The following is a 57,671-nucleotide window of genomic DNA, read 5'->3' as shown; positions in this document are numbered from 1 at the left end:
AATGCATTTATTAAAAATGGAGAACCCACCCATTTTTTTAGCTGTGGCGGGGTTTGCACAGTTTAACCCTCATTACGTAAATGCCTTAGCGCCTTTTAAGCAACGTATTGCCGATAAAGACATTATTATTGTTTCTGCCGATACAGAAGAAATACAGCTCAATGTGTTAAGCAGGGGTCTCTCTTCGGCTAACATAGGGCAAAACCCTTTTGAAATGGGCCGCTTGAGCACCAAGCTAATGCACGACTACATTTTATATAATAAAAAGCCTGCGCAATCTCACTACTACACCGACTTTCATTACTGTACCCAAAGTAACGCCTCACAGTGCACTGTTAATCATTAAAATTTTACCCAGTTAACTGTGGGTTATGCCCTCTTAAGTACGATGCAGTGCACTTTAGCCAGCGTATTATTGCTCTAAGTTTAAGCGTTGGTGCCACTCTGCAATGCTTTCATCGGGGTATTCATCAAACTGTTTATCATTCTTTTGAATATGCGGTGTGACCCAATTGGCCTTACTAGCAAGCATTAAATGGGTGCGCTCTGGCGGTACGGGTAATTCGCTGTCTATTGCGCCAGCAAAGGGATGAACTTGCTCAGGCCATCGCGAATCATATAACCACAAGTTACTGCTGCAGTGTTTACAAAAATGGCGCTCAGCAGGGCTGGTTTTATCACCCACTTTGGCATGATAAATAGTAATATGTTCACGCCCTGTAACCTCAAGCGTGCTGTATTGTGCGTTCAAGTTTATAACAAACCCGCCACTGCCGGCCGTTTTACGACAAATAGAGCAGTAACATAAGTTATAAGGATAAGGGTGTTTAGAGCTCACACTAAACGTTACTTTGCCACAGTGGCAAGCGCCTTTAAGCTTCATAATAAATCCAATTAGTTACTGTTTAAGAGTTAATACCATAACCAGTTAGCCATAAAAAACCACACTCTTTACAGGGTGTGGTTATGATTTGCTAAAGCGTTTTGTTCTAACGCTGCCAAAATCTTAAATTGCGCAATGTTTCAATAAATTTATCTGCAGAGTGCATGTTTAAATCTATCCACCCATCGTCGGCTTTACCATCAAGCCCTGCGGCTTCAAATAATGCCATGGCATCTTTTGTGTAGCCTATGTATTTCATGTGCGCGAACGCATCGCTCACAAAGTCTTTTGCCTCAGGGATACCAGCAAGCTTCTCAGCGCCCCCTTGCGTTGCAAGTACCATCACCGCATCGTAAAGCACCGAAGGGCCGCCATTAATTACTTGATCCGCTGCTACATGCTTACCTTTACTACAACATGCACCACCTACTTGTGCGGCCACAATTTCGTAGTTAGCACCTTCAGCGTCTAAGGCATTTGTAACCGAATTAAAAATATCAGCATCAAAGCCATCGCTCACTAAAATACCTAACTTACGACCTTTAAAGGTATCTGGCGCATTTTTTAAAATACTTAGCGCATCTGATACAGGTAAATCGTTACGCGTTGGCATAGCAGCTTCAGCCGGCTCTGGCATATCTTGCAGGCGCAGGCCTTTTGCAACCTCTTGCGCTAAAGTGTTATCTACATTTAATAAGTGCGAAACCACACGCTCACGAATCGGCACATGCTCTACTTTTGAAAGCTCAAATACAAACGCATATTGAATGTGCGCTTGCTCTACGTCTGTTTGGCTTAAGTAAAATTGGCGCGCTTGGCTGTAGTGATCACTAAATGTTTCTGAGCGATAACGCAGCTTATCTCCACCGCTTACTTCTGGCTCGCTTGAGCTTTTAAAGCCATGCACTGGGCATTCGCGGGGGTTATGCTCATCGCCGCTCCAGGAGTTTGGCTCGTAGTTAGCACGCCCTTTAGGGTTATGCATTGCCATGTGGCCATCTTGTTGAAAATGACGCATTGGGCATTTAGGCGCATTAACCGGAATGTGCGTAAAATTAGGACCGCCTAAGCGTTTGGTTTGAGTATCTAAATACGAAAAGTTACGCCCTTGCAGTAATGGGTCGGGTGTAAAATCAAGCCCAGGTACAATGTTTTGAGTACAAAAAGCAACTTGCTCTGTTTCGGCAAAAAAGTTATCAACTACACGGTCAAGCACCATGCGGCCCACAATTTTTACGGGTACTTGCTCTTCAGGTATAAGCTTGGTGGCATCAAAAACATCAAATTCAAATTCATCAGCAAATTGCTGATCAAACACTTGTACACCCAGCTCCCACTCTGGGAAGTCGCCTTTACCAATAGATTCCCACATGTCTCTGCGATGAAAATCAGGGTCAGCACCATTAAGTTTAAGTGCTTCGTTCCACACTACTGACTGCATACCGGCTTTTGGTTTCCAATGAAACTTAACAAATTTTTCATCGCCATTTGCATTAATAAATTTAAAGGTGTGAACACCAAAGCCTTCCATAAAGCGTAAAGAGCGCGGTATGGCTCTATCTGACATGGCCCACATAATCATATGAATTGACTCAGGCGATAAACTTACAAAATCCCAAAAGTTATCGTGCGCGGTTTGCGCTTGTGGAAAACCACGGTCTGGTTCAGCCTTAGCTGAGTGAATTAAATCAGGAAACTTCATCGCATCCTGAATAAAAAATACAGGTATGTTGTTACCCACTAAATCCCAGTTTCCTTCTTGGGTGTAAAATTTAACAGCAAACCCGCGAACATCACGTGCTAAATCGGGAGACCCTTTATTCCCTGCCACAGTTGAGAACCGTGCAAATACCGGTGTTTTTTCACCTTTGCGCTGAAAAATATCAGCACAGGTTAAATCTTCAAGCGTATCGTAGGTTTCAAAATAACCATGAGCACCGTAACCTCTGGCATGTACCACACGCTCTGGAATGCGTTCGTGATCAAAGTGAAACAACTTTTCGCGCATTACATGATCTTCTAATAAACCTGGGCCGCGCTTGCCCGCACGTAATGAGTTTTGATCGTCGCTAACAGGGCAACCTTGTGCGGTGGTCATCGTTGGGTATTCATTAGAAGCCTTTTGATGTAATTCGCCACCATGCCCTTTATTACCTGAGTATTTAAATGATTCAGCCATGTTTAGTCCTTCATACAATTTGATTTAATGGGTCGATAGTTTTTATGGGCTTTAAATTAAAAGCGACTATGCAAATGCAAAATAAAGACCAGCCATCCAACCTAGTAAAAAAGGCCTGTACAGACAAAAAAGTAGTATTTGAGGTAATTTATAAAAGAAAAAATTACACAGGCGTGTAACTTTTTCAGACAAAAAAAGAGCACTTAAAAGTGCTCTTAGGTTTAAGCCTTAATCTTTATTCTCGTTGACTAAAATAACTTTACGATGTGGGAATGGAATTTCGATATTGTTTTCATCAAGGGCTTTTTTAATCAGCTCTGGCACCGTGTATAAAATTTCGAAGTAGTGCTCGCCTTTACAAAAAGGTCTTACTAAAAAGTCTACCGAGCTGTTGTTTAGTGTTTCTACTTCAACAAAAGGAGCTGGGTCTTTTAGTATGTGTGGGTGAGCCTCAAGCACGCTATCAATAACTTTGCGAACAGCGTCGGTGTTTTCATCGTATGCCACACCAAAGTGCATATCTACGCCGCGAATAGGGTGATGCGAATGATTAATAATTTGCGCTCCCCAAATTTGGCTATTTGGGATAATAACTTGCTGATTATCGAACGTTTGCAAAATAGTTGTAAACATATCAACCTCGGTAACTTTACCAAAGCGCCCTGCGGCTTCAATAAAGTCGTTTACTTTGTAAGGTCTAAATATAAGTAACATTACACCTGCAGCTAAGTTAGACATAGCACCTTGCAGCGCTAACCCAATAGCTAAACCTGCCGCACCTAATAGCGCAATTATTGAAGCTGTTTGCACACCAAAGCGGTTTAACACGGCAATAAATACAAACGCTAAAATAACATAGCGCGCCATACTGCCTAAAAAGCGAAACAGCGTGTCATCAAAGTGAGTGTATTTATGGCATAAACTAATAATCATATTACGCACTTTACCCGCAAGCCATAAGCCTATTAGTAATATAACAATTGCCATTAGAATATTTGTTGCCCACATTACTGCTGCCGGCAAATACTGATTTACATCAATATTATTTATTATCTCGTCCATTTTATTGTTCCTGTTAGACTGGTTGTAAATATAAAATCACATTAAACACTTTATATTAACTTTTTATTAACTAAATTACGAATTTTTACTTATTCGCTGTATTTGCCTTTCATTTTTATCACCAATAACAGTTACAAAAACAAATCAGTACATAAATTGACCGAAAATATTTTTTATTGCGTATATATTGTTCAATTTGTAAATAAAGCCAATGTGTTCTAAACCTTTAAGAGACACCTTGTTAAGGAGCGTTGTTATGCCAACAACAAATACGATTAATAAACACTCTGAATTTGCCCGCTGCATTGAATGCAATAAGGTAAACACATTTGCGGCTTTTCACTGGCTAGCACTGGCATTTAAAGACATGACCCGTGCGCCCATATTGAGCCTTATTTACGGGGTAATATTTACCCTTATTCCTGTTGCTATTGTTTACTCGGCAATGTTTACAGGTACATATTTAGTAATACTGCCTGCAACCGTGGCGTTTGCATTAATAGGCCCAGCCTTTGCGGCAGGCCTTTACGATGTAGCATGGGAGCTTGAAAAAGGGCATAAACCCACACTTAGCCACTCTATAAAGTCGATGTTTAGAAACCCAGTAGGCGAATGGGGCTTTGCAATAATGCTAATGGTTATCATGATTGCTTGGATGCGTTTAGCCGCGCTTGTGCATGCTTTATATCCTAGCCACGCCAATCCCACCTTTGAAGAGTTATCGGCGTTTTTAACGTTAGGCAGCATAATAGGAGGGGTATTACTGGTGACTGTATTTTCGCTTTCTGCTTTTGCTCCACAAATAATGATGGAGCGCCGAGTAGATATTATGACCGCTGTAATAAGCTCTATGAACGCTGTAAAAACTAACTTTGCCGCTATGGTGGTATGGTCAATTTGTATATTTTTATTGGTAGCTGTTGGTTTTGCTACCGGCGCCACGGGCTTTATTGTAATTATGCCTTTGCTTAGTTACGCCAGTTGGCATGCTTATATTGCAGTTATTAAAACCAAAAAACCTCGTGGTTACGAGTAACAACCAACCACTTAAAGTTCCAACCACACTGACTAAAAATAGCGCCAAAAGGCGCTATTTTTTTATTAACCTAGCAAAGCAAGCTTTGCTTAAAATACCCAAATAGCATGTAAAAAGGGCTGGTTTTCTATTTTATTAGTCCCTAACTTGTTGTACCAATAGCGCCACTCTACCCCTACCATTAACTGTTGCGGGTTTAAATTAAAGTTTTGCCCTACATCCCAATGCACAGCGGGTTGAGCAAGCAACCACTCATTAACTTTATTGCCTAGTTCGTCATCACGTCCAGAAATATATTCTACGTGGCCGGTAAAATAAAATGCTTGGCTAGCTAGTGTAAAAGGTGCACCCCATGCAAGGTCTATAAAAATGCTGTTGTCTTGCTTGGCTAGCTGATCTTTATGCACGCCGCCGTTGGCATCAATGTAACCTGCAAAAGTGGTTGTTAAAAAATCAAAGCCTGGGGCATCCCAGCTGAGCTTGATGCCTGGGGTGTATTTCATTAACCCCTCTTCACCGGCGTTTATACCAAACACTAAACCTGTGTCTTTTATTGCACCGTAACGCACAGAGGTATCAAAGGCTTTTGATAAGCTAAGTGTTGTGTACCACTCGCCATAAATACCCGTATCTTGAAAACCATCACTAAGGCTGTCGTTTAAAAAGTCGATAAAAAAGTAGTTATCACCTAAATCATGCTCTGAGGCATGCTCTATGGTGTAGGTGCGTGTAAATGACGACTCCCCGGTAAAGGGATTTAAGGCATCGCCAAAATTTGTGTGAAGCTGTGTGACGCTCCAATTTTCTGCTAGTGCTGAGTGAGACAAAAGCAGTATAGATGTTGTAAACAGTGTTTTTAAAAAATTCATGATTTATTTACATAACCCCAATTAAAATGCGGCGGGAGTATATCAGTGAGCATTCACCAACTAAAGAGATTAAATAAGTACAAAGGCTGATTTTTAAAATCTAAGCAGTAAAGCCCAGTAGCGCGGCTTTAAAAGAGCAGCGTTAGCCCTTTATAAAACACCTGAATTAATCATTACGCAGGTAATAAATAAGCGCCTTTATATTTTGTATACCCTTGCTTAGCTTATTTACTGGGTTTTATTTAGAGGTTGTAGCACGTGCAATATTAAGGTGAGCTTTTAAAGGTAATTTAATAACGGCGTGAATTGTAAGGCTAGGTACATTAGGTAGCTGTATTACACAGACTGTGCCTTATTGAGCATAAACAAATTTCAACTCAATCGATAAACAGCCACAGCTTTTTTACTACTGTGCACAATTTACAAAAATAAGTGCATAAAATTCATATTCTACGCCTCTCCCTTTTTAACCCTACGTACCCAATTAAAAATAAAACACTAAATATCAATAGTTTAAATAAATAAACTTGGTAGGCATAGGCTTTGCTTCATGTATTGCAAGTTAAATGGTAGCAATGGCTACATACAACAAATTACACAACGGGAGACATTATGAGTAACTCACAACACCCAATTGAATTTACAGCCCCAGGTATGGATAACGAATCAGCAAAAAAAACAATTGAAACACTCGATAACCGACTCGTAGCACTTTTAGACTTACAACTTACTTTAAAGCATATTCACTGGAATGTAGTAGGCCCAAGCTTTATTGGTGTGCATGAAATGTTAGACCCACAAGTCGATGCTATTCGCGAAATGACCGACACCATCGCAGAGCGTATTGCTACATTAGGCGGTACGCCACAAGGTACACCTAAGTCAATTGTAGATCGCCGCACATGGGAAGAATACTCATTAGGTAAAGCCTTTGTAGTAGAGCATTTAGGTGCATTAGACAAAGTATACAGTGGCGTAAACGCCGACCACCGCAAAGCCATTGGCACGCTGTCTGAATTAGACCCAGTATCAGAGGATATGATCACCAGCCAGCTAGGTGACTTAGAGCAGTTTCAATGGTTTGTACGTGCACACATTGAATCGTCTGCAGGTAAACTAAATCATTAATTTATTACCCACTTTACCATACAAGGAATGTTAATAAGAGTTAAAGGACTAATAAAGATACAAGGATACGTTACATAAGTAGGTACAGGATGAAGTGCAAACTACAAGGACTCGTTGCTTATTACATAAAGGATGTAGTAAATGCACCAAGGATGACTAAAGCTTGCTAACGGATTTGGTAAACCTACAAGGATTGTTAAAATACAAACGCCTAGTATAGGCATGCTAAGCGTTTGTATTTTTTACCACTTTAAAGCTTAAAACTATCCCAAGGACCAGTAATAGCCAACGTTTTAGTTGGCATGTATACGTTTACAAACAAGGTTTGCCCGTCTGGTGAAAAACACGCCCCAGCAAGCTCTGTTTGCGCATGCAATTTAGCAAAGTTATACACCTCTCCTTTAGGTGTTACTCCGCGTAAATGGTTATTCACCGTGTCTGTGTATTGATCCTCACATACAATTAAATGCCCGTTAGGTGCTACCGTTAAATTATCACCAAAGTTGTATAACGACTCGTTTGTACTTTCTACAAATAGTTGTATTTTACCAGGCTCATTTTGCTCTAACTCAGTGCCTTCGTTTTTTGAAGGTGTGTACTTCATTACCTGACCTAACTGCTTTTTGCCCCCATTAGTACAGCAAAAATAAAGCTCATTTTTACCCCAATGTATTCCCTCTCCTCTTGCAAATAAGGCTGCACCGTTTTTATAACCTTGCTTACGTAGGTCATCATTTGGGCTTTTAGGGTCTGTGAGCGTTATCCATTCAACTAAAAGGTCGCTGTGTAATGGCATGGCCGGTGAATCCCAATTTCGGCTATCAAACTGAGGCTGGTTTTTAATTACCATCGCTTGCAATGTGCCGCCTTTATTTAACTTATCGCGATGATGAGGAATAAACCGATAAAACAAACTATCGCCTCTATCTTCAGTTAAATAAACAATACCGGTTTGTGGGTCTATTGCGGCGGCTTCATGATTAAAGCGGCCCATATCATATAATGGCTCAGGCTTAATTAAGCCTTTGGCGCTGGCTGGTACCTCAAAAATGTAACCGTGAGATTGAGACAAGCCATCGCTTTTATCCATAACGGTTTCTTCGCAGGTTAGCCAACTGCCCCACGGCGTTACACCGCCTGAACAGTTTCTTATTGTGCCACACAGCGATAAATACTCTTGCTCGCGCTTTTGCTCTTTTAAGTTATAAATTATATGGCTAGTGCCCCCAGGCAAAGCTACACCATTTTTAAATGAATCATAGGCTAAGGGGGTTTTGTGATTACTAATTAAATCAGATGCTTTATTAATGTGTTTAGGTTGTAACTCATGGTTACGTATAAGGGCTACGCGTTCGTTATCTAATGCAATACAACCCATGCCATCGGCACGGTCGGGTACGTCTAAACCATCATCCATTTTATCGCCAAGTGCCGATATAACCCGATAACTAAAGCCTTTAGGTAAATCTAATAAGGCCTGAGGGTCGGCTATTAATGGGCCATAAGCAGGTAACTTAGTCGTTACTTCAGGTAAAGCAACGTTACCCATTGCGCTGCGCGATAAGCCAATAAACGCAAGCGAGCCTGCACTAAATAAAAACTCTCTTCTAGAAACCATTATTTTATTCCCGTGTTTTTTATTAAATCTATAGTAAAGGAAATAACTCGCTAGAAGTGCGGCGCTTTGCTAAATTCATCAAAATGTAATAATGTAACATTCCATCCGTACCAGATATCAGTTAATTCAACTTTAAATAATTGCCCTCACTGTTTAATAGTAGGATAGTAAGTTACTCAAATAACAACGGCTTAATTAGGAGTATCATGATCAAAGTATTACTAGCAACCAGCTTAATGGCCTCTTCATTCGCAGCTTTAAGTAATCCACTCACCGTTGAAGAACAACGCATCAGCAAAGCACAAACAGCTATGCCCACTGTGTTAAACGCCTTTAATAAAGAAGTAACCACCTTTGAGCAACAGTTTAAAGCGCTCAATAATTTTAAAGAGGCAAAGCAGCTCATTCAAACCTATAGTTTTGAGCTGTGGGAAAGCGCTAAGCAACGCATCATTAAAACTAACAATTACGACGACCGAGCACTTTACTGGGCGCGCTTGCTTTCAAGCAAAATAATACGTACAACCGAAGCTAACGTTGAGCTATCTGACGCGCAAATAAATACGCTGCTAAGCATGCTTGAAGAGGGCAGCCGAGGCCGCACCGATTTAGCTTTTTCATCAGGCAGTGATAAAAAAATTATACTTACCGGATTTGACCCTTTTTTACTCGACAAAAATATCAACCAAAGTAACCCATCTGGGGTCGCCGCATTGTTACTCGACGGCCAAGTTATTAATTACAATGGCGTTAGCGCCGAAATTAACACGGTTATGGTACCAGTACGCTACGAAGACTTTGACCAAGGTATAATAGAATCACTCCTTGCCCCCTACTACGCACTTAACAACGTCGACATGGTTGTAACGGTTAGCATGGGCAGAACCGAGTTTGATTTAGAGCACTTTCCTGGTAAACGCCGCAGCGTAACCGCGCCAGATAACGCCAATATTGTCTACGGTGGTACGCAAACAAGCCCTGTTATTCCCAAGCTAAATGGCCGCCCACTACCTGGTAATGAGTTTGTAAAATTTAGCCTACCAGTAAGCGCCATGCAAAACGCCAAAGGCCCATATAAAGTAATCGACAACCGCGAAGTAACTACACTTAATAAAACCTTTAAAGCCGGCTCGTACGGCGCGCTTAAAAACAGTGTTGCGGTAAATGGCGGCGGGGGTGGTTATTTGTCTAACGAAATATCGTATCGTAGTATTCGCCTGCGTGACGCGCTAAATTCGAGCATTCCTACTGGGCATATCCATACCCCGCGTATTCAACAGTTTGAACCCGAAACAGAAGCCAACATAGTTAAACAAATTAAAGCAATGCTCACGCAAAGCTTAGTGGCATTATAATAAAGCTAAGCAATTAATATACATAAAAAAAGGGCAATATTAATTGCCCTTTTTTACTTTTTAAGCGTTAGCTCTTCGGGTAATTAGATGGGAAAAACGCACGTTTGGCTTCTTCATCAAACTCTTTTTTAAAGGCGACATCGGTGCCAATTTTGCGTGCACGCGCAACCGCTGGGCGGCTATCAATGCTTTCAAACCAACGTTTTAAATTAGGGTATGGTGCTAGGCCTTCTTCACCAAGTACTACTGGCGCTTTATCAATCCAACCCCAAGCAGATACATCAGCAATGGTGTATTCATCACCCACTATAAAGTCGCGACCTTCAAGGTGTGCATCAAGCACTTCGTAATGGCGCTGCGCCTCACGCAAGTAGCGGTTAACTGCGTAATCAAGCCCTTCAGGCGCCATGTGTCTAAAGTGTACACTTTGCCCCGAATACGGCCCAAGGCCCGATGCTATAAACATTAACCATGAAAGCATTTCGGCGCGATTCTCTGGCTTACCTGCTAACTTACCGTGTTTTTCGCTTAGGTACATTAATATAGCGTTCGAATCAAACACACGGGTTTCACCATCAACAATGGCTGGTGCTTTTGCGTTAGGATTGATGGCTTTAAACTCAGGTGCGTGTTGCTCACCTTTTAAGGTATCAAGTGGCACAAGTTCAAACGGTAAGCCTGTTTCTTCTAAAAACAAAGCAACCTTCATTGGGTTAGGTGTATGGTGAAAATAAAATTTGATCATAAAACGCTCCTAAAAGTAGTAGCTACAATTAAATCACAACTTGAGCAATCGTTCAAATAACAAAAAAATAGTTAGCTAAAGTACTTAACCAAACAGCTCACTTGTATTAACCCTGCACCAATATAAGCAAATATAAAGCGCGCTTCTTCTTGTGCCTTTTTAATAAATGCCACGGCAAAAGTAACTACAATAATAATTATACTTAATGCTAAGCCATATAAAAAAGAGCCACAAAAGTGAGGTAAAACAGCAAGTAAACACGCAATAATTAATGCGCCATAAAAAGCTACAAGCATACGAACGTTAAACAATATCCCAAGCAATGCAGTTATAAACGCAAACGCATATAAAATTACAACTTCCCTAGGCCACGCGTAACTTAGTGGATGTTTAAAATTAAAGTTTGTAGAGTTTAAACTAGTAACCGCAGACGAAGTCGCGTGTATAAAAATACTAACTAATAAAGCGCCGATAAAAAATGCAGCAAATGCCGAAACGGCACCGCCACCTGTATACCCTGCCTTCTCTTTTTCTATCACTATAACCACAACACTCAGTGCCGCACTAAGCTGAAACCATTGCCAGTAATCGTTACTAAAAAGGGGGATTGCTGCAAAGCCAATAACGGGAACTAATATTTTGGCTTCTTCGTTTTTGTGTAATAAATAAAAAGCCATAATAGCTATATAAAACAGTGCCGTTACATCGGGCATAAAATCTACTTCCTTTTAAATTTCAACACTATTTCTACATTTAGGGAATGCACTACAGCCAAAGAACGTATTTCCTATATTAGTACCTTTCTTTGCTTTACGTAGTACCATTTTCTCACCGCAACGTGAGCATATCTGAGTTTCTGAGCGTTCTTTTTTTGGCGCCTGCTTATGTTCAATAATTGTTTTTACATGGCTTACATGTTGGCGATTTGTTTTAAAACTTGGCTTTAATTTTCCGCTTTCAATTGTATTTACTATATCGTTTTTAGTATTAGCACTAAGTACTCGCTCGGTTTTACTTTTAATGTACTCAATACTGCCGCGTGCAAACCTAACATTTTCAGGTAGTTTAGTTTTAAATGTGCTGTCGCCAATAAAAATAATAACCGAAAATAATGCGTTACTGTTTATGTTTAAACACGACTCAAGTGTTTTTAAATGCTTGTAGTTTTGATGCAGTGGGTTTTGAAATTTTGGTGAGTGTTTAAAAATTTTTTGTGTCCACATTTTTTGATTTGCTGAACCAAAAATCCAACCTTTCATGTTTTTAGTTTCCAGCACAAACACACCAAACTCAGACACAATAATATGATCAATTTGCGTAGTACCATTTTCGATGCCGTTTTCAAAAGTAGGCAGCGTCACATTTTTAATTAACGTGTAATCTGCCTTATTTAAAAACAGTTTAATTAGCACATTAACTTGCCACTCTCCCATCGCTCCTTTAAACCAAGGTGTTTTAAAAACCCCAATACAAATAAACAGCGGTACAAAGTACCAAAGTTGGCCTAATAGCGTGACCAAAATCGTAGAAAAATCCATATTTAGTTAATCCTTTAAGCTATACAAATGGCAATAATAGAGCCGCGAAATTTAAAAAATAAACTAGCAGTACACGTAATAATGCACGTTCAATACTAAACAAATTTAAGCATTGTTTTTAATACGCCCTTTCTAAGGCATGTTCATTAACATGTTCAATTAACTCAGGGAAAAATGCTAAAAATACCGATTCTAACTCATGGTAGTTTTGCGCTATATCCTCAGCGGAACCTGCAAAGTTATTAGTAAAACGAATGCGTTTGGCTATGTTATCAAGCGCAAGCCCTACCCCTTCTATAGTTTCGTATTCTTTAAACCAATCGTTTGTAGTCATGCTGGTTACAACATGCTGCATGCGCGCTGGCATAACCGCTATGCGCTCATTTAAAAGTGCGTAGCTGCTGCGTTTAAAATCATTTAAAGGGTGTTTGTTAAATTGCTGCCAATGCCTAATTAAAAAGTGATCAAACAGCACGTCAATCGCTACGCCTGCAAAGCGCTTTCGCTCGGGCGAAAAGTACTGTTTAGTGGTTTTTACTAAAGCGTGTGAGTCGGTAAATTTATCGACTAAGTAATGGTTTTCTAGTGCACTTTTAACGCTATTGGGCAGGTATTCTGCGTGCCTGCGTCCACCAAAATCACCTAATAAATTGCCAAAGTGTGAATCGGCTGTAGGCTTTGCTAAGTAAAGGTGAGCTAAATAATTCAACGTAATCCCAATGGGTTTAAACAAACTTAATTTTGCCAAATAGTAACGCACATTTAAGCGAAACTCACACGAGTGTTTAGCGCACTCCCTGTGTATTTACCTAACACTTTAGTTTGAAAATTATACAAACACTCTGTAAAGCCGTTGCACTCAATTCAGCATTAAATATTTAAAATAGAATTATCAATCACTTAAAATTTAAAAATCGCTGGAATATATATTGCTACTTAGCGTATTTAGCACTCAAACATGTATAGCTCTTTTTATTAGTGAGTAGTTTAAAGGAGCATAAAACATAGGTTAAATCAGTTATGGATATAGCTATATTTTTTAAGTCGTTACTATTACTGGCCTTTTTTTTAACGCTAGGTAATTTAATTAAGTACACATTTTTAAGGGGCTTAATTGTGCCTTCATCGTTAATTGCTGGCGTATTGGCTCTTTTATTAGGGCCACAATTACTCGGTGAGCATATTAATTTGTCGCTCCAAGGCACTAATTTATGGATAGATGAAAAAGTCACAAGCATATGGAAAGAGTTACCTGGGTATTTAATTGTAGTGGTGTTTGCAGGTTTATTTTTAGGTAAAAAAATACCTACAATTAAACAATCGCTAAACCAAAGCCTACCCAATTTAAGCTTTGGCTACAGCATTGCCATAGGCCAATATGTTGTGGGTATGATCACGGCATTATTAGTACTTGCCCCTTTATTTGATACCAACGAAGTTGCCGGCGCACTCATTGCGGTGGGATTTCAGGGCGGGCATGGCACCGTAGCTGGCCTGCAATCCACTTTTGAAAGTATCGATTTTGCAAAAGGTATGGACTTGGGGTTAGGTATAGCAACAATAGGCCTTATAAGCGCCATCGTATTAGGGACTATTATGTCTAACCGCACCGATGGGGGCGACCAAGAACTTGAAATTAGCCACGACGAAAAAGTAGAAGTAAAAGACCGCCCGTTTGGCCTGCACTTTGCTATTTTAGGCACGGTTGTTATTGTTGCTTGGCTTATTCTTAGTGGCTTACAAGTAGCCGAAAAAAACCTTTTTGCCGATTCATCGGTAAAAATACTTGAGTACATGCCTTTATTCCCCATTGCGATGATGGTGGGTTTAGTGGTGCAAATAGTGCTTAATAAATCAGGCATGGGTAACTTAATTAGTCACTATCAAATAAATCTGCTTTCTAACCTCTCCCTCGATTTACTAATAATTGCCGCACTGGGTGCGCTTAACTTATCGGTACTTGCTAAATATTGGCAAAGTATTTTAATTTTAGGCGCAGTGGGGGTTGCCTATAGCGCAGCTATTTACTTTTTCTTTGGTGGGTGGTTTTTCCCAAAAGATTGGAAAGTGAGAGGAATTGGCGAGCTTGGGCAATCTATGGGCACTACGGCGGTTGGGCTGTTAATGCTAAAACAGGCTACCTCAAACCCAAGCGAGCATATTCGCCCCTTTAGTTACAAACAACCACTTTATGAGCCTGTGGTTGGCGGCGGTATTGTTACTGCCCTTGCACTTCCTGCCATTGCTAATTTTGGGCCGTGGGCATTTACTATTATTATGGCGGTTATATTAGCCTGTGTAGTGGGTGGTTTTGCCTTTTATAAACGCCGCAAACACAAAAGCGAGTAGCCTAATTGCGCTATAAAAAAGCCGCTACAACTTTTGTAGCGGCTTTTTTATGCATTGGTTTTTTACTTGTACAAGTAACTAATTATTCGACTTAACCCAATTTCCATTATCATTTTTACTGTAGCTATTTTTAACTGCAGACCAAGCCACTTTATGCGCTGTGGTTTCGCGGTCGTCGCCGTTTTTTCTATCGCTTGGGTCCTCGTAGGTATCCCACGCGCTATTAAACGCCTCTTGATATATCTCTTGGGCATGTTTAGGTAAGTTACTTTTTACCGAATCCGGTAACTCGTTTGTGTTTTGATAAGGCATAAATAATCTCCGTATTACTTAATTACGCCGCACGCAACACGTTTACCGCCGCCACCTAATTTCTTGGGTTCGTCGGCATAATTGTCGCCCCCTTTGTGGATCATTACTGCGTGCTGTTTAAGCTGCTCAAGCTTGAGCCTTGGCGCTAAAACAGGCGATTTAGCTTCGCCGCGCTCATTTACAAATAACGCAGGTAAATCGCCTAGGTGGCCATTACTCCAGGGTTCATCATGGTGTTTAGCGCTGTTAGGATCAAAGTGCCCACCAGCAGCACCGGCCGGTACAACTTTACCGTTTTTTTGCTTTGGCTCGCAGCTAGCATATTGATGAACATGAAAGCCATGCTGCCCAGGCGTTAAGCCTTTAAGCGCTGGGGTAAATACCACCCCGTGCTCATTTTCTGTCAGTGTAACGGTGCCAAGTAACTCACCTTGCCCCGACTTACTTACTGCATGCATATCAACATCTACATTCGCCAATGCGCTATTTTGTAGCATTGCAGCGGTAAATAATATGGCGCAAGCTGGTTTAAAAATACGTGCTACGCTTTTTTTAGCGGTTGAATCAAACTGTAAACAATTCATCGTGCTCTCCTTATGTAGTATCTGTTTTGTAAATAACGCGACTGCTCAGTTATTAGGTACAATCTCTATACCAAGCTCACTGTAGGCAAAAAATTTCACCTGCGCTAAACGTAACGCATTGATTAAAAATAAAATAAACAAAGCTAGATAATTAACCACTACACATACTTAAAATTTACTGCGTGTTTTTGCTTAAACGCTATACAAAAACTAGTGCAAATTTACAAAAGAAATGACAACTTTACAGGCTTAACACGCCCACCCGCCTAATACTAAGTACCGCTCAAAACGGGTAAAAAAACAGCTTAAACACTCAATAGTGCATTAACTAATACCGCGCTAAGCCAATAGCACGGCGCGTTTAATCAAAATACGCGCCTATGCACACGCTAAAATAAACCACGCTCACAACGCCTACTGCGCTATCGGTATACTAATTGCTGAACATACTAGTGTTATTAAACGGGTTATAGATGACCCTATCGCTATTAAACAATCGAGGGAATTATGAGTAACAAGCAACTAATTAAAACACTAGGTATAGGCCTAGCCGCCGCATCAGCTGGCATGCTAACCAGAAAAAGTTTACAAAAGTCGTGGGAAAAGGTAACCAACGAGCCCGCCCCAAAAGACAAGCCAAGCGAGCATACAGATCTTAAAGAAGCCGTTACATGGGCGGTAGTATCTGGCATTGGTGCAGGCGTGGCAAGAATGGCCGTACATTATGTGCTCGACAAACGTAAATCTAAGTAAGCCAATAGCTATTCAAGTACAACGTAAAAAAGCATAAAAAAGGTGAAACTAAGTTTCACCTTTTTTATTACTTTAAACTAATTAGCTTTACGCGGTAGACACACTACTCGCGCCTGCATTTTTAAGTATTTCTTCAATCGCGCTTTTGTTATCGCTGTTGTACTTAACACCAATTAATATAGAGCCTTTTTCAATGGCGTCTTCGTAAAATTTAACTTCGTGCTCAGGAATAAATGCACCAATAGCAGCGCCTAAACTTCCGCCAACGGCAGCACCTGCACCGCCCGCTGCAAATGCAGCCACTAATGGGCCAGCTACTAATAAACCTGTACCACCGGTTGCCACGGTACCTACGGCAGTAAAACCGCCAACAATTGCAGCTATAATACCACCAGACGCTGCACCAACAATGCCGCCTTCAGCCGCTTTGGTTCTCTCATCTAAGGCAAAGTCTTCCTTTGCGTATGAGTCATTGGCTACAATGCTTATATCAGCTTCATTAATACCTAACGCTTCTAATCTATAAATAGCCAGTGTTGCTTGTGATGCGCTTTCAAATAACCCAGTAATAACCGTGCTCATAATAACTCCTTTATTTATTTAAAAAATACAGCTATTACTAAGCAAAACCCAAACCACTTAAATTATTACTATTAATCAATAAGTTAAATCACAAACCCAAACTACTGCTTTCATTTACACAGTAAATATTGCTAACCGTTGTAAAAAACTCCTACCACATAAATAAATGCACTAACGCTAAGCGCTTTTATATAACGCGTTAATAAACTCAATTACTTAGACCACGTAATTTCGGCTAATTGATTAGTAGCCGTTTGATGAATAATTAAGCCGTTATTGCCCATACGCATGTGCCTAATTAAGCCAGAGTAAACCCCTTCTTTACTGGGAATTTGCCAGCTTTGCATGGTTTGAGTTTTTAAATCAAACCTAACCAGCGTTTCGGGGCGCTTAGCCGACTCATTAAACCAAATAGCATTATCGGCATATTCAATGGCATACGGGTGGCTGTTTTTACCGCTTGGGTTATCCCACTGCGTTATTTTACCGTTTTTGGGGTTATAGCGGCCAAGTTTACCCATACCAGAGTTTACATAAAACACCATATCATCAGGCGTAATAGCAAGGCGCCTAGTATGTGTTTTAGCACCTGGGAGTTTTATTTCGCTAAGCTCCATGGTGTTTTTATCAACTTTAACCAAACAGTTACTGCCATTACACGACACCCACGGCGTCCCACTAGAATCAAGCTTTATACCATAAGGCCGCGAGCCTTTAGTGGGTAAAGTAGCCAGTTTAATATCACCGCTTTTAGGGTTTAGCCTGCCAATCATGTTGCTGTGCTGCAGGGTAAACCAAAATATACCCGCATCATCAAACACGCCTGTATGTGGGTCACGGGCGTTTTTATCAGGCATTTTATACACTTTAAATTTTTCGGTTTTTAAATCTAAATACCCAACCGTTCCATTTTTATTGCCTAAAAACCAAGGGGTTTGGTTTTTATCAAGCGATACACTGTGCGCATACGTACCACTTGGCAAAGTGTACTCTTTCATTTCACCGGTTTCAGGGTTTAATCTACCTAAAATATTGCCCCACTGGCCAACCCACCAAATAAGCCCGTTTTCACCTTGCACAGGGTCGCGAGCGCGTTGCCCAAGCGTAGGCACTTGCCAGTATTTAAAGCTTAGTTTTAAATCGCCTTTAACCACCGTTGACTCGCGCTTATTATTAACAGGGTAATGCTTGGCCAAATACGCGATAATATCTTTACTAAGCGCAGTACCCTCGCCGGTATCAACCATATAGCTTATGAGTGTTTGCCAATCCGCTTGGCTATAACCCGCACTGCGCTCAAGGTTGTTTAAACTATGGCAACTAGCACAAAGCTGCTCAACTAATACCCCAGGCTCGTTACTCAATACAGGTAACGGCGCAACCAAAACCCCTAGCGCAACCGTTGCCACAACGTGTTTATTAAATAAAAATAGATTTTTACGCATAACGCCCTCCCTTTTTAATATTAAAGCATAGGGCGAAAGTGTTTACTATATGAGCACTTTTAGCTTTTAGCTTTTAGCTTTTAGCTTTTAGCTTTTAGCTTTTAGCTTTTAGCTTTTAGCAAAATAGTGTCGTTTTTATTTTCGGTGTGGAAATCGTTATTTGAGGGGGTAATAGTAATTTAGGTACGTTTTCCTGCTTAAAAAACGAAAACAAACTGCCACTTCATATTAAACCAAATAGTTCGCGCTTTCGCCCAACGCGCTAGCAAGCTAAGCGCCTACAAGTAATAGCATTTTTATTTATTGTGATTGTTACATTGGCTGTGCGCTGGGTTTCGCGCTGCTCAAACCAACCTACGGTTGTTGCACAGCTACAAGCTTGCGTATAATGCCCGCATTCTGGCTGTATGTATTAGCCGCTAATTTGGATTTAATTAATGAAAAAACTCTCTGCAGTGCAAGTAAAACAACAAGCACTTGTGCTTAACGTTGCCGATAAACTAGAAGCACAAGGGCGCGAAGAAATCCCTGGTATGTTGCAGTGCTGGTTTGATGTGGAGTATCACTTATTTCCAAGTTCACTACTGCTTTGTTTTCAGTTTGAAAACGAACAAGCTTTAGCAGCCGCAGAGCCTGATTTATTAAAATGGCAAAAGCGCTTAAGCGCCGCAATGCTTAAAAAAGGCGTGATTTTAAAAGATATGCGTAAACATTTAGTGTTTACTTTAAAAGGGCCTGATGACTAAAGAAGGGCTAGAGCAAAACTTTGCAGCGCTATAATTTATAAAAATAAGTTTAAGCGCGTAAAAAAGGGCAATAACAATGCCCTTTTTTTAAAATGGAGTTACTGGGGCAGGTTTTGCATTTTTTCTTAATCACAAAAGACAAAAAGAAAGACCTGACCCTTCCGAGTGTTATTGTCATTAATCTAATATATCATCTAATTCATTTTCTTTTTTTTCTTGCGCTATTGTTACTGCGCAAACTTTAAGGATATTTTCAAATACAGTTTGAGCTTCACCCCATATTTCACATGACTCTCTCAAATAAGGTCTAGTAGAAAAACGGATAACTTTCTGAGGAGCTTTATGCCTTTCCCTCTCAAAATCAGAACGTAGAAATTCATGAACATCTCGTGTTAAGTATAGTTCATTCAAATCAATAACTTCTTGAGGTATAACTCCTTTTGAGTAAAAGTCAATATTCAAGATAGACATAAGGGATTTAACCCTTTTAGCTTGTTCCATTTTATTTGAGTCATCATTATAACTAATAGCCTTGACTGAGCTTGCCTCGTTAGTGTCGTCCGCTATAGTAAATTGATAAAATTCTGGTATATCATTAGCTTCAAGGAAAACTTCTGAAAAGCTAACATTTTTCAACTCACTGAGAATTCCGCTTTTATTTAATTGATATAATGAAAAGTGCTCATTAAAGTGCGGCGTATCTATTTCATATAAATACCTAAGCATACCTTCATATTTAGTGTCGTAATTATCAGCCAAGTACTGATATATCTTTTTTTTGTTATCTATGTTTTTATTTTTTTGAATAAAAACTGCTGCGTGAAACTCTAATACAGACTTATGAATATAACTATAAATATTCCCTTCTTTCAATATTAAAGAAGTTCTATCTGATATCTCTTCATGAGCTTTGTCATTGTGTTTGGATGAAGAAACTTTAGCCGCTGAATTTGAAAAAACATCTAAAATATCTTGTTCACTGACACTAACGTTTTCAAATTTTTTCAGTATGTAGTGGCATAGTTAATTTGGCCACCCATTAAGAAATAAATGTTATGCTAATAAGCATACAAATTTGGGTGAAAAAATGACGAAATTAAAACGTGCGACGCATTATGCGGCAATCAAATTAGAAACTGTTTAGTGAAAGTTAGGAAGCCCTGCAATGCGACTGTACTTAGCTCAGAAGAAAGTTATAAGGAATACAACCAGCACGAGTTTAACTTTTTAGTTTGCCAAGACTGAACGCTAATGTGTACTCTAGTACAGCCTATAACCTTTTTATGTTAATTTGTGAATCAAATATAATTTCTAACTAATAAAACTTTAAAAAGGTGGGGCAAGTACCCACTTTTCAATCATTTTATAACTTAATGTTAGACCTTTTTCTTTTGCATAATGTAAATAGATTTCATACTAACCACAGGGAAGGTTCCCCCAGTTGAAGGCACTCAGTAGCTTAAAGAATTTAACATTAATCTAAATCAAATCTCGGATATAAAACTACTTTAAAACAGGGAAAGATGATTCTTTTATACAGAGGAACAAGCCACTATATTGAAGATGGCATTTACAAAAATGAATACTTAAAACGCCCAAGAGTACCAAAAACTACGCCTTCATACATACATGAAGCTGCTGATAATTGGTTTAAAAATAATTTTGGCATCCGTGCTAGAAGCCAAACTATATTTTGCACTCCTTGCAGAGAATACGCATCTAGCCATTTTGAATCTGGAGGTTCACTTTTAGAAATAAGTTTAATCGGTGATACTAATAAAATAATTTATAGTGACGAAGTAAGTGACTTCTTAGATCTTATTCCTAAAGAAGCGTTTGATATCAAGAGAGATTATATATTTGATATCGCCGAAAAGCTTAGCCTTGTGAACTATAAATTGGTGAAAAATATTAATGAAATACCTTCAAGCTTTATTGGAGAAATTATGTTGTTTTGTGAGCAGTACAAGGTCAAGAACATTGACTGATTCAAACTACGCATTACTCTCTCAACTTAATTTATTGAAAATTGACAACTACAAATTCGAAAGTTCCTTAGGAGGAGCCTCCGCATTAAGCAGTTTATATTCGGATGGAAAAAACAAAATAGTTATAAAATTTCTTATATCCCCAAGAAATGACATCGAATTAGAACGTTTTAGATTAGAGTATTCAGTTCTATCTGAAAACAAGATGAATAAAAATTTTGGTTTAATTCCTGATAAGGAATACCCTCACCTTTATGGCCCAGATAGTAGCTATCCTCTACCTAAAATTGTAATGCCTTTGAAAGAGCTAGTTGGCGGTTCCGTTTTTTGCTTTGGCTATGCATTCGAGAAAGGAGAATTACTATCGGAGATTAATCCTCAAAGTTACTCGTTAAAAGATAAATATCTTTTATTGTACAGACTTGCTTCGGGGTTAAGTTACTTTAATCAGAGTGGGTATTCGCATAGAGATTTGCATCCAAAAAACATCTTACTTTTGGATGACTTTAAAATGCCTAAATATGATAGAGATAGAACAGAAAATGATCCAAGAGTAAAATTCTTAGATTTGGGGAATTGTCAGTCAAATAATTTCGAAGATTCATATGCCTATGGGATTGAACGTGATGTTAATGAACAGCTAGTTTTTCAGGATAATAATAAGCGTTTATTAACCTCATTTATTTCAATGCCCCCAGACTTTTTAGAACATGGTTCTGCAACTAAAAATTATGACACTTGGGCGTTTGGTATTTTTGCATATAATGTAATTTTTGGTGAAATGCCTTTTGACTTAAACGACATTAGAGATGTAACAGAATTGCGACAACACTCTAAACTGCCCCCTAATGTAAAAAGTAAATTGCAAGAACTTGATGATGGTCCCCATTTGATAATGCAACATCTATTGTCATGGAGAGGTGAAAATCGACCTGAAATTCACAGTATAGTTAGACTTTTCAGTTGGCTGATTCATAGGAGTGATGAGTTTACTGAAGTTGAATTTATCAAGCGTGTAATTCACAACGATGGTTTTGATCCTAATCATAGCCCATTAGATGATATAATTTAGGTAGTTCCTCATAACTATTATTTGATTACTAGCGCTAGCTACAGATTCTTCAGTATAAAAATACATAAAAGCGAACCATCTCTGGTTCGCTTTTTTATTTTTACTGACCTCAGAATTCAACTATCTGTTGCAAACTTTATTTGAGTTGCAAACTTAATTCCGATAGTTGCATTCTTTATTCGAGATCTACACTCAACTGTGGTTGTTGAATATAGTTTGCAACTGACACATATTATAACTCAATAAGTTAGGTTGGGCTTTTTTCAAATAAAAAATGCAACTATAGCGTTAATCTATTTCTCTACCTCGCACTCGCTCTAAATAAAGTTTGCAACTAACATTCGATAACTTATGAATACAACAAAATTTATAGTTGAGCGTACTGCATATTATGATTACCCATTAAATTGTACAAACTTTTCAAATTACCTTCTGACTCTGGGTCATCCCAACCTCTCAACCACCTTACTTCGATACCCAAATATTGTGCCCAAGCCACTGCTTTTTTCATTTCTTTAAATTTACCATTTTTAGCGCATGACTCTATGTACTGGTTAACAAGCAGATATTGATTCCGACCAGCACTATACTTAGCCTGATTAAACGCTTGCTCATAATATATATAAGATTTTTCGAACGATTTATGATGGTAGTAATAATTTGCATAGCACCAATTACATAACCACCCCAAAATATTATCAAGCTCAGCTTGCTTCAATTTATTATGATATTTATCGACGTTATCCAAAGAATCATAATTATTCTTTAGTAACATACCTTCACTAAGCAACTCAATAAATTTTGATGGTATCTCTTTTATAGCTGGAGTTAATGCCAGTTGTGTTAGTACTTGGTGACCAGTAAAAGAGCCAACATGAGCTAAAACTAATTTAGCCTTTTCTATTTTGTTTAATTCTTGAAAAGATTCATGCACTATATAACTTTGTAATACCTCAGTACCGTGCCCAATAGCTAATGCATAATGCTCCCAATACCTAGAAACCTCATAGAAATAAAGCCGATTAATATCAACTTCACTAGTTAAACCGATAGATTTTTTTAAACCATTTATTGATTTATCTAACTTTGAATTTATGCGGTATAACCTACCAGATTGGCCTTTAACATGATCAATGCAGCTAATTAAAAATTCACGGCCAAAATTACTTTCCAGTTCTCTGAAACAATAAGAAGAAACCCGCCCAATAAATAAGATTATTTTTAAGCGCTGCTTTTCTGATTTACTAAGTAACCTTCTCAAAGAGCCATTTGAAGGACATTCCAGCAATGACAATGAATATTCCAAATTGTTAAACAGTGAACTAATGCTTGGAATTTGATCAGTTGTGCTCCAATGCTGAGCATTTTCTAAGTTCTGATTTGCTCTGTAATCATCCACACTTTTATCAGGGTAGTGAAATGATGATTGGCTAATAGATAAAGACTCATAAATGAGTTGCCATGCTTTCCTTAATGGCCAGTTAATATTTTGCCCTTCAATATCGGGCAAAGCCCATACTTTTAAGTTTGGTAGATTGAGTTTTGAGGCTGGCACATTTATTTTTAAGTAGTTCTTGTAAAAAGAAAGTAAAACCCGATCTAATAAATATTGTTGGATAAACCATTTTGAAGAGTTTCTTTTATTGAGATATGTACCATCATCAGCTAAAACACTTTTATAAGTGACGAGCAGATCTTCAACAGCTTCCAATACCATAAAAATAACTCTCTCTTCACCTAAAGCACTTTCAAGCAATAATCTAAGTGAATCAAGTAATTCGTCGAGCTTACCATCAATTTTCGAGCTTTCGTCAGCCAAACGTTTTAACTTAGTTTGCAGCTTTTTCTTGTTACTCTCGCTCAAGAATGAATTACTTCTATCCTTTTGTGCCAGAAGCCCAGTAATATTAAAAATCTCACGAACGAGCTCACCGATAGTCGGGAATGTAGCTTTATTATTTTCCATCTAAATAAAGGGCCTCAAGGGCCCATTCCTTATTATTTTTTGCCACTTTTAGGAGCAGCATTACCTCTATCTCCACCTGATTTATTGCCTGTAGTAGATGGCCAGTTACCACCAGGGCCTGGATGACTAGAAGCGGGTTTTGATGAATTAGATTTTGCCATAATAATATCCTCAATAGTTAATTAGTAATAAAGAACCAACAGCTCTGCCATTGCTTCAAGTAAAACTATAACTTTGCCATTTAATTCTGACTTCAGGCATTTTGGAAACAAAAAATGGTAATTAGCTTAACTGCTTATAATTTGGAGATAAAATAATTATTTATCCTATTATTGACTCCTTTAAATGTCTTCAGTCTAAGCACTCCTGCGGACTTATAGTTCTGTCTAGCCAATACCCTGAGTAACTAACAAAAATACCATCAGGGCAGGCCTCAAAAAGTAAGTCATCAATAATGTCCATAGACATATGGTTTTCTCCCAGGTCAAATCTCATCGTAATGTTTTATACCTTCATCTATATACTTTCCCATAATATTTTTATTGAAGTTAAGGCTTCATTACAGTATTTAACCAAATTAAGGCTTCACCCTAATCGTAAACAAGGCTTCATTGCAGTACTTAACCGAATTAAGGCTTCATCCTAATCGTAAACAAGGCTTCATTGCAGTATTTAATCGAATTCAGGCTTCATCCTGATCGCAAACAAGGCTTCATTACAGTACTTAACTGGATTAAGGCTTCATCCTGATCGCGAACAAGGCTTCATTAAAGGATTTAACCAAATTAAGGCTTCATCCTGATCGCGAACAAGGCTTCATTACAGTATTTAACTAAATTAATGCTTCATCCTGATCGTAAACAAGGCTTCATTGCAGTACTTAGCCAAATTAAGGCTTCATCCTGATCGCAAACAAGGCTTCATTACGTATTTAACCGGGTTAAGGCTTCATCCTGATCGCGAACAAGGCTCCATTACAGTATTTAACCAAATTAAGGCTTCATCCTAATATCATCTACGTCTATTTCTTGGTATTGCAGGCGGTAAAGTTTCATACAGCCATTCCTTATCATGTTTAAAAAGCCACGTGTAAGAACTTCTACATAATGCTTGAATCTCTCCACGAGTAGGCGCTTTTGTTCTATCCAAACATTCATGTAATATTGAGCGATGCGTGTTGCGTTGCTTTTCAAATCGAAGCTGGATACGTAATTCTTTAATATCAGGAAACTGAGTCAATAACTGTTCAACAGCACTTTGCGAGCATTCCATCTCTTTGGCAATTGAAGTTGTAAGTTCGCCAGTTCTTAGCCTAGAAAGAATTTGCTTACGCTCTGTCGCAAATAGGAACTGTGCTCTACGCTGTATTAGTATGTTATTTTGTATAGCTACAGATTTAGCATACCCCACACTAACATTTGCTCGCTTAGCAGCTTGACGCATACTCATACCATTTCTTAACTGCTTTAAAAGTAAATCTGTTTTTTCTGGATTAACTCGTTCAAACGCATCATTAATTAAATGATCTGGCCTCTCGTTTAATTGATTCGGATTAGAGCAACACTTCAAAAACTCTGACAAACTGCCAAATAAATGCTGTATCACGAGTAGGTGTTTTAATGAGTGAAACTGTGCGTGGGATTGATAAATAAAGTTTGATGGGTAGCTATTGCTTTTACTCCCCCCAAAAACCGCATCAAAAAGCCCTTTAGGCAGCTCATTTACCCAGTACTCCTTAAGGCTTGTTTGCCATTTTTCTTGCCTGACAGACCCATAATTACATACGAGATTATTCGCATTTAACCCATGTAAATAAACCTTTCTCAAAACATCTGAATCGATGGCCCCTAAATTTAAAGACCAAAGTACATACGCATCTTGAGCAAGTCTTGCCTGCTTTAGGCTTGCCTGTGTTAAACCTTTGCCCTCACTTACAACCTGAGGCGGCAATACGAGCAATTTCCTTTCACGTTTTATTGCTTCTAGCTTTATTAAATGAAATGGACAGTAGTTAATCCAAGGTAATTGATGGGCAACATGCCAATACGCCACACCTACGTTTTTGATGTCTTGGGCGGCACACTGCGGGCAATAACATAGGACTGTCGGTTCTGGTATTCGATTAGCCAGTAGCGAGAATTGACTGTACGCATCAGTGCATGATCCCTTAAGCATTTTAGTAAAAGCTTCTTGGAAGACATCACTTTGTATAAAAGGCTTAAAAAATGGCAAAACTGTGTGTTTCACGATTAATTCGTCAATGCCCAAGCTCACACTTTCTGAAACTGGAACAATAAAAGATGGGAATATGGATGTTAATTGCTGGCCAGTATATCCCAACCTAACCAGCAAAAAGTCATGATCCGTAGCTAAACCGCTTATTAGCCCTGCTCTAGCGAGCCAACTGTAAATAGTCTCATTGGGTAGCAGCGCACTTAAGCTGCAATTTCTAACGAAGGCCATTCTACCGCCAAAAAGCGCAGCCACATCAATACAAACAATGGATGCCACCCATTTACGTTTCGTAACGCCTTTTCGAGACTTAACGTTTTGTAATTGATTACAACTTCAGGCTCATGAAAAAAGCGTTCAAAGCCATGTTCAAAAAACCACGCTACAAAGTCTTGCTGAAGTCTCGCTGCCACAAATACTTGCTCTCGTATTCTCCCTCCGTTTAAATTAGAAAAGCCACTTTGAATACCTCGTTTCATTACGTGTTCAAAGTATGGTTTAGAAAGCATTCCAGGTGAATTTAATAAATCCATACTCGCTTGCTGTACCCATGTAATATGCCCATTTAAATCTACGTAACTTGCCCTATGAATAGCACCACATTTAGTACATTTATTGGTGGTTGGTGGCGTCGCCATAATTCTTATGTCTATGCTAGAAAATCCACAGGTATTGCAGCTTTCAAGCAATTCGCAAGCATGCTTTGAACAAGTGATCATCGAAGGTAACTGGTGTTCAACGTGCCAATAGGAAGTACCTACACGTTTTTCATCTTCAATAGCGCATAATGGGCACCATCGCCAAGCTAAAGAAAACGACAATGTTCTGCATAATGGAGCCGATAAGGATGGTACTTGCTCAATAAATTCGCAGCGCTTCCAAAGGCCTCCTTTCCTGATCCGTTTATTAATGATCTTATCAACATCACGAAAATGCATCGAAGGTGAATAATAAGGAAACAATGAATGTTTTCTTAACAGATATTCTCTGGTTATACTCCCCTCATACGCATTCGCAGCTATATCAATTAACGGATGATAGATTCGTTGATTGCTCAAAGAGCCATCCTCTGAAAGCATGCGTTCAAACACCAGCTTAGGGTTACTACTATCTAAAAGGGTTGCCTTACGGGATACCACTCCCGCAAAGTGCTCGCCATCAAAAGGGGTTGGCATAAATGATACTTTACTCATCGTAACCCTCCTTAATGAAATTGAGCATATCTTTAGAATCAATGTCCATACACACACGAGGTATACCTAATGGGTCTGGCACTACGTCAGGTAATAACTTTTGTACTTTTTTGCGCTTAGCTTTTGCAGCTAACTTTACTTCTTCGTTTGTTAAAACATGCTCTTTTTCATCCAGTTTGTTCACATCCTCATCAAACTGTTGAATATTTCCCGCTCTTAGATTATCTAAAGCGCCAGCAATCAAAGAGAATTGATTATTATACGTCTTATGTAACCTCTCCACGTCACCCGTGCGATATGCATCGGCTTTATCGGGGTATTTATTCTTCAACATTGTAATTGACTCATGATGCAGTATCGCCAACCTCGTCATCATTGCAGGCAGACCACACGTTAAATGACAAAAAACTTGTTTGAACTGCTTATCTGGCATTTCGCTACTCTTACAAAATGATTCAGGGAATAATGCATCAAAGAGAGAGTTAAAAAACTTACTCTTTACCCCGTACAAAGAAAACTGATATTCACGGTTGGTCAACAGTCTGCGTGTGATCGTAAAATCTGGGCTTTTAGTATCAGATAAAAACATCTCCCTACCAGATGTTGTTGATGAAAGAACAATAGGAATACCCAACTTGTTAAACAAAGCTTCAATCGTAGTGAAGGATGGCGCATTTTTATTATTTTTGTATTTCAACATGAACTGCAATTCATCAATATGAGCCAGCCCCAAATGATGTGCTACAGCAATTGACTGCATTTGACTTAAATGGCGCTCTACAGAGTAATGCGATTTATCTTTCCACTGTTCATAAAAATCTGTATCGAGGGCTTCATCAACAGCGTTAAAGAAATTGAGCGCCAATCCCTTGGTTGATGGAGTCGATGGCATATCAAGCGATATCCAAACGAGCTGATCTTGCCGGAAAATTTTGTCCTCAAACTTGTTGTGTTTGATCACTTGTGGGATCACTTTCAGAACACTGCGAATTCCTTTCGTCTTACCAACACCACTATGACCATGAACAAATACACTTGGCGCGGTTGTTCGAGAAATAAATTCCTCTTCTAATCGCTCTCCCTTTCTAGCTGCCAAGGCGATTGCCATTTGCAATTTGTTAGTTTCCGCAGAATGTGGCGTGTACTTAGAATATCCATCTAAAATTAGCCCTACAAACTTGTTATACATTCCATATAAGTATGGCGCTGGAACGTGAACCTTTTCTAAGCGCTCTAGAAATACCTGCTGATATACAGCTGGTATATCAGTTAAGTTCTTTTCAAAAGTAGGTATGAAAGTAAGCTTTTTATTCAGCTCATCTTCGTGGGCTATTACTTCAATAGCTTCGGTAAGAGGATTTCCATTTAAGCTATCAAGCGGGTGTTTTCGATATATCGCTTCTTTTTTCATAAGATTACTCCATTAATCTCCATACAATTCGTCGTCTAAGTCATCCATGACGGCGGGCTTCATTGACTCTAAGTCGGTTCCAGTACCAAATGTATTATCCAACTGTTGATTCGCTTGAGCTCTTAGCACAAGCTTATGAATTTGTTGACGAGCTTTAATGCCTGGTTGGATAGATTTATGTTTATTTTTAGGTGCGAGCGAGCGCTCAGCCTCTTGTTGTGCAGTAGTAAGATCAGTAACAGAATCCCAATATGAACGTGTGATCAGAGCATTTTGCTTATGCTCGTGAAGCATATCTTTTTCTTGCTCCATCAAGTGCATTACCTGCTCCCAATGCTGACTTGCTAAAGGATTTTCGTTATTGATATTTTTAAGGCGTAACTTAACGATCTGACCATCGTCGGTTTCATGTAACAGCTCATTGATATTGTCGTACATCCTTTTGACTAATATGTTGAATGTGCCATGATGCCTAGCTCTAGCATAGCCACCACTAGATTTGAAATAGGGGTGATGGTATTCGACCCCTTCAAAACGTATACTGCTAGAAGTTACCGTCGCACGCTCTTCAGGCAAAAATGCCCACCGAATTTTAGCTTCACTTACTCCAGGGTTTAATCGCCCGACCTTTTCCATGTCTTCTAAGCTATTTAAAAAAATCGCTTTCGGCGTAAAGCCCGTACCATTTACAAGGCCTTTGAAGTTAAGTCGCTTGAGACGATCTGCTGAATTGTTGTGGTAGCAAATTTCTGCGATTAACACTTGCATTAATGAGTCATAATCGTACAACGCATTATTAGATGCATGGCTATCTTCACGTTTTGCTAGATCTGCTAATGCACCAGGAACAAACTTAATAACTTGATCATTAACAGTACCAAATTTGCGCTCAACCACTCCTTTAGCATCACCGCGATAAATAGCCATAAACGCAACATCTTCAATACCAATTCTCGCGTTTAAAAGAGCATCAATAAAGGTCTTCCTATACTCAGGTCCATTGTCTATTGCTAATTCAATTGGCACATGTTTAGCGGGCCAATCATTCTCATCTAAAAGAACACCAAAACGTTTAGCAAATTCAACTTTATCTAAACATGCATTTGCTAGCGCCTGGGATACCCCTTGCCAATTGGGACCATCAAAACCCAAATACATCCCAACAATCATGGTTGAATAAACATCCACCACTAGGTACAAGACAGGACGCCCCATTGAATAGCGCTTACTCGTATCAAAAGGGTAACGCACATAACAATCAAGAATGGTTGCATCTACTTCATAGCGCTGTGTGGCGCCAAGTACCCCATCAAAAGACTTGCCTTGTCTATCCTCAAAGTCTTTGGCGAAGTTAACATCACCATGTTTCAAACGAAGAAGTGATGCTTTATCAATAATTTTTTTAAAGTGATAGCGAAACATACCATCACTAATTCGGTCTTCCTCAGGAAATGGGTTAAAGATACGTTGAGTACCTAATGTCGTCTCTCTCTCGATTACATAGCGTTCAAATGTCCTGTGATATAGCCGATAAGCAAACGCAATAGAAAAGTTAACGTGATTAGATTTGATAAAAGCAGCAGTTTTTTTGATGTTTAATTTATCAACATCATTTACACACCGTGCGTTTGAACGAACTTTAACTTTACCGTTCTTACCGTTTGGACCACGCTTAATCTGGGAGTCACTCAAGTCTTTAACATGACGGTAGTTTGAGCCACATTGCATCAAGCCAAATGGCAACAATGAGTTTTTGGTACAGCCAAAAATGATGTATCTATTAATCGCAGAATGAAATGATGCTTTCCCTTTCCACTTATCCTTTCCGAGAAGTGGCTTTATTTCAGCCGCTAGCCCCTTGCCATACAAGTACTGCTCAATTTTATCGGGACTAACAAGACTTTCGATTTTCCTAAATTTATAGTCACGTTTATCAAGCCAGGCACCTTTACCCATTTCAGTAGCAATCCAGTCATCACTTCTAGTCATAACAACCGGGTAGTCAAAACGCTCTACTTTTAATGAGTGGCTAGTTATATGTGCCAATACATCATCCATACGCCATGCTTCAGGTTTAGAAAGGTTCTTTTTTGGGTCAAAACCATTTAGATCATACAAAGCAGTATACTGCCGACCAAAACTAACGTGACAAACAAGAAGATCAATATTCTTTTTATCGTTAGTCAGGCGCGTACCCATTTTTAGCATCATAAGGTAAGCTCCACAGGACGATGGAACTGTAACGTACTGCTATGCTTAAGCGGAAGAAAATGCTTGAGTACACTAAATTGAAAAAGCCGAATAACTTGCTCATCAGAGCAATTTAGTTGCTGGCTTGTAAGTAACAGTAAAAACTCAAGTGGTTTCATGAAGTACCTTTGCCATACGTGGCAAAAAGTAAACACGAATGTTCTAACCAACTCATCCTCAAACTTCATAAAGCCAGCAGGCTCACAGAAGCGGATGTTATTGAACTCTTCCTTCGTCGCATCCAATTCCGTAACAATTTGATACTTGATGCCACGGCGTCGCCAATATTCTCGTTCAATAGCAAATTTCTGCCAAGTTCGAGCATTCTTGCGCTGTAGCAGCTTTCTTTCTTCGCCTTGTATCGAGCCCTCCAGCTCAACCCCTTCCTCATCCACCACGTAAATTTGAGAAGCATATTTAAAGCTATATGCCGTCGTTATTATGCGACTCGGGTTTTCTATGTCTTGATGTTGAACCAAAAAATCTGTTGTCATCACATATGCCTCCGAGGTCTCCCAATTGCGTGGGTGAATTAAATTACCCGCGACTGCAATATTTAAAGTTTCATTTAAATCGAGTGCATACTGCTCAAATACACGCTTAGTACCTCTGGCCCAAATCAATTTTTTGTACATCCGTAATTCACCATCACTCAACAAATGAGCATGACGCTTCTGTACATTGCAAAAGATCCAATGCCTACGGCCATATTGATTTACAGCTTTTACCGTTAAATACGGTCGATAACTCTCCGATGTTAAACTTTGTATGTCACGCTTCCACCGGTTTAACTTTTCCATAGCTTTTGGTGTAGCGGTAACCTCTTTAAATTTCATATGCATCCTGCAATTGATTCAGTAGGGAACAATATCTTGCCTGTAGATCAAACTTTGATCAACCCACCTAAAAACCATAACCACATGAAAAACAACATTTTTGTTTTGCAATAGCAACCTTGTATAACATCAAAACTGTGTAAGTAAAAATTGAATTAAATCAACGTAAGCTTTTTGACTAAAAATAAGTTTTTGAATTGGAAATGGAAACAATGATTTTGTTGTGAGGGATTTTGGGGCTTTAAAAATTGAAATATTTCAACGCAAGATAAAAAAATATTTTTAAGGCATGATCAAAATTGACTAAATATTTTATAAAATAATTTTTAACCGCTCAAAAATACAACAAAATAACAAAGTAAGATCGCCTGCGATCAATTGCTAATTCCTCAAGTTTCTCATACTATCAACTTGTTAAAATGCAAAGATTAAACATGGCCGATGATATTTTGACCATTCAAGAGGTCGCTACGTACTTAAAGCTAAATGAAAAGACAGCATACCGTCTTGCAAGCGAAGGCAAATTACCCGGCTTTAAGGTGGGTGGAAGTTGGCGCTTTAAACGCGTAGATTTAGAGCAATGGATTGAAGAACAAAAACAAAAATAAGGAATGTTATGAAGTTTAATGAAGATTCTCGCGTAAAAATTCCAGCAATTTTACATTTAATGCGTCTTGGCTATCAGTACCTTTCACTTAAGGGGCAGAGCTGGGATATCGACACTAATATATTCCCTGATTTATTTAGAACTGCTATTTGTAAAATTAATCCCGGCATTGAAAACGCCGAGGCAGGCAGGTTATTTGACGATGTAAAGCTATTACTTGATAACGAAGACCTAGGCAAAGCCTTTTTTAAACGCCTATCTGAGCGTTCAAATACAAAGTTGATCGATTTTGAAAACTTCGACAACAATACTTTTCATGTTGTAACTGAACTGACTTGCCAGAACGGTGATGAAGAATTCCGACCAGACATAACTTTACTAATAAATGGCATGCCACTTGTGTTTATTGAGGTGAAAAAGCCCAATAACCGCGAAGGCGTTCTGGCCGAGCGTGACCGTATCAACAAACGCTTTCAAAACCCTAAATTCAAGCGCTTTGCCAACATCACCCAATTTATGATTTTCTCCAACAACATGGAGTACGACGACGGCAACCCAGAACCAGTACAAGGTGCCTTCTACGCCAGTAGTTCTTACCATAAACCGATATTTAATTATTTTCGCGAAGAAGAAATACTTAACCTTACCGCATTACTCAAGTCAGTATCTGATGACGACGAACTAAAAGTCTTGAAAGACAACAATCTTGAAGTTATTCGTAGCAATCCAGAATTTCAGACAAACAAACAGCCAGAACGACCAACAAATCGCATTTGTACTTCGTTACTAATCCGTGAGCGCTTAGCCTTCATATTGCGTTACGCCTTGGCGTATGTGTCGGAATCTGACGGACTACAAAAACACATCATGCGTTACCCGCAGTTGTTTGCCACCAAAGCCATTGAACGCAAGCTCAGTGAGGGCGTGAAAAAAGGCATCATTTGGCACACCCAAGGCAGTGGTAAAACTGCCCTAACGTTTTATAACGTGCGCTTTTTAACCGATTACTTCCAAAAGCAGCAAGTCATCCCTAAGTTTTACTTTATTGTTGATCGCCTAGACCTGCTGCAACAAGCACAGCGCGAATTTACCGCCCGTGGTTTAACCGTACACACCATCAACTCACGGGATGCCTTTACCCGTGATATTAAAGCCACACAGGTGATCCACAACCATTCTGGCAAGCCAGAAATCACCGTGGTGAATATTCAAAAGTTCAAAGATGACCCAGATGTGGTCAGCACCAAAGACTACAACGTCGCGATACAGCGGGTGTATTTTTTAGACGAAGTTCACCGCAGCTATAACCCCAAAGGGAGTTTTTTAGCCAACTTAAGCCAGTCAGACAGCAACGCCATTAAAATTGGCCTAACTGGTACGCCGCTATTGGGAGATGACTACAACTCACGCGCCTTGTTTGGTGACTACATTCACAAGTACTACTACAACGCGTCCATTGCCGACGGTTACACCTTGCGTTTAATCCGTGAGGAGATCAGCACCCAATACAAAATTGAATTGCAAAAAGCCCTCGAAGAAGCCGAAGTGAAAATGGGCGATGTGGATCGCAAACTGATTTACGCCCACCCAAGCTTTGTTGAGCCAATGCTGAGCTACATAGTAAGTGATTTTGAAAAAAGCCGTGGCGCATTAAACGATGCAACCATTGGTGGCATGGTCATTTGCGACAGCTCAGATCAAGCCAAGCAGATGTTTGACATTTTTAATGGCGTTTATGCCGATGCACCTATTCTGCCGAAAACATCCAATTCAAATAGCCAGCTACTCGAAGTCACTGAGCCTGCGCCAACCAGTTATGCAGAGTCTGCCAAACAAGCCCAAAAGGTAAAAAACGCCGCCTTGATCCTGCACGATATCGGTACAAAGGAAGAGCGCAAAAACTGGGTAGAAGACTTCAAGGCAGGCAAAATCGACTTTTTGTTTGTGTACAACATGCTACTCACCGGTTTTGACGCCAAACGCCTGAAAAAGCTCTACCTTGGCCGGGTGATCCGCAAGCACAACTTGCTGCAAGCGCTCACGCGAGTAAACCGAACTTACAAAGATTTCCGCTACGGTTATGTGGTGGATTTTGCTGATATTCGTAAAGAATTTGATGCCACTAACAAGGCCTATTTCGACGAATTACAGTCGGAACTTGGCGATGAGCTAGAGCACTACTCACACCTGTTTAAATCTCAAGAAGAGATCAAACAAGAAATCGAACATATCAAAGATGTTTTGTTCCGCTTTGATACTGAGAACATGGAAGAATTCTGCAATCAGATCAGCCAAATACAAGACCGCGATACCGTGCTGGCACTCAAAAAAGCCTTAGCCGATGCTCGGAGCTTGTATAACTTGATCCGCTTGCAAGGTGAGTATGATTTTCTGGATGAGCTGGATTTTGCCAAGCTCAATGTGCTATTTCGAGTTACCAGCGATAGATTAGATATGCTGAACCTTGCCAACTCAATACAAGATGGTGCTGACATTGGTAACTTACTCAATAGAGCTCTAGAGGATGTAATCTTTACATTCACCAAAATCGGAGAAGAAGAACTGGTCTTGGCCGACAAGTTGAAAAATACCTTGCGCCAAACCCGTGAAGCACTAGCAAGCAACTTTGATCAGCAAGATCCACAGTTTATTAGCTTGAAAGAAGAACTAGAGCGCTTGTTTAAGAAGAAAAACCTCAGCGAAGTCACTCAGGACGAAATGGTTGCAAACATCGACGCGCTGAATAAAATTCACGACCGTGTGAAAGAGCTCAACCGCCAAAACAACCAGCTGCGACAAAAGTATCTAGGTGATGCTAAATACACTCGTATTCATAAGCGCTTGCAAGAACGTGGGGATATTTCAGACAGTGAGCGAAAAATATTCGAGGCATTAGCAGGCGTGAAGCAAGATGCCGACGAGCAAGTGCTCAACAACAGCCATGTATTGGATAACGAAAGTTACTTTGAGCGACAAATGATGCCGCTGGTAATAGCGCGCTTTATGAAAGAACAAAACATCAAACTCAACGCTGACGCCTCAAGGTATATTAACCACCTGGTCGTCGCGGAATATTTAAAAGAATTTAATACAGGCAGCCAAGCATGGTAGTGCCTGTAAACTGATTAGGAAATAAAAACCCAATGGTTGAATTAGAATTTCAGCAAAAAACCAAAACCTTGATTGATAGCTTAAAAAATATCTGTGCAAACTATGGTTTAGGTAACGACGGTAACGAATTTAAAATTATTACCCAAACCTTTTTGTACAAGTTTTTAAACGATAAATTTGCCTTTGAAGCTAAAAAAATCGACGGCAACATTGCCAAAGCTGATAAGTGGGAAGAAGTTTTAGTTGGAATGAGCGAGGACGACCTCGACATGCTACAACTGCAAATGGGTGGTGACACCGCACGGCTAAAGCCACAGCACTTTATTAGCTACCTGTTTAGCCAGCAAAACGCCCCAGACTTTGCCAAGCTGTTTGACGATACCCTTATCGACATTGCCATTACCAATAACGATGTGTTTGCAGTAAAAACCGATGGCGGCGCAAAAGTGGTGCTGTTCGACCGAATCAGCCAATACATTGCTGACGATTCAAAACGCGATGCCTTCTGCCGCGCCATTATCAATAAATTAGTGGAGTTCAGTTTTGAGCGTATTTTCACTCAAAAATTCGACTTCTACGCCACCATCTTTGAATACCTGATCAAAGACTATAACAGCAATTCTGGCGGTAAATACGCCGAGTATTTTACCCCTCATGCAGTAGCTCGCATTATGGCGGAAATCTTAGTACCGAAAGAACAACGTGGCACAGTGCGTAATGTCAGTTGTTACGACCCATCGGCAGGGTCTGGCACTTTGTTAATGAACGTTGCGCACGCCATTGGTGAAAACCGCTGTAGCATTTACACGCAAGATATATCACAAAAATCATCCAACCTGCTGCGTTTAAACCTGATCTTAAATAATTTGGTGCACTCAATCCCGAATGTGATCCAGGGCAATACCGTTTGGCACCCTTATCACAAAGACGGTAAAGAGTTAAAACGCTTTGATTATATAGTTTCAAACCCGCCATTTAAGCTCGACTTCAGCGACTTTAGAGATGAGCTAGACAGTAAAGAGAACAAAGAACGCTTTTTTGCTGGTATTCCTAAAACACCAGCTAAAGCCAAAGATAAAATGGCAATTTACTCGCTATTTTTACAACACATCATTGCTTCGCTTAAACCTAACGGTAAAGCGGCAGTGGTAGTACCAACCGGCTTTATTACTGCGCAATCGGGTATTGATAAAAAAATCCGTGAGCATTTAGTGAAAAATAAAATGCTGGCGGGCGTGGTCTCTATGCCATCCAATATTTTCGCCACCACAGGCACTAACGTATCAATTCTATTTATCGACGCCAGCAACGATGGTGATGTAGTACTGGTAGATGCCTCCAACTTAGGCGAGAAAGTGAAAGACGGTAAAAACCAAAAAACCGTATTAACCACCGAAGAAGAACAACAAATTATTGATGTCTTTAACGCTAAAGAAGCAGTTGAAGATTTTTCAGTTGCGGTGAGTTATGACGAAATCGAAGCTAAAAATTACTCGTTAAGTGCAGGCCAGTACTTCGATGTCAAAATTGAATATGTGGATATTACTCCAGAACTGTTTTCTGAGAAAATGCAGGGCTTTGCAAGCAATTTAAATAGCTTATTTAGTCAAGCTCATGAGTTAGAAACTGAAATTAAAAAATGCTTAGAGAGTATTGATTATGTCAAATAGCAGCTCTCTATCTAGTGTTACATTGAATATTACAGACGGCAAACACGGTGATTGTAAAAATGAGACAGGCTCAGGTTTCTATTTCGTAAGTGTTAAAGATCTAGATAGCTATGGAATAAATCTCTCCTGTGCCCGACAAATTACAAAAAAAGATTTTCTTGATACACATAAACGAACAAAGTTAGAGCCTGGAGATATTTTGTTAGCCAATAGTGGACACACTATTGGGAAAATGCTTTATGTAGAAGATTGGCCAGAAGTGAGCAGAATTACTTTTCAGAAAAGTGTCGCTATTATTAAGCCTGATTTAAAAAAAATAGATGGTAAGTTTTTATATTACTACTTGTTAGCAAGCGTAAAATCATTGAAAAAGGCGGCTGTTGGATCTGCTCAGCCTAACTTGCTTTTAAATGATCTTCGTAATTTTCCAGTATCTAATGAAATCCCTTTTGCAAAGCAATCCAAGCTAGCTTCGCTTTTGTATAGCTTAGACAAAAAAATCGAACTCAATAACCGCATCAACGCTGAGCTGGAAGCCATGGCTAAAACCCTGTACGACTACTGGTTTGTACAGTTCGACTTCCCCGACAGCTCACCACAAGGCCAAGGCAAGCCCTACAAAACCTCCGGCGGCAAAATGGTCTACAACTCAACTCTCAAGCGGGAAATACCGGCGGGCTGGGAAGCAGGAACATTAGAAGAACTTGGTCAAATTGTTGGAGGAAGTACACCTTCGACACAAGACCCTGAAAATTTCTCGTCTGATGGTACACCTTGGATAACGCCTAATGATCTATCTAATAATCAAGGCAACAAATTCATTTCCCGAGGTGGTCAAGATGTCTCTGCTGAGGGTATCAAAAGCGCGTCGTTGAAAAAGTACCCCGCAGGTACGGTTTTGCTTAGTTCAAGAGCGCCAATTGGCTATATGGCAATATCAAGAAATGAAGTAACAACGAATCAGGGGTTTAAGTCTTTTATACCGAACAAAGGATACTCATCAGAGTTCATCTATTACACGGTGAAAAACTCTCTTAAAGCAATTACTCAGTATGCTTCGGGATCAACGTTTAAAGAGGTTTCAGGTGGTACATTGAAGACTGTTAAGGTTGTTTTACCTAGTGTGACTTTATCCGATACGTTCACCAAGAAAGCTAAGCCAATTTTTAGTCAGCAAGATAATATCGAAAAAGAAAATGAACAATTAGCCAAACTCCGAGATTGGCTACTCCCGATGCTAATGAACGGTCAGGTAACAGTAAAATGATCAATGCTGCGTTTCGGGTCCTACTCACCGCCAATGCCACATCACTACTGGTGATTATCTTTTTGGTACAAAAAGGCATCACTCTGGGCGATTTTCTCGGTGGTGTAAATTATCTAGGTTGGACAGTCGCACTTCCGAACGCAGTGTCTTATTTGTTTTACTTGGCCATACCCATTTTATCCACCGGCTTGAGTATTTGGCTAAGTAAATATTTAGGTAAAGACGAGTTTAAAGCGGGTGAAGTCGCCAGTATTGAACATGCCAACAACAGTTTTCTACCCAGTTATTTGGGCTACTTTTTTGTGGCGTTGAGCATTAATAACTGCGAGACCTTGTGGTTTGTCTATGGGATGTTGTTCGTATTCACCTTTCTTTCGCAGGCACTCTACTTTAATCCACTGTTTTTGTTGTTTGGTTATGAGTTTTACAACATCACTACCAAAAACGGCACTGCAATTTTTCTGATTAGTAAAGAGCGCTATAAAAAGCCTGATGATATTCAAATACCCTTGGCTTACCGCATTAACAATTACACCTTTATCGAGCGAGAATAATGATGGACCATATACTGGCACACATAAAAACAAGAGCAAAAAAACGCATTTTCAAATTGGTTTCTGATCAACCTCTTTTTGATCCAGTTACCGTCGATTTAACTGCCTGTGTGCCATACAACCCAGACCATAACCTCGATGAAGATGCATGGTTTAAAATTGAAGGCTTTAGCAACCAAGCGTTCTGTATTGACCTTTTGAAGAAGGTATACGACTCAAAAGATTACGATGATTTAACCAAAGAAAACTTTTCAAAAATTGCCTATTTATTTGCTGTCCAGGGTGAGGATTTTTATTTTCAAAAAATTACTCCAAGCCTTTTTGTTAAGCGTAAAACACTGGTATTTGGTGAAGCAGCAGAGCTGGAAAACAGCCAAACACGCTTAGTGATTAACGCTTTGCCGGATGCGGTGTATTTCAAAATAGCTGACACTTTAATATTCAAAAATCTCGCGACAATATCAAGTATCTTCAAAGGGATTGATGAACTATATAAGGAAGCAACAAAAGTAGAAGTAGAGCAGTTCTTGGATGAGTCCTTTATAGAGCTGAGTAATAACTACAGCGTAGAAAAAGTTTCTAAACCGAATCGCAAGCGTATTGGACTTGCAATGAAAACTCTTGATGGTATGTCAGTCGATGATAAAAACAACATGCTTGACTACATAGATGGGTACTGTGAGCAAAAACTTAATTACGATCAAAAAAATAAAAAGTTTGAAATATCAACTGATGAAGACTTGAAGTTACTGGTGTACGGCATTGAACAACGCTTTTATACCACGCCCTTTGGAAATGAAAAACGACTAGCAAATTCAGTAAAAACTATGTAAACAAAAAAAGCGAACCATTTCTGGTTCGCATTTTCATTTTTACCGACCTTAAAATTCAACTATCGGTTGCAAACTTTATTTTAGTTGCAAACTTAATTCCGATAGTTGCATTCTTTATTCGCAACCTACATCAACTCTTAGTCGCGATATGTCTCAACCGCTGGGCATGAACATACCAAGTTACGGTCGCCGTATACGTCATCTATTCGTGTAACGGTTGGCCAGAACTTGTCTTTTGCTACTGAAGGCACTGGGAATGCAGCGTAAAAACGGTCGTACGCGCGGTCCCATTCGTTACCTAACACGTCTGCTTGTGTGTGCGGTGCAAACACAAGCGGGTTGTTTTCGATTGACCATTCGCCAGAGATTACTTTGTCGATTTCGCCTTTGATTGACACCATAGCTTCGATAAAACGGTCTATCTCGCCTTTTGACTCAGATTCAGTTGGCTCAATCATTAACGTGCCCGCTACTGGGAACGACATAGTTGGTGAATGGAAGCCGTAATCTTGCAAGCGCTTAGCGACGTCCATTTCAGTAATGCCTGATTGCTCTTTAAGTGGGCGTAGGTCAACAATACATTCGTGCGCAACGCGGTTGTTACGGCCACGGTATAAAATTGGGAAGTGCTGGCTTAATTCGTGCGTTAAGTAGTTAGCATTCACAATCGCCATTTCAGTGGCTTGTTTTAAGCCCTCTGAGCCCATCATGGTAATGTAAGCCCATGAAATAGGTAAAATAGCGGCTGAGCCGTAAGGCGCTGCTGATACTGCACCGTTGTTAATGTTTGTACCCGGTACGTTAATTACGCTGTGGTTTGGCATAAATGGCGCAAGGTGCGATTTAACACCAATTGGGCCTACACCTGGGCCGCCGCCACCGTGCGGAATACAAAACGTTTTGTGCAAGTTTAAGTGCGATACGTCTGAGCCAATAAAGCCTGGGCTTGTTACGCCTACTTGCGCGTTCATGTTTGCGCCATCCATGTAAACTTGACCACCGTGCTCGTGCACAATGTCACAAATTTCACGAATGGTTTCTTCGTAAACGCCGTGTGTAGATGGGTATGTGATCATAATACACGATAAGTTTTCAGACACTTCTTCAGCTTTCGCTTTTAGGTCGGCCATGTCTACGTTACCGTTTTTATCGCAATCAACCACTACAATTTTCATGCTGGCCATTTGCGCAGATGCAGGGTTAGTACCGTGCGCTGAGCTTGGAATTAAACATACGTTACGGTGTGCATCCCCACGTGACTCGTGGTATTTACGAATAGCAATTAAGCCTGCGTATTCACCTTGTGCGCCAGAGTTTGGCTGTAGTGAAACTGCATCGTACCCCGTAATATTAACTAGCCAGTCGTGCAGCTCGTTAATCATTATTTGGTAACCTTCAGCCTGATCGAGCGGGCAGAATGGGTGCAAGTTTGCAAATTCAGGCCATGTAATTGGGATCATCTCAGCGGTCGCGTTTAGTTTCATGGTACATGAACCTAGCGAGATCATTGAGTGGTTAAGCGCTAAATCTTTGTTTTCTAGGCGCTTAATGTAGCGAAGCATGTCTGTTTCGCTGTGGTAGCTATTAAAGTTTGGATGCGTTAATACTTCGTCATCACGTACTAAACTAGCTGGAATAGAGTCGCTACCGTTTGCTTCAATATCGGCTGCAATACTATCTACGCTTAGGCCATGGCCTTCACCTAGTACAATATCAAATAGCTCAGCTACATCGGCGCGTGTGGTGGTTTCTGAAACCGAAATAGAGTACTCGCCGTCGTGGTTGGTGGCAAAGTTAACGCCTTTGGCAAGTGCACGTGCTATTACATCATCTTTGCTGTCGCTTACTACTGTTAGCGTATCAAACCAGGTGCTGTGTTTAAGTGCTACACCTTTAGCTTTTAGGCCTGCAGCTAAAATATCAGCAAAGCGATGTATACGCTGCGCGATAGTTTTTAAGCCTTGTGGGCCGTGGTACACCGCGTAAAACGCGGCCATGTTGGCAAGTAGTACCTGCGCTGTACAAATGTTTGAGTTGGCTTTGTCGCGGCGAATGTGTTGTTCGCGCGTTTGCATGGCCATACGTAGTGCGTCGTTACCTAAACGGTCTTTAGATACACCAATAATACGCCCTGGTAATGAACGTTTGTATGCATCACGCGTTGCAAAAAATGCAGCGTGTGGTCCGCCGTAACCCATAGGTACACCAAAACGCTGGGCCGAACCAAGTACTACGTCGGCACCTAATTTACCCGGTGCTTTTAGTAGTAATAAGCTCATAATGTCGGCAGCAACACAGGCAATGGCCTTTTTGCTTTGTACGCCGGCAATTAGGTCGGTTATATCGACTACTTCACCTGTTGTAGATGGGTATTGGAAAAGTGCGCCAAAAATGTCGTGGTTAACGGCATCTTCTGCTTTACCTACAATGATTTCAAAACCAAACTGCTCAGCACGGGTGCTTACTACGTCGATTGTTTGTGTGTGTACGTCGTCGGCAATAAAAAAGGCATTGGCTTTTTTAGCTTTAGATACACGTTTTGCAAGGCCCATTGCCTCAGCAGCAGCGGTTGACTCGTCAAGTAACGAGGCACTTGCTAAATCTAGGCCTGTTAAATCTAGGGTCATAGTTTGAAAATTTAATAACGACTCTAAACGCCCTTGCGCAATTTCTGGCTGGTATGGCGTGTACGCAGTATACCAACCTGGGTTTTCTAGTACGTTACGTAAAATTACGTGCGGTACGTGCGTTGGGTGGTAGCCTTGGCCAATGTACGATTTGAAAACTTTATTTTTGCTTGCTACCGATTTTAAGTAGCTTAGTGTTTCAACTTCAGTACGGCTTTCGCCAACTGTTAATGGCTGCGCTAAGCGAATGCTTGCAGGTACAGTTTGGTCGATCAGCTCTTGCACGCTTGATACTTCTAAAGCACTTAGCATATCGCTTACTTGTGCTGGGCTTGGCCCAATGTGGCGGCGAATAAAATCTTGCTTTTGCTCTAACTGTTCAAGAGATTTGGCGTTTGACATGCGTCTAGATTCCTATGATCCTAAATACTAACGGGTCATTAGTATTGATTAAAATATGTGATGATTTAATAACGTACTGTGTATGGGAAGTAGGCCGTTAAATCATAAAAGCCCCAAAAACAGTGAATGGGGCTTTTGTCATCTACTTAGAGTATTACTCTTCGTCGATTGTGTTAGCGTAGTCTTCTGCGCTAAGTAGGTTTTCAAGCTCTGACTCGTCAGTTGCTTTAATGCGGAATAACCAGCCGTCACCGTATGGGTCGTTGTTAACCGTTTCTGGTGCGTCTTCTAGCTCTTCGTTAATCGCTACAATTTCGCCGCCAACTGGTGCGTATATGTCTGATGCAGCTTTAACCGACTCTGCTACTGCACAGTCTTCGCCTGCATCTACTGCATCGCCTACTTCTGGTAGTTCTACAAATACCATGTCGCCAAGCAGCTCTTGCGCATGCTCAGAAATACCCACAGTAAATGTACCATCACCTTCGTTGCGAACCCACTCGTGAGAAGAGGCGTATTTTAAATCGCTAGGGATATTGCTCATTATTTTGTTCCTTTGGTTTATATTGGGAGGATACCAATCACAATAATTATTGTGATTGGTATAACCAAATTTTTAAATGATTGATTTGCCGTTACGTACAAAGCTAGGCTTTACTACTTTAACGTTAACTAATTTTTTGCGCATTTCTACTTGGGCTGTATCCCCTGTTGAACGCGGTACACGTGCAAGAGCTACACTAAAACCAAGTGTTGGTGAGAAAGTACCTGAGGTAATTACCCCTTCTCCACCTTCAACAATTACTTTTGAGCCGCTACGCAATACGCCTTTTTCTTCAAGCACTAAACCAACAAGTTTATGGGTGCTTTTTTCGGCGCGTTGCTTAACAAGTACGTCACGACCAATAAAGTCACGATCTTCTGGTTCCCATGCAATAGTCCATGCCATGTTAGCTGCAAGTGGCGATACGCTTTCGTCCATATCTAGGCCGTAAAGGTTCATACCTGCTTCTAAACGTAGCGTGTCGCGTGCACCTAAACCGGCTGGCGCTACACCTGCATCTAGCAGTTGTTGCCATAAATCGGCTGCTTGCTCGTTCGGTACTACAATTTCGTAACCGTCTTCGCCAGTATAACCCGTTGTGGCAATAAATAAATCACCCACTTGTACGCCAAAAAACGGCTTCATGCCTTCAACGGCTGCTTGTTGCTCAGCATTTAAAAGTGTGGCTGTTTTTGCTTTTGCATTAGGGCCTTGTACTGCAATCATTGCAAACTCTGGGCGCTCAGTTACGGTTACTGTAAAGTCGGCAGATACTTTAGCTAAGTGAGCTAAATCTTTTTCGCGGGTGGCAGAATTTACCACTAAGCGATAAAACGTTTCGCTAAAGTAGTAAATAATTAAATCGTCTATTACGCCGCCTTGCTCGTTAAGCATGCCCGTGTAAAGCGCTTTACCTGGTACGGTTAATTTTGCTACGTCGTTTGCTACTAACTTACGTAAAAATGCTTTTGCTTGTTCGCCTTCAATATCAACAATGGTCATGTGTGATACGTCAAACATACCTGCATCGGTACGCACTGCATTGTGTTCTTCTATTTGTGAGCCGTAGTTGATTGGCATTTCCCAGCCATGAAAATCAACCATTTTTGCGCCTGCTTCAAGGTGCTTAGCATGTAGTACAGTTTTAGAAGTCATAACATTCCTTCACTTTTAAATTAACCCTGTGCGGGCGTGGCTTAAATAGATTTAACTAAACAGGCAAACACGGTTATGTTTACCGGTTATTTTATGTATTAGGCAGCTTCGTTTTGCATTAGGGCAAAACCTTGTGCTTGTAAGTGCTGTTGCCATTTTTGTAGTTCTTGTTGCTTGGCTACTAACACAAAGTGCTGTTCGTCGTTTTTATCTATGGCGGTAATAAATACTTCGCCGCTTTGCGCGCCATAGCATAGTTGTGGGTTAGATAAACGCAGCCCTGGCGTTAATTTAAACGCGCTAATTAAGGTATCAAATGCGTTTGCTCCACACAGCGCAAGAGTTGCAAGGTCGCTACGTAGTACATAATCAATATCAAAACGAAGTTGCTGCTCGTTTATCAGTGCTTGTAATTGCAAGCTTGCGCTGTGCGGTAATACAAATCTAAATGCGGTTTCGCTAAAGTAATAAACGGCAAAGCTGTAATCAGAATTTAAATCGCCATCAAGCGTGCCTTTTAGGCCTAAGCCGCTGGCTGTAAGCTTTGTGAGATCTAACCCTAAAATAGTGCTTAAAAATACACTGGTTTCACTGCCACTAAAATCCATTACAACGAGGTTGTTATTTGCTTGCACGGCATTGGTAACTGCACTTGCAGCATTGCTGTGGCGGGCAAACATTATTGGGTTAAAAGTCATAACAAACACCTGTGTATTTTTGATACCAAAAGTATATTGCGCCACTGTGACAACAACAAATTGTAATTATTTATCAATTGATAAATAATACTTATATATGTAGCTATATAAATTGTAATTTTAAATATGAAAAACATATCAACCGACAGTTTGCGTACCTTTGTAATGGTTGTTGAGGTAGGTGGATTTGCAAAAGCCGGCGACCTACTGGGGTTATCGCAACCTGCGGTAAGCTTGCAAATTAAACGCCTTGAAGATTTACTCGGTTATAAATTATTTAAAAAACAGGGCCAGCGCCAAGTGCTTAATCAGTACGGTGAGCTACTTTTGCCTATGGCAAAACAAATGATGCAGTATAACGATGCTATTTTGCAGCAGTTCACCTCAGAGAGCATAACCGGTAAAGTGCGCTTGGGTATTCCTAGCGAATTTGCAGCACGTATTTTGCCCTCTATTATTGGTGATTTTGTCTCGCTTTATCCTGAGGTATCGCTGGAGGTTAAATCGCGTTTAAGTAAACATTTGCTGTCGGCCTCAAGGCAAGATCAATTTGATCTTGTTTTAGCGCTTAACGAGCGCCTTAATTCAGACAAGTTCCCTATTTTTATGCAAGACGAGCTAGTATGGGTGGGCGACCTAGCACAGGCAAAAAATGAGGTAGTAACCTTAGTCACCGCGCCCGAGGGCTGTATTTATAGGCGCCGCGCTACAGATGCACTTAAAAGTGCCAATATAAAATACCGAATTGTTTACAGCAATGCCGATTTAACCGGATTAATAGCCGCCATAAAAGAAGGCTTAGGTATTACTGTACTGGCTAAAAGTACGGTGCCAAGCGATCTTAATTTTCAGGCGCAAAGTAAATATTTACCAGCTCTTGGTAGCATAGGTATTAGCTTAATAAAAAGCGGTGGGGAGTCGGAGCATGCAGTAGACAAACTCGCTGAGTTTATCGCATTACGTTTAGGCTATTAGTGCGCGTTGGCGATTTGCTTAACCTGTAAAATTACCAACTACGCTACATAAAAAACGCCGAGGTTAAAATAACCTCGGCGTTTTGTAAGCTAAACCTGGCGCTAACTAAAACCCTCATTTGAACGATTAAATAACGAATTTTTGCCTATCGACACGTTTAGCTGCCTAATAATAAAAATATTAATTAAGCAACTGGATATTAGTTATTTACGTTACGTTGGCGTAGCACTTCAAATAAACAAATACCGGTGGCTACCGATACATTTAAGCTAGAAACACTGCCTGCCATCGGAATTTTAACTAACACGTCGCAATGCTCACGCGTTAAACGGCGCATGCCCTCGCCCTCTGCTCCCATTACTATTGCCATTGGCCCAGTAAGGTTTGCATCAAACACATGGGTGTCTGTTTCGCCAGCGGTGCCAACAACCCATACGCCTGCGTCTTTAATTTCGCGAAGCGTACGCGCTAGGTTTGTTACCTGAATAAGCGGTACGGTTTCGGCTGCGCCACAGGCTACTTTTCGTGCTGTGCCGTTAAGCTTGGCCGACTTATCTTTAGGTACAATTATAGCGTGTACACCTGCTGCATCTGCGCTACGTAGGCAGGCACCTAAATTATGCGGATCGGTTATGCCATCAAGTACTAATAAAAACGGCGTGTCTTCGCGAGCAATGATCTCATCTAAATCTTTTTCGTTGTAAACACGCGCAGCTTTTACATTGGCAATAATACCTTGGTGCTGCTCATCGTTTGCTTTGTTATCTAGCGCTTTTCGCTGCATAAATTGTACAGAAATACCAAATTTACGTGCTTCATTAATAATCGGGGATAAGCGCTTATCATCACGACCTTTTAGGGCATAAATTTCTAAAAAACGCTCTGGCTCTTTTGCTAAAATTGCTTCAACAGAGTGAAAGCCAAAAATTAATTCATTACTCACGTATTGTTTGCTCCTGGGCTATTACGTTTACGGGCATTTTTGCCTGGTCTTTTAGGCTTTTTAACTGCCTTTTTTTTCGGTTTTTTCTTAGCGGTGGTTTCAGCGGCTTTTTTACCGGCTGGTTTTGCGCCAGACTTACCCGCTGGTTTGCCTTTGCTTTTACTGGCTGGTTTTTTACCAGCTTTGGGTTTTTCATCGCCTGATGTGTTTTTTCCAGGGATTTTACCCGCTTTAAGCTGCGATCTTACACTTGCTGGTGCATGGCTTGATTTACCGCGCCCTGCTCCTTTAGCTGAGCCACGGCGACGCGCGTATCTGTCTTGAGCCACATCACCACTGAGCGTTAAATTTATACGGCGCTCATCTAAACTTACCGAAGCAACTTGTACCGTTACTTTATCGCCAAGGCGGTAAACGGTATGTGTATGCTCGCCAATTAGGGTGTGTTTTGCACCATCATGATGGAAGTATTCATCACCTAAATTAGTAACATGGATCAGGCCATCAATTTGTAAGTCGTCTAGGCGTATAAATAAACCAAAGTTAGTAACGGATGAAATAACCCCGTTAAACTCATCACCCACGTGGTCTTGCATAAACTCACATTTAAGCCAGTCGGCAACTTCACGCGTTGCGTCGTCTGCGCGGCGCTCGGTGGTCGAACACTGCTCGCCTAGTTGGTCTACTTCATCATCGGTGTACGCGTATGCGCCCGATGTTTGCTGACCTTGTGCTTTTATTACCGCTTTAATTGCACGGTGTACCACTAAATCAGGGTAACGGCGAATCGGTGAGGTAAAGTGTGCATACGCAGGCAGCGCCAAGCCAAAGTGGCCTATGTTATCTGGCTGATAAACCGCTTGCTTCATTGAACGAAGCAGCATGGTTTGAATAAGCTCGGCCTCTGGGCGGTCGCCTAAACGGGCTAACACTTGGGTAATTTCTTTCGGTGTTGGCTCATCGCTTAATGTGCTTTGAATGCCAAGCTCACTTAAAAACTGAGTAAAGTTACCTAGTTTTTCTTGATCTGGCTCATCGTGCACACGGTAAAGCGCACTGGCTTCGTGTTTTTCTAATAATTTAGCCGCCGATACATTGGCTAAAATCATACATTCTTCAATCAGTTTGTGCGCGTCGTTACGAACAACTGGCACAATTGATTCTATTTTACGGTGTGCGTTAAATACAAAACGCGTTTCGAGCGTTTCAAACTCAATAGCACCACGGGTTTGGCGCGCCGATTTAAGCGCCATATACATTTGTTGTAAGTCAGTTAAATGTGGCACTACGGGTGCGTATTCTTCGCGTAGTTTTTCATCGCCTTGTAAAATGGCATTTACTTTGGTGTAGGTTAAACGCGCATGCGAGTTCATCACCGCTTCGTAAAACTTATAACCCGAAAGCTTACCTGCGTCTGATACCGTCATTTCGGCCACCATACAAAGGCGGTCTACTTTAGGGTTAAGCGAACATAAACCGTTCGACAACACTTTTGGCAGCATTGGAATTACTTGCTCAGGAAAATACACTGAGTTACCGCGAGCAATCGCTTCTTTATTTAGCGGCGTGTTCATACCTACATAATGCGATACATCGGCAATGGCTACCCATAAGCGCCAGCCGCCAGATTTTTTACGCTCACAATATACGGCATCATCAAAGTCGCGGGCGTCTTCACCGTCTATGGTGACCAGTGGCAGATCGCGTAAATCTACACGGCCTTGTTTGTCGGCTTCATCAACAAACTCACCTAAATGGGCAACTTGTTCTTCTACTTCTTCTGGCCAAACATGAGGAATATCGTGATTGCGCAGTGCCACTTCTATTTCCATACCTGGCGCTAAATGCTCGCCCAGTACGTCAATAATTTTACCTACCGCGTTCATGTTGCGGCTAGGATTTTGAGTGATTTGCACTTGCACCATTTGGTTATGACGCGCGCCGTTTTCACTGCCTGGCAGAATAATAATATCTTGAGTAATACGTGGGTCTTCGGCTACAACAACTGCAATACCATGCTCAACAAAGTAACGCCCTACAATAGGTGCGCGCTCGTTGGTGAGTACTTTAATTATGCGGGCATCACATTTTGAGCCTGAGCCACGTTTTGTGCCTTTAGCAAGTACGATGTCGCCGTGCAGCACCATGTTCATTTGATGCTTGGCTATAAACCAATCTTTGCTCTCGCCTTCAACTTCTAAAAAGCCAAAACCGTCTCTGTGGCCAATTACTTTGCCTTTGGTTAAACCGGCTTCGTCAATTAGGGCGTAACATTTAAACTTATTAAAATACAATTGGCCATCGCGCTCCATGGCACGAAGGCGGCGCTTAAATGCAATTTGGCGTTCGGTATCGTTTACAGCTAATTCATCACAAAGTTGCGTGAAGTTAGCAGGTTTTGAACGCTCTTGAAGGTGAGTAAGTATAAACTCACGACTAGGGACTGGGTTTTCGTACTTTTCTTGTTCTCGGCTGAGATTTGGATCTTGGTTTGACATTCACTATCTTGTTAGTTGGTTATGTAGGTATTTTAACCCATATACGTAAAATGAGACAGGTAAAAGCGTATGAAACTTTTAATAAACCGCTTTAATAAGTAAAACATACGCTTAATGGCCTTAATCATCACTTAATATCAGCGCAATTATAACCACCCTTTTTGCTTTGCAATACGCGCTGCATCTACGCGGTTAGTGGCATTGAGTTTTGCGATAGCATCGGATAAATAATTACGTGTCGTGCCTTCGCTTATAAACAACTGTTTGGCTATGTCGCTTGTTTTTAAGCCATCGCTTGCAAGCTTAAGTGCTTTGCGCTCTTTATCGGTGAGCGGGTCGGCATCGTCAAGCGCGTTAATGGCAAGCTCTGGATCTATAACTTTTTGCCCTTGCATTACTTTTTTAAGTGCATTGATAAGCTCATCACTTGGCGCTTCTTTTAAAATGAAACCTTTAACGCCTAGGGCGAGCGAGCGCCTAATATAACCAGCTCGCGAAAACGTGGTCATAATAACCATTTTAATGGTTGGGAACGTGGCCGCTATTTGCTCACTTAGCTCTATACCGCTCATGTGTGGCATTTCAATATCGGTTAAAATTATGTCTGGCAATGCCTCATCGGCCAGTGCTTTTATTGCATTAAGGGCATCTTGGCCGTTACTGGCTTGGCCTATCACTTCAATATTAAAATCAAGGCTTAACAATGCCCCTACAGCGTCGCGCACGAGTGCTTGATCTTCCACTAAATATACTTTGATCATTGTTAATCCTTAGCTGAAATTGGCAGCATTACGTTTAAAGTAAACTTATCGCCACAGGTAAACGTGGCATGGCCATTAAGTTGCTCTGCACGCTCTTTAATACCATTTAAACCGTTGCCTGCGTTTAACGTGCTGCAAGGTGCGTTATCAACCACACTTATATGCAGCTGATGCTGTGTTTGCTCTATATTTATTTCGGCGTTTTTATTACTGCTATGGCGTAATAAATTAGTTACCGCTTCTTTAATTATAAGCCCTGCGATCCCTTCTACTTTAGGGGGTAAGGTATTTAATACAACATTAAAGTTAACGTTAAAGTCTTGCTCTATTAGCCTTTGTTTAAGCTGGGCTATTTGGCTTATTAAATTAAGTTGTTTTAAATCGCTTACGGCGTTTCTTACATCGCTAAGTAACTGCCTTGCCAGATCTGCTACTTGTGCTATTTCGTTATTGGCTTGTTCGTAGCGCTCTCCTTGATTTAGCTTATTAGCAAGCTCAGCTTTTAAAGCAATAGATGATAGTGAGTGGCCTAAAATATCGTGTAGATCGCGCGCTATTCGTTCGCGCTCAGCAATGGCGGCCAATTGCTCTAATTGGTTAGCGCTTTCTTGTTCGCGCTTTTTATGCAGGCGCTCTTTTTGGGTTGCAATGCCAAAAGCCAGCAGCGCTCCTGATATTAATAAAGTGCCTGCTAAAAAGTATTTTATGTTTGCTATATCTGCCAAATAGGCGCTTAACGCAACCGTAAATATAAGGCTAAAAACGGCATATAATCTGCTTTTTTTAGCGTATGACTCACCAGCTATAAACGCGATAAAACCAAATAATGTAGAGGTCCCGGTGGTATAAAATGTGGCGCTAAAACACACCACTAACATAATAACAAACAGCGTTGTTATACGCTTTGTTTCACAGTGCATGGCTTTTATGTAAAGCAAAATAAATACAATATAAAACGCCACGCTCATTACAATGGTATTGACTGGCAAGTTAGATAGATTAAATAGAGTCGGAAGCAAATAAAACCCAGTAAAAATTAAAGGTGCGTATTCCCAAAACTTTTTATTACTGGGCTTTGAAAGCGTATTTGTTGTACTCATGCCACTGCCCCTAGTTCATTGTTATTGCTTATAACATTATTTTTATTAATAAATATAAATAACACAAAAATACTAATGAGTATAAAGTAATCATTTATTGAAACACTAAAGCTAAGTGATTCTAAAAACTCGCTAATAGCGAGACTTATTAAAATTAACGTATTCATAGCCACCTCCCATTAAGATAAGTTAACTATGCCAAAGCCAAAAAATAATAAGAGTGTGAAATGTCATTAACTTTGCTGACATTTGTCATGTTTTAAAAATTTCATCCTGTGAGTTCGCACCCAGTGATAAGATAATAAAAAAAGGAGTTCTCATTTAAATGCAGCCACAACAGCAAAGCCTGATTTACTTACATATTGCCGTGTTACTTTTTGGGGGCACCGCCCTTTTTGCAAAGTTAATAGGGTTAAATGCAATTGATATTACGGTGTATCGTACCGCTATTGCTGGCATGGCGATTTTGGCTATGCTGTATTTTCAAAAAAAACAAATTAAGTTAAACAAACCAAAAGATTACCTCATTGCGTTATTTTTAGGTGTAGCGGTAGGTATGCATTGGGTTACTTACTTTGCAGGCATGCAAATGGCGGGCGTCACTGTGGGTATGCTGGCTTTTTTTAGCTACCCAGTAATGACGGTATTTTTAGAGCCCTTGTTTAATAAAAGCAGGCCCCAAGCAAAAGATATCATAAGCGCAGCTGTGGTTGTATTAGGTATATATTTACTCGTACCCAGCGCAAATTTAGGCGACGATGTAACCTTAGGGGTTATCATGGGTGTGGTTTCGGCTTTGTTTTTTTCGATTAGAAATATTACCCATAAGCGCTTTTTTAGCCAGTATGGCGGCCCACAAACCATGTTTTATCAAACCTTAGTGGCAAGTGTTATGCTTTGCGCATTTATTAAGATCCCTGTGTATGAGGTGAGTAACCACGACCTTATTTTAATTGCTGTGGCGGGTATTATTTTTACCGCTACACCGCACTCGCTGTTTGCAGCGAGTTTAAAGCACTTATCGGCAGCTACTGCGGGGTTAATTTCGTGCTTGCAGCCGCTTTACGGCACTTTGTTGGCTATTGTTATTATTCATGAGCGCCCAACGCTACTAACACTTATTGGCGGTGCACTTATAGTCAGTGCAGCCTGTTTTGAAACGTGGTCTATTACTCAAAAGGCTAGAAAATGAAAATATTTGCGCACCGCGGGGCAAGCGGCAATTACCCAGAAAACACTAAAAGCGCTATTTTAGAAGCTTTAAATGTAGGGGTAGATGGCATTGAAGTTGATATTCAAAGTGCGCTTGATGACTATATGCTCATACACGACTCGTGGCTAGATAGAACCACCAGCGGGCACGGTAAAGTAAGCGACTTTACGGCGCAGCAACTTAGTCTGTTAGATGCCGGTAACGGCGAGAAAATCCCCACTCTACAGCAATTACTTGATTGGAATAACAATAAAACATTACTCAATATAGAGCTTAAACATACCTTTGAGCTTGAAAAGTTTGCCACTATTTTAAACAACAATATTGCTAAAGGCGTTATTACTAAAGGTAATATTTTAGTGTCGTCGTTTGATCACCATCAAATTCATTGGCTTAAAAATAGGTTACCGTGGTTACACATTGGCGCGTTAACCTCATCAATTCCGTTAAATTATGCACAGTTTGCTCAACAGTTAAATGCGTATAGTGTTCATGTAGACAAAAGCTTTGTAAATAAAGCTTTTGTAGATGATGCCATAGCCCGAGGCCTGCAAGTTTATGCCTACACCGTAGATAGGCCAGAAGACATGGATTTTATGCTAAAAATTGGGGTGCATGGTATTTTTACTAATTACCCCGCTCGCTCTAAAAAATATTTAGCAAACATTATTACTTGAGTTAACGGTAACTTAGTCGATAATCTAGCTAGGGCGTGATGATCTTTGCGGATTGAAATTTGTTCAATCTAGGGGCGATTAAATCGCGGCGCGAGGCTTGTAACCTAGTGGGCTAAGTAAAAACCGAGTAAAGCTTCCGCGTCCTGCTCACGCCCCTTACCTACATCCATGTAGGCAACAAAGAGTTTATCGCCCTTAGGCAGAACCAAAGGGCAGCGCATGTTCAACCATCAAAGGTCAACACGCCCTAGATGGGTAAGCAATAAATGAGTGGTGTAATGCAATTTTATAATTATATTGAGCAAACATTTTTTTATACGCTTACGCGTAAAATAGTGGGCAACTTAAGCTTTGTTTTTTTGTTTCAGGCCATTACCTTATTTTGGTTATATCAAAGCTTAAGCGAGCAGCACAGCACCAGCGCATTTTGGTTGTTAACCTTGGTTATTTTAGCGGGCTTTGCTTTTACTATTTTTTATATGCGCTATTTAATAGTGCGCCCTGTAAAAGCTATGTGCGACACTTTAGTAAACATAAACCAGCAAGAGGCTAATTTAGCCGCCAACTTACCGCAATTTTCTTTTGACGAATTTAAAGAACTAAGTACGCAATATAACTTATTTACTAACCACTTAAGTGATTTACTAAGTACAACTCACGCCAGCGCTAAAGCCAGTGAGCAAAGTAATGTTGATGTAAATACCGCTATGCAAAATACGCAGCAGTTAAGTGAGCAGCAAACTCAGCTAAGCCACAATATTATTAATGCGAGTAACCAAATAGTGCAAAGCTTAGAGGGCATAGTGAGCAATACCGACAGCGTGCATAGCGTTAACAGCGAGCACTTAGACTTTGTTAAGCTTTCGTCGCAAGAGCTTGCAAGCTTAGTCGATAAGGTGTCGCTTATTGGTACCTTGCTGCAAAGATTTTCTAAAACGGTGTCTGGCCTTAAAGAAAACAGCGAAAACATTCGCAGCATTTTAAAAATGGTTGAGGAGTTTTCGGATCAAACTAATTTACTGGCACTAAACGCTGCCATTGAAGCGGCACGCGCTGGCGAAGCTGGTAGAGGGTTTGCGGTTGTTGCTGATGAAGTACGTACATTATCGGTAAAAGTAAGTGGCGCAACCCGACAAATAAGCGACTTTATTAACCAAATGAATGAGCTGGTTAACGAAACCAACCAAGAAAGTGAGCAGTTAATTAGCCACTCAAGTACCGCGCAAAGCGCCATTAGTAATACCTCTGAAGGGTTTAAAACAATGCTAGGTGAGTTTGAACAAAACCAACAGCAACTGCAGCAAATAGCGGATGCGGTGCATACGCTAGAGCAAGCGCAGCAGCACACTCACCAATCGGTAGAGCAAATTGTTACCTTAGGCGAGCAAGCTAAAAGCGCTATTGATCATGCACTAAGTAATAGCCAGCAATCACATGCACTTAGCCAACAAACGCAACAGCAATTAAAGCGTTTTGTGCAATAAGCAATTACAAAACAAAAGCCGAGCGGTATATTGCCTTAATATTTTAACTGGCAACATTCAACAGCGCTTTATAAATATGGTAAATTACGCAGCTAATTATTTAAGTGTGTAATGTGTGTGAGTAACTCAACCCCCAACTACCAACAGCTAGCCAAAAATATTAAAGCCTGGGGCCAAGAACTCGGCTTTAGTGAGGTGGGTATTACCGATATTGACCTATCTAAACACGAAGCACAATTACAGCGCTGGTTAGATGCGGGCTACCATGGCTCTATGGATTATATGGCAGCCCACGGCATGAAACGCGCACGCCCTGCTGAACTAGTCCCTGGTACCCAGCGGGTTATTTCGGTAAAAATGAACTACCTGCCTCCTGATGCTAGTTTTGCCAAAACACTAAAAAACACCGAAAAAGCCTATATTAGCCGCTACGCATTAGGGCGTGACTATCACAAATTAATGCGCAACCGACTAAAAAAGCTGGGCCAAAAAATAGAGCAAGAAATTGGCGATTACGGTTTTAGGCCATTTGTAGACTCTGCGCCTGTGCTTGAGCGCCAGCTTGCTGAAAAAGCGGGATTGGGCTGGCGAGGTAAACACTCTTTATTAATAAACCAAGAAGCTGGGTCGTGGTTTTTTTTAGGTGAGCTTTTTGTTGATTTACCCCTGCCAATAGATAATGAAAACACGTTTGAAGGCTGCGGAAAATGTGTAGCTTGCATTACGCTTTGCCCAACAGGCGCAATTGTAGAGCCGTATGTGGTAGATGCACGCAAATGTATTTCGTACTTAACCATTGAGCACCAAGGCCCTATACCTGAGCAATACCGTGCATTATTGGGGAACCGAGTTTATGGCTGCGACGATTGCCAATTGGTTTGCCCATGGAACCGTTATGGTCAAATTACCGATGAGCAAGACTTTCACCCCCGTACGCAATTAAAAAACAAAGACTTACTTGGGCTATTTGCCTGGGACGAACCTACTTTTTTAAAAAATACCGAAGGCAGCCCAATTCGCCGTATTGGTCACGAACGTTGGCTGCGTAATTTAGCGGTGGGTTTAGGCAATGCCGATTTTAGCCCTAGCATTATTAACGCTTTAGAAAGCAAACATGAGTCTAGCTCGCAGCTAGTAAAAGAGCATATAGAGTGGGCGCTTGAGCAACAAAATAATAAACAACGAGAACAACTTCGTAAAACACAGCGCCTAATTAGAATTGTCGAAAAAGGCTTACCTCGTGATGCGTAAATCACTCAGGTGAGCCTTATTGTGAGAGGTTTATTTTTTAAGTAACAAAGATAAATCTTGTTCAATTTCAGCAAAGGCGGCTTTAACTTGTTTAACCGACTCTTCTCTGGCAATTGAATTTTGAATAGTTTCGTCCACTTTTTTATAAATAAACACCTCTTGGTCTTCATCTAATCCCATTGTGGGTATGCGCACTTCAAGGTCTTCTTGTAATTGCTTGAATACCTTTTCGTTACTTTCGCGGTTTTCGTTTAGTAACCCAATCAAGCCATGAAACTTACTATGCACTGTGCTGGCTACATCATTTAGCTTTTGCTGCTGCGACTCAAGCATTTGCTTGGTCATAATTGCACGTAACTGCTGCTCAGTCACACTGACAATAAAGCAAACGTGGTCACGAATACGCCCGTGTTTATCTGGGTCGTGATCTGGCATATTCAGAATTAATAAGCTTATCATCTCGTAGTTAACTAATATTCGGTGCGAAAACTCATGTAAGCGACCTTTGTTTTTAAGCATATCAAACAGCTCAATTACAATAGGCGAACACACTCCGCTAAGAGCAAAGTGCTCTATTGTATCGCCATGTCTAAATTCAACATTACTTTGTAGGTCAAACGTTTGTAAGCAGTCTATTAAGGCTTTACCTAAATCTTGCGGATTATTAATAAAACCAATGTTTTCAATGTAATTAACTATTTGCCCCATTTCGCTACTGTTTGCCATAGCGTTAAATGCCGTAGATGTTGCATCTTCTACTTGTTTTTCAAGGCTTTGTTTTTCTATTAATACTTGGTTTAAGTTTTTAAGTTTTGATTTAAGCTCATCATGCCCAAACGGTTTTACAATGTAATCCTCAGCACCGACTGAGTAACCTTCCATACGCTCTTCAACCGTTCCTCTAGCGGAAACAAACATAACAATTATATGCGCGGTATTCGGATTCGCCTTTAATGCTTTACACACTTCGTAGCCATTCATTTGCGGCATACTTACATCAAGTAAAATAACTTGGGGCATGTAGCCTTCAACCATGGCTAAACACTCAGGGCCGCTTGTGGCAACTTGTAATTCGAAATCAAGATCTTCTAAAATTTCTTCAATAATTTCAAGGTTGAAAGGTTCATCATCTACAGCAAGAATTTTAGTTAAGGCCATATTTTCATCAT

The 57,671-nt window shown here is 40.4% G+C and carries 52 protein-coding genes (1 of these 52 running past the window's edge); 20 read left to right on the top strand and 32 right to left on the bottom strand.

The features are described from left to right. Positions 1–346: the 3' portion of a substrate-binding domain-containing protein gene (locus tag PSH41_RS01600; protein ID WP_248462268.1), read on the top strand. Its footprint begins 671 nt before the window's first position; 346 of the gene's 1,017 nt are visible here — the last part of the coding sequence; the start codon falls outside the window, past its left edge; its stop codon occupies positions 344–346. A gap of 66 nt (positions 347–412) precedes the next feature. Here the strand turns inward: PSH41_RS01600 and PSH41_RS01595 are convergent, their stop codons facing one another. The 3 genes from PSH41_RS01595 to PSH41_RS01585 form a co-directional block, all read right to left on the bottom strand. Next, positions 413–883, bottom strand: a complete 471-nt coding sequence (locus tag PSH41_RS01595; RefSeq protein WP_273588679.1) for a GFA family protein — start codon at positions 881–883, stop codon at positions 413–415. A gap of 106 nt (positions 884–989) precedes the next feature. After that, complete coding sequence (locus tag PSH41_RS01590) at positions 990–3,062, bottom strand: catalase (protein WP_273588678.1); 2,073 nt, start codon at positions 3,060–3,062, stop codon at positions 990–992. 228 nt (positions 3,063–3,290) lie between these two features. Further along, positions 3,291–4,124 carry a mechanosensitive ion channel family protein gene (locus tag PSH41_RS01585; protein ID WP_004589490.1) on the bottom strand — a complete coding sequence of 278 codons (834 nt, stop codon included), beginning with the start codon at positions 4,122–4,124 and terminating at the stop codon, positions 3,291–3,293. A 256-nt stretch (positions 4,125–4,380) separates the two neighbouring features. Here PSH41_RS01585 and PSH41_RS01580 point away from each other — a divergent pair, with 256 nt between their 5' ends. Then, positions 4,381–5,160 (top strand): DUF2189 domain-containing protein, encoded by a 780-nt coding sequence (locus PSH41_RS01580; RefSeq protein ID WP_054982813.1) that lies wholly within the window; start codon positions 4,381–4,383, stop codon positions 5,158–5,160. 89 nt (positions 5,161–5,249) lie between these two features. Here the strand turns inward: PSH41_RS01580 and PSH41_RS01575 are convergent, their stop codons facing one another. Next, positions 5,250–6,029 carry a nucleoside-binding protein gene (locus PSH41_RS01575; protein WP_096042274.1) on the bottom strand — a complete coding sequence of 260 codons (780 nt, stop codon included), beginning with the start codon at positions 6,027–6,029 and terminating at the stop codon, positions 5,250–5,252. A 612-nt stretch (positions 6,030–6,641) separates the two neighbouring features. Between PSH41_RS01575 and dps the strand changes: the two genes are divergently transcribed. Next, positions 6,642–7,157 (top strand): DNA starvation/stationary phase protection protein Dps, encoded by a 516-nt coding sequence (dps, locus tag PSH41_RS01570; protein WP_004587573.1) that lies wholly within the window; start codon positions 6,642–6,644, stop codon positions 7,155–7,157. Positions 7,158–7,407: 250 nt separating this feature from the next. On the opposite strand, the gene PSH41_RS01565 is transcribed toward dps, so the two are convergent. After that, positions 7,408–8,775 (bottom strand): alkaline phosphatase PhoX, encoded by a 1,368-nt coding sequence (locus tag PSH41_RS01565; protein WP_273588677.1) that lies wholly within the window; start codon positions 8,773–8,775, stop codon positions 7,408–7,410. Between the two features lie 206 nt (positions 8,776–8,981). Between PSH41_RS01565 and PSH41_RS01560 the strand changes: the two genes are divergently transcribed. Then, on the top strand, positions 8,982–10,130 hold the full coding sequence (locus PSH41_RS01560) for a hypothetical protein (protein WP_273588676.1): 1,149 nt from the start codon (positions 8,982–8,984) through the stop codon (positions 10,128–10,130). Between the two features lie 67 nt (positions 10,131–10,197). Here the strand turns inward: PSH41_RS01560 and PSH41_RS01555 are convergent, their stop codons facing one another. The 4 genes from PSH41_RS01555 to PSH41_RS01540 form a co-directional block, all read right to left on the bottom strand. Beyond that, positions 10,198–10,875, bottom strand: coding sequence for a glutathione S-transferase family protein (locus PSH41_RS01555; protein WP_273588675.1), 678 nt, complete (start codon positions 10,873–10,875; stop codon positions 10,198–10,200). A 71-nt stretch (positions 10,876–10,946) separates the two neighbouring features. Continuing rightward, positions 10,947–11,588, bottom strand: a complete 642-nt coding sequence (locus tag PSH41_RS01550; RefSeq protein WP_273588674.1) for a hypothetical protein — start codon at positions 11,586–11,588, stop codon at positions 10,947–10,949. A 15-nt stretch (positions 11,589–11,603) separates the two neighbouring features. After that, positions 11,604–12,413, bottom strand: a complete 810-nt coding sequence (locus PSH41_RS01545) for an NERD domain-containing protein (protein WP_273588673.1) — start codon at positions 12,411–12,413, stop codon at positions 11,604–11,606. A 118-nt stretch (positions 12,414–12,531) separates the two neighbouring features. Next, positions 12,532–13,122: an acyl carrier protein phosphodiesterase gene (locus PSH41_RS01540; protein ID WP_273588672.1), complete on the bottom strand. Its 591-nt coding sequence runs from the start codon at positions 13,120–13,122 to the stop codon at positions 12,532–12,534. Positions 13,123–13,433: 311 nt separating this feature from the next. Here PSH41_RS01540 and PSH41_RS01535 point away from each other — a divergent pair, with 311 nt between their 5' ends. After that, positions 13,434–14,762 (top strand): sodium/glutamate symporter, encoded by a 1,329-nt coding sequence (locus PSH41_RS01535; RefSeq protein WP_138626223.1) that lies wholly within the window; start codon positions 13,434–13,436, stop codon positions 14,760–14,762. Between the two features lie 78 nt (positions 14,763–14,840). Here the strand turns inward: PSH41_RS01535 and PSH41_RS01530 are convergent, their stop codons facing one another. Further along, the gene (locus tag PSH41_RS01530; RefSeq protein ID WP_273588671.1) at positions 14,841–15,074 is read right to left on the bottom strand and encodes a ChaB family protein; all 234 of its coding nucleotides are present in this window, start codon (positions 15,072–15,074) and stop codon (positions 14,841–14,843) included. Between the two features lie 14 nt (positions 15,075–15,088). After that, positions 15,089–15,658 carry a superoxide dismutase family protein gene (gene sodC, locus PSH41_RS01525; protein WP_138611278.1) on the bottom strand — a complete coding sequence of 190 codons (570 nt, stop codon included), beginning with the start codon at positions 15,656–15,658 and terminating at the stop codon, positions 15,089–15,091. A gap of 507 nt (positions 15,659–16,165) precedes the next feature. Here sodC and PSH41_RS01520 point away from each other — a divergent pair. Next, positions 16,166–16,411 (top strand): DUF4235 domain-containing protein, encoded by a 246-nt coding sequence (locus PSH41_RS01520; RefSeq protein WP_004587585.1) that lies wholly within the window; start codon positions 16,166–16,168, stop codon positions 16,409–16,411. An 87-nt stretch (positions 16,412–16,498) separates the two neighbouring features. On the opposite strand, the gene PSH41_RS01515 is transcribed toward PSH41_RS01520, so the two are convergent. Together PSH41_RS01515 and PSH41_RS01510 are read right to left on the bottom strand one after the other, a co-directional pair. Continuing rightward, entirely contained in the window at positions 16,499–16,993 is a 495-nt protein-coding gene (locus tag PSH41_RS01515; RefSeq protein ID WP_273588670.1) for a general stress protein, read from the bottom strand. Between the two features lie 212 nt (positions 16,994–17,205). Continuing rightward, positions 17,206–18,438 carry a Vgb family protein gene (locus tag PSH41_RS01510; RefSeq protein ID WP_273588669.1) on the bottom strand — a complete coding sequence of 411 codons (1,233 nt, stop codon included), beginning with the start codon at positions 18,436–18,438 and terminating at the stop codon, positions 17,206–17,208. Between the two features lie 437 nt (positions 18,439–18,875). On the opposite strand from PSH41_RS01510, the gene PSH41_RS01505 reads away from it, so the two are divergent. Then, positions 18,876–19,184, top strand: a complete 309-nt coding sequence (locus PSH41_RS01505) for a hypothetical protein (RefSeq protein ID WP_004587588.1) — start codon at positions 18,876–18,878, stop codon at positions 19,182–19,184. A gap of 177 nt (positions 19,185–19,361) precedes the next feature. Here the strand turns inward: PSH41_RS01505 and PSH41_RS01500 are convergent, their stop codons facing one another. After that, complete coding sequence (locus tag PSH41_RS01500; RefSeq protein ID WP_273588668.1) at positions 19,362–20,057, bottom strand: hypothetical protein; 696 nt, start codon at positions 20,055–20,057, stop codon at positions 19,362–19,364. A gap of 650 nt (positions 20,058–20,707) precedes the next feature. Between PSH41_RS01500 and PSH41_RS01495 the strand changes: the two genes are divergently transcribed. Both PSH41_RS01495 and PSH41_RS01490 read left to right on the top strand, forming a co-directional pair. Next, complete coding sequence (locus PSH41_RS01495; RefSeq protein WP_273588667.1) at positions 20,708–21,172, top strand: hypothetical protein; 465 nt, start codon at positions 20,708–20,710, stop codon at positions 21,170–21,172. Next, positions 21,165–22,244, top strand: a complete 1,080-nt coding sequence (locus PSH41_RS01490) for a protein kinase (RefSeq protein WP_273588666.1) — start codon at positions 21,165–21,167, stop codon at positions 22,242–22,244. The genes PSH41_RS01495 and PSH41_RS01490 overlap by 8 nt, the downstream gene beginning before the upstream one ends. A gap of 367 nt (positions 22,245–22,611) precedes the next feature. On the opposite strand, the gene PSH41_RS01485 is transcribed toward PSH41_RS01490, so the two are convergent. The 8 genes from PSH41_RS01485 to PSH41_RS01450 all read right to left on the bottom strand — a co-directional run bounded on the left by PSH41_RS01485 (position 22,612) and on the right by PSH41_RS01450 (position 32,132). Further along, positions 22,612–24,210 carry a hypothetical protein gene (locus tag PSH41_RS01485; RefSeq protein WP_273588665.1) on the bottom strand — a complete coding sequence of 533 codons (1,599 nt, stop codon included), beginning with the start codon at positions 24,208–24,210 and terminating at the stop codon, positions 22,612–22,614. Positions 24,211–24,242: 32 nt separating this feature from the next. Continuing rightward, positions 24,243–24,371 (bottom strand): hypothetical protein, encoded by a 129-nt coding sequence (locus PSH41_RS01480; protein WP_016898921.1) that lies wholly within the window; start codon positions 24,369–24,371, stop codon positions 24,243–24,245. Positions 24,372–24,561: 190 nt separating this feature from the next. Next, positions 24,562–24,705 carry a hypothetical protein gene (locus PSH41_RS01475; RefSeq protein ID WP_273588664.1) on the bottom strand — a complete coding sequence of 48 codons (144 nt, stop codon included), beginning with the start codon at positions 24,703–24,705 and terminating at the stop codon, positions 24,562–24,564. 516 nt (positions 24,706–25,221) lie between these two features. Beyond that, entirely contained in the window at positions 25,222–26,721 is a 1,500-nt protein-coding gene (locus PSH41_RS01470; protein WP_273588663.1) for a TnsD family Tn7-like transposition protein, read from the bottom strand. Then, positions 26,646–27,635 (bottom strand): TniQ family protein, encoded by a 990-nt coding sequence (locus PSH41_RS01465; RefSeq protein ID WP_273588662.1) that lies wholly within the window; start codon positions 27,633–27,635, stop codon positions 26,646–26,648. The genes PSH41_RS01470 and PSH41_RS01465 overlap by 76 nt, the downstream gene beginning before the upstream one ends. Continuing rightward, the gene (locus PSH41_RS01460; RefSeq protein WP_273588661.1) at positions 27,628–29,046 is read right to left on the bottom strand and encodes an AAA family ATPase; all 1,419 of its coding nucleotides are present in this window, start codon (positions 29,044–29,046) and stop codon (positions 27,628–27,630) included. The genes PSH41_RS01465 and PSH41_RS01460 overlap by 8 nt, the downstream gene beginning before the upstream one ends. Positions 29,047–29,058: 12 nt before the next feature. Beyond that, complete coding sequence (locus PSH41_RS01455; protein ID WP_273588660.1) at positions 29,059–31,257, bottom strand: hypothetical protein; 2,199 nt, start codon at positions 31,255–31,257, stop codon at positions 29,059–29,061. Next, entirely contained in the window at positions 31,254–32,132 is an 879-nt protein-coding gene (locus PSH41_RS01450; protein WP_273588659.1) for a TnsA endonuclease N-terminal domain-containing protein, read from the bottom strand. The genes PSH41_RS01455 and PSH41_RS01450 overlap by 4 nt, the downstream gene beginning before the upstream one ends. 434 nt (positions 32,133–32,566) lie before the next feature. Here PSH41_RS01450 and mads1 point away from each other — a divergent pair, with 434 nt between their 5' ends. The 6 genes from mads1 to PSH41_RS01420 are packed head-to-tail and all read left to right on the top strand — an operon-like array spanning position 32,567 to position 40,174. Then, a complete protein-coding gene (mads1, locus tag PSH41_RS01445; protein ID WP_058428373.1) occupies positions 32,567–32,740 on the top strand; it encodes a methylation-associated defense system helix-turn-helix domain-containing protein MAD1 in 174 nt (57 codons plus the stop codon). Between the two features lie 8 nt (positions 32,741–32,748). Further along, on the top strand, positions 32,749–35,850 hold the full coding sequence (locus tag PSH41_RS01440; protein ID WP_273588658.1) for a type I restriction endonuclease subunit R: 3,102 nt from the start codon (positions 32,749–32,751) through the stop codon (positions 35,848–35,850). A 32-nt stretch (positions 35,851–35,882) separates the two neighbouring features. Then, on the top strand, positions 35,883–37,520 hold the full coding sequence (locus PSH41_RS01435) for an HsdM family class I SAM-dependent methyltransferase (RefSeq protein WP_273588657.1): 1,638 nt from the start codon (positions 35,883–35,885) through the stop codon (positions 37,518–37,520). Further along, positions 37,510–38,787, top strand: a complete 1,278-nt coding sequence (locus PSH41_RS01430; RefSeq protein ID WP_273588656.1) for a restriction endonuclease subunit S — start codon at positions 37,510–37,512, stop codon at positions 38,785–38,787. Before PSH41_RS01435 ends, PSH41_RS01430 begins: the two co-directional genes overlap by 11 nt. Then, positions 38,784–39,341, top strand: a complete 558-nt coding sequence (locus tag PSH41_RS01425; RefSeq protein WP_273588655.1) for a hypothetical protein — start codon at positions 38,784–38,786, stop codon at positions 39,339–39,341. The genes PSH41_RS01430 and PSH41_RS01425 overlap by 4 nt, the downstream gene beginning before the upstream one ends. Beyond that, positions 39,341–40,174: an ATP F0F1 synthase synthase gene (locus tag PSH41_RS01420; protein ID WP_273588654.1), complete on the top strand. Its 834-nt coding sequence runs from the start codon at positions 39,341–39,343 to the stop codon at positions 40,172–40,174. The genes PSH41_RS01425 and PSH41_RS01420 overlap by 1 nt, the downstream gene beginning before the upstream one ends. 137 nt (positions 40,175–40,311) lie before the next feature. Here the strand turns inward: PSH41_RS01420 and gcvP are convergent, their stop codons facing one another. The 4 genes from gcvP to PSH41_RS01400 form a co-directional block, all read right to left on the bottom strand. Next, positions 40,312–43,203 carry an aminomethyl-transferring glycine dehydrogenase gene (gcvP, locus tag PSH41_RS01415; RefSeq protein WP_096042288.1) on the bottom strand — a complete coding sequence of 964 codons (2,892 nt, stop codon included), beginning with the start codon at positions 43,201–43,203 and terminating at the stop codon, positions 40,312–40,314. Between the two features lie 154 nt (positions 43,204–43,357). Continuing rightward, positions 43,358–43,747 carry a glycine cleavage system protein GcvH gene (gcvH, locus tag PSH41_RS01410; RefSeq protein ID WP_004587592.1) on the bottom strand — a complete coding sequence of 130 codons (390 nt, stop codon included), beginning with the start codon at positions 43,745–43,747 and terminating at the stop codon, positions 43,358–43,360. A 72-nt stretch (positions 43,748–43,819) separates the two neighbouring features. Then, positions 43,820–44,902 carry a glycine cleavage system aminomethyltransferase GcvT gene (gene gcvT, locus PSH41_RS01405; RefSeq protein ID WP_004587593.1) on the bottom strand — a complete coding sequence of 361 codons (1,083 nt, stop codon included), beginning with the start codon at positions 44,900–44,902 and terminating at the stop codon, positions 43,820–43,822. 98 nt (positions 44,903–45,000) lie between these two features. Then, positions 45,001–45,600, bottom strand: coding sequence for a hypothetical protein (locus tag PSH41_RS01400; RefSeq protein WP_004587594.1), 600 nt, complete (start codon positions 45,598–45,600; stop codon positions 45,001–45,003). A gap of 126 nt (positions 45,601–45,726) precedes the next feature. Here PSH41_RS01400 and PSH41_RS01395 point away from each other — a divergent pair, with 126 nt between their 5' ends. After that, positions 45,727–46,575: a LysR family transcriptional regulator gene (locus tag PSH41_RS01395; protein ID WP_054982828.1), complete on the top strand. Its 849-nt coding sequence runs from the start codon at positions 45,727–45,729 to the stop codon at positions 46,573–46,575. A gap of 199 nt (positions 46,576–46,774) precedes the next feature. Here PSH41_RS01395 and rlmB read toward each other — a convergent pair whose 3' ends face one another. The 5 genes from rlmB to PSH41_RS01370 all read right to left on the bottom strand — a co-directional run bounded on the left by rlmB (position 46,775) and on the right by PSH41_RS01370 (position 52,044). Further along, positions 46,775–47,518: a 23S rRNA (guanosine(2251)-2'-O)-methyltransferase RlmB gene (gene rlmB, locus PSH41_RS01390; protein ID WP_029772012.1), complete on the bottom strand. Its 744-nt coding sequence runs from the start codon at positions 47,516–47,518 to the stop codon at positions 46,775–46,777. Then, on the bottom strand, positions 47,515–50,016 hold the full coding sequence (rnr, locus tag PSH41_RS01385) for a ribonuclease R (protein ID WP_029772011.1): 2,502 nt from the start codon (positions 50,014–50,016) through the stop codon (positions 47,515–47,517). The genes rlmB and rnr overlap by 4 nt, the downstream gene beginning before the upstream one ends. A gap of 146 nt (positions 50,017–50,162) precedes the next feature. Beyond that, a complete protein-coding gene (locus tag PSH41_RS01380) occupies positions 50,163–50,777 on the bottom strand; it encodes a response regulator transcription factor (RefSeq protein WP_004587598.1) in 615 nt (204 codons plus the stop codon). Between the two features lie 2 nt (positions 50,778–50,779). After that, on the bottom strand, positions 50,780–51,877 hold the full coding sequence (locus tag PSH41_RS01375) for a sensor histidine kinase (protein WP_273588653.1): 1,098 nt from the start codon (positions 51,875–51,877) through the stop codon (positions 50,780–50,782). Then, positions 51,874–52,044, bottom strand: a complete 171-nt coding sequence (locus tag PSH41_RS01370) for a hypothetical protein (protein WP_264390527.1) — start codon at positions 52,042–52,044, stop codon at positions 51,874–51,876. Before PSH41_RS01370 ends, PSH41_RS01375 begins: the two co-directional genes overlap by 4 nt. A gap of 158 nt (positions 52,045–52,202) precedes the next feature. On the opposite strand from PSH41_RS01370, the gene PSH41_RS01365 reads away from it, so the two are divergent. From PSH41_RS01365 to queG, 4 genes are all read left to right on the top strand, one after another. Beyond that, entirely contained in the window at positions 52,203–53,069 is an 867-nt protein-coding gene (locus PSH41_RS01365; protein WP_273588652.1) for a DMT family transporter, read from the top strand. Further along, positions 53,066–53,767 (top strand): glycerophosphodiester phosphodiesterase, encoded by a 702-nt coding sequence (locus PSH41_RS01360; protein ID WP_273588651.1) that lies wholly within the window; start codon positions 53,066–53,068, stop codon positions 53,765–53,767. Before PSH41_RS01365 ends, PSH41_RS01360 begins: the two co-directional genes overlap by 4 nt. 266 nt (positions 53,768–54,033) lie before the next feature. After that, entirely contained in the window at positions 54,034–55,251 is a 1,218-nt protein-coding gene (locus PSH41_RS01355; protein ID WP_273588650.1) for a methyl-accepting chemotaxis protein, read from the top strand. Positions 55,252–55,368: 117 nt separating this feature from the next. Then, on the top strand, positions 55,369–56,502 hold the full coding sequence (gene queG, locus PSH41_RS01350) for a tRNA epoxyqueuosine(34) reductase QueG (protein WP_064384838.1): 1,134 nt from the start codon (positions 55,369–55,371) through the stop codon (positions 56,500–56,502). 30 nt (positions 56,503–56,532) lie between these two features. Here the strand turns inward: queG and PSH41_RS01345 are convergent, their stop codons facing one another. Beyond that, a complete protein-coding gene (locus tag PSH41_RS01345; RefSeq protein ID WP_064384744.1) occupies positions 56,533–57,660 on the bottom strand; it encodes a response regulator in 1,128 nt (375 codons plus the stop codon). Positions 57,661–57,671 lie beyond the last annotated feature (11 nt).

This window comes from Pseudoalteromonas sp. CST2 (assembly GCF_028599385.1).
GTDB lineage: Bacteria > Pseudomonadota > Gammaproteobacteria > Enterobacterales > Alteromonadaceae > Pseudoalteromonas > Pseudoalteromonas atlantica.
This window is presented reverse-complemented; position numbering and strand designations above follow the sequence as displayed.

Bases quoted from the DNA above. Each gene is read 5' to 3' on its own strand.
- PSH41_RS01595 (WP_273588679.1), bottom strand. From the start codon at position 883: ATGAAGCTTAAAGGCGCTTGCCACTGTGGCAAAGTAACGTTTAGTGTG.
- PSH41_RS01495 (WP_273588667.1), top strand. From the start codon at position 20,708: ATGATTCTTTTATACAGAGGAACAAGCCACTATATTGAAGATGGCATT.
- PSH41_RS01355 (WP_273588650.1), top strand. From the start codon at position 54,034: ATGAGTGGTGTAATGCAATTTTATAATTATATTGAGCAAACATTTTTT.
- PSH41_RS01475 (WP_273588664.1), bottom strand. From the start codon at position 24,705: ATGAGATTTGACCTGGGAGAAAACCATATGTCTATGGACATTATTGAT.
- PSH41_RS01550 (WP_273588674.1), bottom strand. From the start codon at position 11,588: ATGCCCGATGTAACGGCACTGTTTTATATAGCTATTATGGCTTTTTAT.
- PSH41_RS01560 (WP_273588676.1), top strand. From the start codon at position 8,982: ATGATCAAAGTATTACTAGCAACCAGCTTAATGGCCTCTTCATTCGCA.
- PSH41_RS01435 (WP_273588657.1), top strand. From the start codon at position 35,883: ATGGTTGAATTAGAATTTCAGCAAAAAACCAAAACCTTGATTGATAGC.
- PSH41_RS01455 (WP_273588660.1), bottom strand. From the start codon at position 31,257: ATGATGCTAAAAATGGGTACGCGCCTGACTAACGATAAAAAGAATATT.
- PSH41_RS01575 (WP_096042274.1), bottom strand. From the start codon at position 6,029: ATGAATTTTTTAAAAACACTGTTTACAACATCTATACTGCTTTTGTCT.
- PSH41_RS01585 (WP_004589490.1), bottom strand. From the start codon at position 4,124: ATGGACGAGATAATAAATAATATTGATGTAAATCAGTATTTGCCGGCA.
- PSH41_RS01375 (WP_273588653.1), bottom strand. From the start codon at position 51,877: ATGAGTACAACAAATACGCTTTCAAAGCCCAGTAATAAAAAGTTTTGG.
- PSH41_RS01530 (WP_273588671.1), bottom strand. From the start codon at position 15,074: ATGCCTTATCAAAACACAAACGAGTTACCGGATTCGGTAAAAAGTAAC.
- PSH41_RS01505 (WP_004587588.1), top strand. From the start codon at position 18,876: ATGAAAAAACTCTCTGCAGTGCAAGTAAAACAACAAGCACTTGTGCTT.
- PSH41_RS01345 (WP_064384744.1), bottom strand. From the start codon at position 57,660: ATGGCCTTAACTAAAATTCTTGCTGTAGATGATGAACCTTTCAACCTT.
- PSH41_RS01465 (WP_273588662.1), bottom strand. From the start codon at position 27,635: ATGAGTAAAGTATCATTTATGCCAACCCCTTTTGATGGCGAGCACTTT.
- PSH41_RS01515 (WP_273588670.1), bottom strand. From the start codon at position 16,993: ATGAGCACGGTTATTACTGGGTTATTTGAAAGCGCATCACAAGCAACA.
- PSH41_RS01360 (WP_273588651.1), top strand. From the start codon at position 53,066: ATGAAAATATTTGCGCACCGCGGGGCAAGCGGCAATTACCCAGAAAAC.
- PSH41_RS01425 (WP_273588655.1), top strand. From the start codon at position 38,784: ATGATCAATGCTGCGTTTCGGGTCCTACTCACCGCCAATGCCACATCA.
- PSH41_RS01460 (WP_273588661.1), bottom strand. From the start codon at position 29,046: ATGAAAAAAGAAGCGATATATCGAAAACACCCGCTTGATAGCTTAAAT.
- PSH41_RS01450 (WP_273588659.1), bottom strand. From the start codon at position 32,132: ATGAAATTTAAAGAGGTTACCGCTACACCAAAAGCTATGGAAAAGTTA.
- gcvT (WP_004587593.1), bottom strand. From the start codon at position 44,902: ATGACTTCTAAAACTGTACTACATGCTAAGCACCTTGAAGCAGGCGCA.
- PSH41_RS01370 (WP_264390527.1), bottom strand. From the start codon at position 52,044: ATGAATACGTTAATTTTAATAAGTCTCGCTATTAGCGAGTTTTTAGAA.
- PSH41_RS01440 (WP_273588658.1), top strand. From the start codon at position 32,749: ATGAAGTTTAATGAAGATTCTCGCGTAAAAATTCCAGCAATTTTACAT.
- PSH41_RS01580 (WP_054982813.1), top strand. From the start codon at position 4,381: ATGCCAACAACAAATACGATTAATAAACACTCTGAATTTGCCCGCTGC.
- PSH41_RS01420 (WP_273588654.1), top strand. From the start codon at position 39,341: ATGATGGACCATATACTGGCACACATAAAAACAAGAGCAAAAAAACGC.
- PSH41_RS01380 (WP_004587598.1), bottom strand. From the start codon at position 50,777: ATGATCAAAGTATATTTAGTGGAAGATCAAGCACTCGTGCGCGACGCT.
- PSH41_RS01520 (WP_004587585.1), top strand. From the start codon at position 16,166: ATGAGTAACAAGCAACTAATTAAAACACTAGGTATAGGCCTAGCCGCC.
- PSH41_RS01590 (WP_273588678.1), bottom strand. From the start codon at position 3,062: ATGGCTGAATCATTTAAATACTCAGGTAATAAAGGGCATGGTGGCGAA.
- PSH41_RS01555 (WP_273588675.1), bottom strand. From the start codon at position 10,875: ATGATCAAATTTTATTTTCACCATACACCTAACCCAATGAAGGTTGCT.
- PSH41_RS01545 (WP_273588673.1), bottom strand. From the start codon at position 12,413: ATGGATTTTTCTACGATTTTGGTCACGCTATTAGGCCAACTTTGGTAC.
- PSH41_RS01480 (WP_016898921.1), bottom strand. From the start codon at position 24,371: ATGGCAAAATCTAATTCATCAAAACCCGCTTCTAGTCATCCAGGCCCT.
- gcvH (WP_004587592.1), bottom strand. From the start codon at position 43,747: ATGAGCAATATCCCTAGCGATTTAAAATACGCCTCTTCTCACGAGTGG.
- mads1 (WP_058428373.1), top strand. From the start codon at position 32,567: ATGGCCGATGATATTTTGACCATTCAAGAGGTCGCTACGTACTTAAAG.
- gcvP (WP_096042288.1), bottom strand. From the start codon at position 43,203: ATGTCAAACGCCAAATCTCTTGAACAGTTAGAGCAAAAGCAAGATTTT.
- PSH41_RS01400 (WP_004587594.1), bottom strand. From the start codon at position 45,600: ATGACTTTTAACCCAATAATGTTTGCCCGCCACAGCAATGCTGCAAGT.
- PSH41_RS01365 (WP_273588652.1), top strand. From the start codon at position 52,203: ATGCAGCCACAACAGCAAAGCCTGATTTACTTACATATTGCCGTGTTA.
- PSH41_RS01535 (WP_138626223.1), top strand. From the start codon at position 13,434: ATGGATATAGCTATATTTTTTAAGTCGTTACTATTACTGGCCTTTTTT.
- rnr (WP_029772011.1), bottom strand. From the start codon at position 50,016: ATGTCAAACCAAGATCCAAATCTCAGCCGAGAACAAGAAAAGTACGAA.
- PSH41_RS01510 (WP_273588669.1), bottom strand. From the start codon at position 18,438: ATGCGTAAAAATCTATTTTTATTTAATAAACACGTTGTGGCAACGGTT.
- PSH41_RS01430 (WP_273588656.1), top strand. From the start codon at position 37,510: ATGTCAAATAGCAGCTCTCTATCTAGTGTTACATTGAATATTACAGAC.
- PSH41_RS01395 (WP_054982828.1), top strand. From the start codon at position 45,727: ATGAAAAACATATCAACCGACAGTTTGCGTACCTTTGTAATGGTTGTT.
- PSH41_RS01485 (WP_273588665.1), bottom strand. From the start codon at position 24,210: ATGGAAAATAATAAAGCTACATTCCCGACTATCGGTGAGCTCGTTCGT.
- sodC (WP_138611278.1), bottom strand. From the start codon at position 15,658: ATGAATTGTTTACAGTTTGATTCAACCGCTAAAAAAAGCGTAGCACGT.
- PSH41_RS01565 (WP_273588677.1), bottom strand. From the start codon at position 8,775: ATGGTTTCTAGAAGAGAGTTTTTATTTAGTGCAGGCTCGCTTGCGTTT.
- dps (WP_004587573.1), top strand. From the start codon at position 6,642: ATGAGTAACTCACAACACCCAATTGAATTTACAGCCCCAGGTATGGAT.